40 protein-coding genes and 2 pseudogenes are annotated in these 56,907 nt (G+C 70.9%); 12 read left to right on the forward strand and 30 right to left on the reverse strand.

The features are described from left to right. Positions 1 to 1,777 precede the first annotated feature (1,777 nt). Positions 1,778 to 2,758 carry a hypothetical protein gene (locus OO70_RS47360; protein ID WP_043686869.1) on the forward strand — a complete coding sequence of 327 codons (981 nt, stop codon included), beginning with the start codon at positions 1,778 to 1,780 and terminating at the stop codon, positions 2,756 to 2,758. Between the two features lie 36 nt (positions 2,759 to 2,794). Beyond that, entirely contained in the window at positions 2,795 to 3,277 is a 483-nt protein-coding gene (locus OO70_RS47365) for a DUF456 domain-containing protein (RefSeq protein ID WP_043686871.1), read from the forward strand. A 62-nt stretch (positions 3,278 to 3,339) separates the two neighbouring features. On the opposite strand, the gene OO70_RS47370 is transcribed toward OO70_RS47365, so the two are convergent. Beyond that, entirely contained in the window at positions 3,340 to 4,548 is a 1,209-nt protein-coding gene (locus OO70_RS47370) for an SGNH/GDSL hydrolase family protein (RefSeq protein WP_043686874.1), read from the reverse strand. Positions 4,549 to 4,720: 172 nt separating this feature from the next. On the opposite strand from OO70_RS47370, the gene OO70_RS47375 reads away from it, so the two are divergent. The 3 genes from OO70_RS47375 (at position 4,721) to OO70_RS47385 (ending at position 11,759) form a co-directional block, all read left to right on the forward strand. Further along, positions 4,721 to 5,092, forward strand: a complete 372-nt coding sequence (locus OO70_RS47375; RefSeq protein WP_051742353.1) for a PPOX class F420-dependent oxidoreductase — start codon at positions 4,721 to 4,723, stop codon at positions 5,090 to 5,092. A gap of 105 nt (positions 5,093 to 5,197) precedes the next feature. Continuing rightward, a complete protein-coding gene (locus tag OO70_RS47380; RefSeq protein ID WP_234337111.1) occupies positions 5,198 to 8,569 on the forward strand; it encodes an ABC transporter permease in 3,372 nt (1,123 codons plus the stop codon). Positions 8,570 to 8,930: 361 nt separating this feature from the next. Next, entirely contained in the window at positions 8,931 to 11,759 is a 2,829-nt protein-coding gene (locus OO70_RS47385; RefSeq protein ID WP_234337112.1) for a hypothetical protein, read from the forward strand. Positions 11,760 to 11,794: 35 nt separating this feature from the next. Here the strand turns inward: OO70_RS47385 and OO70_RS47390 are convergent, their stop codons facing one another. The 4 genes from OO70_RS47390 to rsgA form a co-directional block, all read right to left on the reverse strand. Beyond that, positions 11,795 to 12,805 (reverse strand): ABC transporter ATP-binding protein, encoded by a 1,011-nt coding sequence (locus tag OO70_RS47390; protein WP_407702897.1) that lies wholly within the window; start codon positions 12,803 to 12,805, stop codon positions 11,795 to 11,797. 121 nt (positions 12,806 to 12,926) lie between these two features. Then, a complete protein-coding gene (locus OO70_RS47395) occupies positions 12,927 to 13,469 on the reverse strand; it encodes a methylated-DNA--[protein]-cysteine S-methyltransferase (RefSeq protein WP_051742363.1) in 543 nt (180 codons plus the stop codon). A gap of 8 nt (positions 13,470 to 13,477) precedes the next feature. Beyond that, on the reverse strand, positions 13,478 to 14,878 hold the full coding sequence (locus tag OO70_RS47400) for a DNA-3-methyladenine glycosylase 2 family protein (protein WP_078651861.1): 1,401 nt from the start codon (positions 14,876 to 14,878) through the stop codon (positions 13,478 to 13,480). A gap of 112 nt (positions 14,879 to 14,990) precedes the next feature. Next, the gene (rsgA, locus tag OO70_RS47405; protein ID WP_199827542.1) at positions 14,991 to 16,094 is read right to left on the reverse strand and encodes a ribosome small subunit-dependent GTPase A; all 1,104 of its coding nucleotides are present in this window, start codon (positions 16,092 to 16,094) and stop codon (positions 14,991 to 14,993) included. Between the two features lie 1,256 nt (positions 16,095 to 17,350). On the opposite strand from rsgA, the gene OO70_RS47410 reads away from it, so the two are divergent. From OO70_RS47410 to OO70_RS47425, 4 genes are all read left to right on the forward strand, one after another. Further along, entirely contained in the window at positions 17,351 to 17,923 is a 573-nt protein-coding gene (locus OO70_RS47410) for a hypothetical protein (RefSeq protein WP_158711639.1), read from the forward strand. Positions 17,924 to 18,042: 119 nt separating this feature from the next. Beyond that, entirely contained in the window at positions 18,043 to 21,084 is a 3,042-nt protein-coding gene (locus tag OO70_RS47415; protein WP_158711640.1) for a hypothetical protein, read from the forward strand. Next, the gene (locus OO70_RS47420) at positions 21,081 to 22,178 is read left to right on the forward strand and encodes a UbiA family prenyltransferase (RefSeq protein ID WP_043686893.1); all 1,098 of its coding nucleotides are present in this window, start codon (positions 21,081 to 21,083) and stop codon (positions 22,176 to 22,178) included. The genes OO70_RS47415 and OO70_RS47420 overlap by 4 nt, the downstream gene beginning before the upstream one ends. Further along, complete coding sequence (locus OO70_RS47425; protein WP_043686895.1) at positions 22,126 to 23,196, forward strand: fatty acid desaturase family protein; 1,071 nt, start codon at positions 22,126 to 22,128, stop codon at positions 23,194 to 23,196. Before OO70_RS47420 ends, OO70_RS47425 begins: the two co-directional genes overlap by 53 nt. A gap of 300 nt (positions 23,197 to 23,496) precedes the next feature. On the opposite strand, the pseudogene OO70_RS47430 reads toward OO70_RS47425, so the two are convergent. The 3 genes and pseudogenes from OO70_RS47430 to OO70_RS51570 all read right to left on the reverse strand — a co-directional run. Further along, positions 23,497 to 23,967: pseudogene (locus OO70_RS47430) on the reverse strand (ribosome small subunit-dependent GTPase A); the annotation flags it as partial. Between the two features lie 520 nt (positions 23,968 to 24,487). Beyond that, positions 24,488 to 24,628: pseudogene (locus OO70_RS57155) on the reverse strand (IS701 family transposase); the annotation flags it as partial. Positions 24,629 to 24,756: 128 nt separating this feature from the next. Next, entirely contained in the window at positions 24,757 to 26,886 is a 2,130-nt protein-coding gene (locus OO70_RS51570; protein ID WP_051742355.1) for a sigma-70 family RNA polymerase sigma factor, read from the reverse strand. Between the two features lie 256 nt (positions 26,887 to 27,142). On the opposite strand from OO70_RS51570, the gene OO70_RS55060 reads away from it, so the two are divergent. Both OO70_RS55060 and OO70_RS47455 read left to right on the forward strand, forming a co-directional pair. Further along, the gene (locus OO70_RS55060) at positions 27,143 to 29,851 is read left to right on the forward strand and encodes a pectinesterase family protein (protein ID WP_063749786.1); all 2,709 of its coding nucleotides are present in this window, start codon (positions 27,143 to 27,145) and stop codon (positions 29,849 to 29,851) included. 345 nt (positions 29,852 to 30,196) lie between these two features. After that, positions 30,197 to 30,625, forward strand: a complete 429-nt coding sequence (locus OO70_RS47455; RefSeq protein WP_043686899.1) for an ester cyclase — start codon at positions 30,197 to 30,199, stop codon at positions 30,623 to 30,625. 50 nt (positions 30,626 to 30,675) lie between these two features. On the opposite strand, the gene OO70_RS47460 is transcribed toward OO70_RS47455, so the two are convergent. After that, positions 30,676 to 31,995: a LuxR C-terminal-related transcriptional regulator gene (locus OO70_RS47460; protein WP_051742357.1), complete on the reverse strand. Its 1,320-nt coding sequence runs from the start codon at positions 31,993 to 31,995 to the stop codon at positions 30,676 to 30,678. Between the two features lie 344 nt (positions 31,996 to 32,339). On the opposite strand from OO70_RS47460, the gene OO70_RS47465 reads away from it, so the two are divergent. Further along, on the forward strand, positions 32,340 to 32,564 hold the full coding sequence (locus tag OO70_RS47465) for a hypothetical protein (RefSeq protein WP_043686901.1): 225 nt from the start codon (positions 32,340 to 32,342) through the stop codon (positions 32,562 to 32,564). A gap of 338 nt (positions 32,565 to 32,902) precedes the next feature. Here the strand turns inward: OO70_RS47465 and OO70_RS47470 are convergent, their stop codons facing one another. From OO70_RS47470 to OO70_RS47570, 21 genes are all read right to left on the reverse strand, one after another. Next, positions 32,903 to 33,187 (reverse strand): hypothetical protein, encoded by a 285-nt coding sequence (locus OO70_RS47470; RefSeq protein ID WP_051742359.1) that lies wholly within the window; start codon positions 33,185 to 33,187, stop codon positions 32,903 to 32,905. Between the two features lie 44 nt (positions 33,188 to 33,231). After that, complete coding sequence (locus OO70_RS54260) at positions 33,232 to 34,203, reverse strand: glycoside hydrolase family 25 protein (protein ID WP_051742361.1); 972 nt, start codon at positions 34,201 to 34,203, stop codon at positions 33,232 to 33,234. A 215-nt stretch (positions 34,204 to 34,418) separates the two neighbouring features. Continuing rightward, the gene (locus OO70_RS47480) at positions 34,419 to 35,264 is read right to left on the reverse strand and encodes an AfsR/SARP family transcriptional regulator (RefSeq protein ID WP_078651863.1); all 846 of its coding nucleotides are present in this window, start codon (positions 35,262 to 35,264) and stop codon (positions 34,419 to 34,421) included. A 100-nt stretch (positions 35,265 to 35,364) separates the two neighbouring features. Further along, positions 35,365 to 37,011 (reverse strand): hypothetical protein, encoded by a 1,647-nt coding sequence (locus OO70_RS47485; protein ID WP_043686903.1) that lies wholly within the window; start codon positions 37,009 to 37,011, stop codon positions 35,365 to 35,367. 55 nt (positions 37,012 to 37,066) lie between these two features. Then, positions 37,067 to 40,531: a hypothetical protein gene (locus OO70_RS47490; protein ID WP_043686905.1), complete on the reverse strand. Its 3,465-nt coding sequence runs from the start codon at positions 40,529 to 40,531 to the stop codon at positions 37,067 to 37,069. A 9-nt stretch (positions 40,532 to 40,540) separates the two neighbouring features. Continuing rightward, positions 40,541 to 41,170 carry a hypothetical protein gene (locus tag OO70_RS47495; protein ID WP_043686907.1) on the reverse strand — a complete coding sequence of 210 codons (630 nt, stop codon included), beginning with the start codon at positions 41,168 to 41,170 and terminating at the stop codon, positions 40,541 to 40,543. 16 nt (positions 41,171 to 41,186) lie between these two features. Then, the gene (locus OO70_RS47500) at positions 41,187 to 41,831 is read right to left on the reverse strand and encodes a hypothetical protein (RefSeq protein WP_043686909.1); all 645 of its coding nucleotides are present in this window, start codon (positions 41,829 to 41,831) and stop codon (positions 41,187 to 41,189) included. 8 nt (positions 41,832 to 41,839) lie between these two features. Further along, the gene (locus tag OO70_RS47505) at positions 41,840 to 42,457 is read right to left on the reverse strand and encodes a hypothetical protein (RefSeq protein ID WP_043686910.1); all 618 of its coding nucleotides are present in this window, start codon (positions 42,455 to 42,457) and stop codon (positions 41,840 to 41,842) included. Beyond that, entirely contained in the window at positions 42,450 to 46,094 is a 3,645-nt protein-coding gene (locus OO70_RS47510) for a LamG-like jellyroll fold domain-containing protein (protein WP_043686912.1), read from the reverse strand. Before OO70_RS47510 ends, OO70_RS47505 begins: the two co-directional genes overlap by 8 nt. Beyond that, a complete protein-coding gene (locus OO70_RS47515; protein ID WP_234337113.1) occupies positions 46,091 to 47,407 on the reverse strand; it encodes a baseplate J/gp47 family protein in 1,317 nt (438 codons plus the stop codon). Before OO70_RS47515 ends, OO70_RS47510 begins: the two co-directional genes overlap by 4 nt. Next, entirely contained in the window at positions 47,404 to 47,853 is a 450-nt protein-coding gene (locus OO70_RS47520; protein WP_043686914.1) for a GPW/gp25 family protein, read from the reverse strand. Before OO70_RS47520 ends, OO70_RS47515 begins: the two co-directional genes overlap by 4 nt. Beyond that, complete coding sequence (locus OO70_RS47525) at positions 47,850 to 48,164, reverse strand: hypothetical protein (protein ID WP_043686917.1); 315 nt, start codon at positions 48,162 to 48,164, stop codon at positions 47,850 to 47,852. The genes OO70_RS47520 and OO70_RS47525 overlap by 4 nt, the downstream gene beginning before the upstream one ends. After that, complete coding sequence (locus OO70_RS47530; protein WP_043686920.1) at positions 48,164 to 49,807, reverse strand: hypothetical protein; 1,644 nt, start codon at positions 49,805 to 49,807, stop codon at positions 48,164 to 48,166. Before OO70_RS47530 ends, OO70_RS47525 begins: the two co-directional genes overlap by 1 nt. A gap of 34 nt (positions 49,808 to 49,841) precedes the next feature. Beyond that, complete coding sequence (locus tag OO70_RS47535; protein WP_043686923.1) at positions 49,842 to 50,210, reverse strand: hypothetical protein; 369 nt, start codon at positions 50,208 to 50,210, stop codon at positions 49,842 to 49,844. A 54-nt stretch (positions 50,211 to 50,264) separates the two neighbouring features. Continuing rightward, the gene (locus OO70_RS47540) at positions 50,265 to 50,774 is read right to left on the reverse strand and encodes a phage baseplate protein (protein WP_043686926.1); all 510 of its coding nucleotides are present in this window, start codon (positions 50,772 to 50,774) and stop codon (positions 50,265 to 50,267) included. 47 nt (positions 50,775 to 50,821) lie between these two features. After that, on the reverse strand, positions 50,822 to 51,055 hold the full coding sequence (locus OO70_RS47545) for a hypothetical protein (RefSeq protein WP_043686929.1): 234 nt from the start codon (positions 51,053 to 51,055) through the stop codon (positions 50,822 to 50,824). A gap of 3 nt (positions 51,056 to 51,058) precedes the next feature. Then, on the reverse strand, positions 51,059 to 51,451 hold the full coding sequence (locus OO70_RS47550; RefSeq protein ID WP_043686931.1) for a hypothetical protein: 393 nt from the start codon (positions 51,449 to 51,451) through the stop codon (positions 51,059 to 51,061). A gap of 55 nt (positions 51,452 to 51,506) precedes the next feature. Beyond that, complete coding sequence (locus OO70_RS47555; protein ID WP_043686934.1) at positions 51,507 to 52,655, reverse strand: hypothetical protein; 1,149 nt, start codon at positions 52,653 to 52,655, stop codon at positions 51,507 to 51,509. Between the two features lie 86 nt (positions 52,656 to 52,741). Next, on the reverse strand, positions 52,742 to 53,566 hold the full coding sequence (locus tag OO70_RS47560) for a hypothetical protein (protein ID WP_043686937.1): 825 nt from the start codon (positions 53,564 to 53,566) through the stop codon (positions 52,742 to 52,744). A gap of 179 nt (positions 53,567 to 53,745) precedes the next feature. Beyond that, entirely contained in the window at positions 53,746 to 55,236 is a 1,491-nt protein-coding gene (locus OO70_RS47565; RefSeq protein ID WP_043686938.1) for a cellulose-binding domain-containing protein, read from the reverse strand. Positions 55,237 to 55,457: 221 nt separating this feature from the next. Next, complete coding sequence (locus OO70_RS47570; protein ID WP_043686941.1) at positions 55,458 to 56,777, reverse strand: radical SAM protein; 1,320 nt, start codon at positions 56,775 to 56,777, stop codon at positions 55,458 to 55,460. Positions 56,778 to 56,907: the final 130 nt, after the last annotated feature.

The following is a 56,907-nucleotide window of genomic DNA, read 5'->3' on the forward strand; positions in this document are numbered from 1 at the left end:
GATGGGGAGGGGCTGCGGGGTGGGGGCGGCCGATGGCTGGGGATAGGGGCGCGGGTCGAACGGACGGTCCGGGCGCGGAGATTGCGGGGCGACGGCGGGGTTGTCGGTGGGGGGTGCGGAGGTGGGCTGCGGGTAGAGGTTCCGGGCGGACAGCCCGTCCGGGCGGAAGTCCTCCGGAGCTCCGGCGGGACTGGCGACAGGGGGTGCGGGAATGGCCGGAGACTGCGGTGAGGTGCGCGGTGAGGACGGGCCATCCGGACGGACAGACTGCGGACCGTCGGCAGGGCGCGCCGGAGCCGCCGATGGCTGAGGGGCGGAAAGCCCGTCCGGACGACGGTCCCCCGGAGCGACGGCGGGGTTGTCGCCAGAAGGCGCCTCAGCCACCGGACGCTGCGGGTACGCGGGCGGGAACTCGGCACCGGCGGCCCGCTGAGGGTCGACCGGCGAGAGGTCGGGCTGTGTGTCCGCGTGCGGGCCCTGCCGGGTCGGCGCGGGCGGAGCCTTGTCGCTGGGGGCAGCGGGGGCCACGGGCCTGAACACCGGAGGCTCGACATGCGGATCCGCACCGGGAGCTGCCGGGGCAAGGGGCGTGAACACCGGAGGCTCAACACTCGGGTCCACAGCAGGAACCGCCGGGGCAAAGGGCGTGAACACCGGAGGCTCGCCATGCGGATCCGCGCCGCCGCCTCCCGGAGCCGCAGACGGCGAAGCGGTGCCGCCGGAGGCTGCGGTCGGGAGGGCACCCGGAGCCGCCGCGCCAGCCGTGTCACCCCGGAGGGGACCGGAACCATCCGTACCCCCCGCCGAACTGCCCCCGGCACCACCCGCCCCCGAAACACCGGACGAGCCACCCTCATCGCCGTCCCGAACCGCCCGGGGCGGCGCCCCATCGACCGGCAACCATGACGCGGTAGCAGCGGTGCCCGGTGTCCCTGTAGCCCCATGGAGCGGAGGTCCGGGCGGGAACGGAGGCGCACTGGACGGTGGTTCCCAGGAGGCGCGCGGGGCGGTGGAACCCGTAGCAGCAGGAGGTTCGGGTTCGGCGCCCGCGCGGGGCCCCGGGACACCCGGGCCCCCCGGACGCGCCCGGTCATCCGCCGGAGGCACACTCACCGTCCCCGCCGCCGAGGCGAACCGGTCGTCCACGGAGTCGGCCGCGGCCGTCGGTCCCGTGTCGTCCGCGGTGTCGTCGTACAGCTGGCCCCACCAGTCGTCCTCGTGACCGGTCGGCGATCCCCCCTGCTGGCTCATGCCCCTAATTGTCCACCGCGCGGGCCGGATGAAAACGGGGCGTCCGGAAAATCCGGTGCGCGCCCCTCCTCGAACGGCGTGTCGGATGACGGACCGAACACCCGTCCGCCACAGGGCAGTACAGGGCCGCCGGGCGATTCCACCCCCCACGGGAGAACCGCCCGGCGACAACTGGGTGACCCGGCCCCAGATCCCCTACATGCCTGCGCACGTCATGGGGCCGGGTCACGTTCCAAGTGACCGAATCCCGTTGCGGGTTCGGACCGTCCGGTCCCGAGTGTGACCTGACTTCCTGAAGATCCGCTGTGATTCGCGGACCGTCTCCCCCTGGATTCGCTGTGCGTGAATCCGCAGGCCAAGCAGGACCAATACGGGCATTGCGGGCGGCAGTTGATGCCGCGGTGGCGCAACCTTGGCAGAGGGGCGGGTGGTACGGCGATGATGTGCCGAGGCGGGTTCGCGCCGTGGCTGTTTTCCGCCACGGAGCGCGCGACGCGACGGGGTCTTCGGGGAGGGACGGCACCTGATGCTGGGAGCGATAGGCCTGGACGAGGCACATGAATCGGCGTACCGGGCACTGGTGTCCGTCGGCGCCGCGGACGTGCCCGATCTCGCCAGGCGGCTGACCCTCGGCGAGTACGACACCGAGCGCGCCCTGCGCCGACTGGAGCGGCACGGACTCGCGGCCCAGTCGTCGGCCCGCCCCGGCCGCTGGGTCGCCGCCCCGCCCGGGGTGGCCCTGGGCGCCCTGCTCACCCAGCGACGGCACGAACTGGAGAAGGCGGAACTGGCCGCCGCGCTGCTCGCCGAGGAGTACCGGGCGTCCGCCGCCGAGACCGCCGTACACGATCTGGTGGAGGTGGTGATCGGTGCCGCGGCCGTCACCCAGCGGTTCCTCCAGCTCCAGCTCGGCGCGACCGAGGAGGTGTGCGCGCTGGTCACCGGGAACCCGGTCGCCGTCACCGGCATGGAGAACGACGCGGAGGAGCAGGCCGCAGGCCGCGGGGTCCGCTACCGCGTCGTCCTCGAGCGCGCGGTGCTCGACCTGCCGGACGGGATCACCGAGCTGACCGCCGCGCTCGGCCGCGGCGAGCAGGTTCGGGTGGTGGACAAGGTGCCGACCAAGCTGGTGGTCGCCGACCGGACCCTCGCGATGGTGCCGCTGACCTCGCACAGCGCGGAGCCCGCCGCGCTCGTCGTGCACGCGAGCGGCCTGCTGGAGCTGCTCTGCGGGCTCTTCGAGTCGGTGTGGCGGGACGCCCTTCCGCTGTGCCTGGAGCCGTCCGGCGCCACCGAACTGGAGCCGGACGGCCCCGACGGCACGGACCTGGAGGTGCTGTCCCTGCTGCTGGCCGGGCTGACGGACGCGAGCGTCGCGAAACAGCTCGACCTGGGCCTCAGGACGGTCCAGCGCCGGGTGAAGCGGCTGATGGAGCTGACCGGCGCGACGACCCGGCTGCAACTGGGCTGGCACGCCTACGAACGGAGCTGGGTGGCCCGTGGCTGACCTGCGATTTCACCCGGTGTCCCGCAGGCTGGGCAGATGGGAGTGGGTGAACTCCTGCTGGTCGGCGTCGTCATCCTGCTCGGCCTGTGCGGAGTCTTGGTGCCCGGAGTGCCGGGGTCGTGGCTGGTGTGGGCCGCGGTCCTGTGGTGGGCGCTGAAGGACCCGCAGCCGGTCTCCTGGGGCGTCCTCGTGGGCGCCACGGTCGTCCTCCTCCTCGCCCAGGTGGTCCGCTGGGCTCTGCCGCCGCGACGGCTGCGCGCGAGCGGCGCGACCCCCCGGATGGGCGTGTACGCGGGGGTCGGCGCGCTTCTCGGCTTCGTGCTGATCCCGGTGCTCGGCGCGATCCCCGGCTTCATGGCCGGGATCTACGTCCACGAACGCCTGCGACTGGGCCGGCACGGCGAGGCCATGGCCTCCCTTCGTACGGCGATGCGCTCGGGCGGCTCCAGCGTGCTGACCGAGCTGTTCACCTGCCTGCTGATCATGGGGGCGTGGGTGGGCGCGGTGGTCTGGGGCTGATTCGAGGGGCTGATTCGAGGGGCTGATTCGAGGGGCTGATTCGAGGGGCTGATCCCGGGGGCTCAGTCGAGTGCGGTGAGGTCGACCGTGTCGGCGAGCGCCCGCATGCCCGCGTCGTTGAAGTGGAGGTGGTCGCCGCTGTCGTAGGCGGGCAGGATCCGCTGCGGCTGCGCCGGGTCGCGGACGGCGGCGTCGAAGTCGACGACCGCGTCGAAGGGGCCGCCGGCGCGGAGGGAGGCGTTGATCTGCTGCCGTACGGCTTCGCGGGCCGCCGTGTACGCGCTGTAGCCGCCGTACGGGGTGAGGGTCGCGCCGATGACGCGGATGCCGTGGGCGTGGGCGCGGGTCACGAGGGTGCGGTAGGCGTCCTCGAAGGCGTCGGGGTCGGTGGCGTTCGGGGTGCCCTTGATGTCGTTGATGCCCTCCAGGACGATCACCACCCGCACCCCCGACCGCGACAGCGCGTCGGCGTCGAAGCGGGCCAGGGCGCTCGGTCCGACGTCCTCGCGCAGCAGGCGGTTGCCGGAGATCCCGGCGTTGAGGACACCGAGGCGGCGGTACGGGGGCAGGGCGTTCAGGCGCTCGGCGAGCCGGTCGGGCCAACGGTGGTTGGCGTCACGGGTGGAGCCGTTGCCGTCGGTGAGGGAGTCGCCGAAGGTGACGACGCTGCCGGCCGCCGGGGCGTCGAGGACGTCGACGCCGGTGACGTAGTACCAGGAGGTGGTGGTCGTCGTGTACGCGGAGCCGTCGGTGTCGGCCGCCCAATTGCCGCTCGGGGCGCGGTAGTTGGTCTGGCCTGCCGCGCGGTGGTAGGTCGCCGGGCCGGAGTCGTCGGGCGTGTGGACCGTGACCAGGAGGTCCGCTCCGGCGGGTACGGCGAGCGGGACGACGTCGGTGACCAGGTCCTCGCCGGCCGGGATCGTGGCCGTTCCGGAGCCGTTGAACGTGGCGGTGCGCATCGAGCCGGGCACGGCGTCCGCGCCCGTCTCGCGCAGGGCGACGGTCACCGCGTCGAGGCGGAGGGGGGCAGTGCCGAGCCGGTTGGTGAGCCGGACGCGGGTGGCGCTGCCGCCGACGCTGAGGTGCACGACGTTGCGGAAGGAGGCGCCGGGGTGGGCGGTGGCGGTTCCGGAGGGGGCGGCCTCCCAGGTACCGGTCCAGGTGTCGACCGCTGCGCGAGCCGGGGCCTCGGCGGTCGCCGTGCCCTGACCGACTCCCGCTCCCAGTACGACCACCAGCATTGCCACGACGATCCGTCCGGCCCCGACCATGAACGCTCCACCTCTCCCCACCGACCACGAGGAGGCGACCGTGCCACGCGGGGACGGGCCGGCGACGGAGCATCACCGGTGGCCGCCGCCGTATCCGCCTGTCCGGAGTAGGGCGGAGGACGTAGATCCTGAAGCCGATGCGCCGGGCGGGCAGGCGTGTTTGGCTGCGGGCATGACCGAATTCACCGACGCCGAGCGCGTGTACCTCGAGTCGCAGCGGCTGGGGCGACTCGCCACCGTCGACCCCAACGGCCAGCCGCAGGCGAATCCCGTCGGCTTCTTCCCGCAGGACGACGGGACGATCCTGGTCGGCGGCTATGCGATGGGTACGACGAAGAAGTGGCGCAATCTGCGGGCGAACCCGAAGGTCGCGCTGGTCGTGGACGACATCGTCAGTGTCCGGCCCTGGAAGGTACGCGGCATCGACATCCGCGGCGAGGCCGAACTCCTCGTCGGCCCGCACGAGTTGGGGCCGCACATGAGCGAGGAGGTGATTCGCATCCGTCCTCGGCGGATCCACAGTTGGGGACTGGAGTCCGAGTAGGGAACCCCGTTCGGATCGGCGGACCGGTGCCCCGGGCTCAAAGATCGGCAATTCTTGCCCAGTTGGGGGATGCCTGGTAGGACTGTGACGCGCCGTCACCGTCACATGTTCGATTCTGCGGGGGTTCATGTGGTCGCCACGGCCTACACGTCCTCGCCACGTCGACGCCCCGACGCTCCGCGCCCAACTCGGCGGCGGCTTCCCGCAGTTGCCCGGCGGGCCACGCAGCACGGGCTGGTGCTGTCCGCCGTCGCGGTGACCGTGCTGCTGTGCGCGACGGCACTGGCCGCGCTCGCGGCGCTGGCCGGGAGCTCGGTGCAGGCCGGTGCCGTACGACGGCTGGCCGGGGACCTCGGCGCGCAGGTGAACGTCAACGCGTCCTTCCGGGCCGGGGGGATGGCCACCGCCGACCGGGATGTACGGGCCGCCGGTGAGCGGGTGTTCGCCGGGGCGCCGCAGCGGACCTATGTCGGGCTGCTGGGCACGTCGCCGGTCTCGGTGACGGGGATCGACGGTGTCGTGGGCCCGCCGCGCGGCCCTGGAGGCAGCGGGCTGCACCCCGTCGCGGTGCAGGACGGCGGCAGGTTCGGGCAGTTGACCGCCGGGCGGTGGCCCGCCGGTACGGCCGACGCCCCGGCCGGCGCGTTCACCTCGCTGCCCGCTGTCCCGGTCGCCACCGGGTCCACCGCGTCGGTCGACACGGCGGTGCCCGAGGCGCTGGCCAAGCGGCTCGGCGTCACAGCCGGTTCCCGGCTCCGGGTGCAGGACGCCTTCAGCCGCGCCATGACGCTGCGGATCACCGGCGTCTTCCGGGCGACCGGTGCCGTCGGGTTCTGGCCCGCGATGGCCGGCGACCTGACCCAGGGCGAGACCGCCGACCAGGACCTGCTGGTGGTGTCGGCGTCGGCGCTCAACGGCAGTGCAGTCCTCAACGGGCATCTGACGGCCCACTGGAGCATGCAGCCCGACTTCTCCCGGCTCGACGCGGACGGCCTGGCCGGGCTGCGCGACCGGCTGCGCGCGTTCTCCGGCAGTCAGAGCCGCGTGTCGGTGTTCGGCGGGCGGGAGCCGTCGCTGGCCGACGTGACGGTGGCCTCCGGTCTGCCGGGCGCGATCGACGAGCTGACGGTGCCGATGGTGGCGGCCCGTTCCTCGCTGTATCTGCCGAGCGTGATGCTGGCGGTCCTCGCCCTGGCCACCCTGGTGCTGGCCGCCCGCCAGCTGACCGTGCGCCGGCGCGACGAACTGGCCCTGCAACAGGCCAGGGGCGCCGGCACCCTGCGGTTGCTGCGCGGCGCGACGGCCGAGTGGGCGCTCACCGGCATCCCTGCCGCCGTCCTCGCGCCCTTCCTGGCCGGGCTGCTGCACCCCGGCAGCCGGGGCGCCGACGCGTGGGCGGCCGTAGGCCTGACTCTGCTGGTGCACGCTGCTGCGGTGCTGCTGCCCGTGCTGCCGTCGGCGCGGTCGCGGCCGGTTCGCGGCGCGCGGGCGGCCGCCGCGCAGCGGCTGGGCGCCGACGTCGCGCTGCTGGCCGTAGCGACTCTCGGCTATCTGGAGCTACGGCGGCACCATTCGCTGATCGCCGACGTGGGCACGGGCAGCGCCTCCGCCGACCCGGTGCTCGTCCTGGTGCCGACCCTGGTGGCCGGCGCCGCCGCACTCCTGCTGCTACGGCTGCTGCCGCTGACCTCGCTGCTGCTGGACGCGTTCGGGCGTCGTAGCCGGGGCCTCGTTCTCGCCCTGGCGGGCTGGCAGTTGAGCCGGCGGGCCGAGCGCAACGCGGGGCCGGTGGTGCTGATGTGTCTGGCCGTGTCGTTGAGCGCCTTCGCCACCACCGCGCTGGCATGTCTGGGCGGCCTGGCGTCCGAGGAGGCCGCGTTCAGCGTCGGCGCGGACGTACGGATCACCCCGTCGGCGGACGACGGCTACCCCGCGCCCGTACTGGGCGCCGCCTACCGCTCGCTGCCGGCGGTGACCTCCGCGACCCCGGTGACGCAGTCAACGGTGAACCTGCCCGGCGGCGCCACCGAGAACCTGGTCGGCACGATCGGCGGGTCCGCGCCCCGCACCCCGTCACCGGTCGTCTTCGGGATACCGCTCCCCGGGCGTCCGACCGCGCTGCTGCTGGACGAGCGGCTGCGCAGCGACGGCAGCCGTACGGCGCCGAGCCTGGAGCTGACCGTGCAGGACGCGTCGGGTCTCGTCAGTGCCGTGTCCACCCGCCTGCCGGCCGCAGACGGAGCCCGGCACACCCTCGTGATCCCGCTCGGCGTGGCGCTGAGCGGCGGCCACCTGCGGGCGTATCCACTGACGGTGACCGCCATCAACGTCCTGCCGCAGCCGAACGCACGTCCCGCGCGGTTGGACCTGGACCTGATCCGGGTCGGCGCGCGCGGCGCCACGGACACCTGGGTCACCCGGCTGCCCGGCGGACAGACCTGGGCCGACGGCACGGACCACTCCGCCGACGCCACCGAGGGCGCCTGCAAGGGAAAGCTGTCCGGCAGCTACGGCCCCGGCGTGCCCGGGGTGTGCTCGATCGTTCCCGGCGGCACCGAGGTGCTCCGGACCACCGTCAGCACCGGCATCCGGCCCTCCCAGGCGATCTCGGACAGCTTCGGCGGTCTGTCCGACAGCGACTACGCCACCGTGTCCGGCAGTCAGGTGCGCTTCGTGGCGGGCCCGGGCGGTGATCCCGCGCCGCTTCCGGTGCGTGCCGACGCCTCGGCGCTGCGCGACGCGCGGCTGCGCGTGGGCGGCACCACCACGCTGGACATGGGCGGCGGCCGGGTCACCGCCAAGATCGTGGGCCAGGTCGACTCGCTGCCCGGCCTCGGCCGAGGACAGGGGCATCTGATCGCCGACCAGCGCCGCCTCGCCACCGCGCTGACGCTGGCCGGTGTCGATCAGGAGGACCCCGCGTTCTGGTTGCTGGACAGCACCGACAGCGCGCGTACGGCCGCCGCCGTCGAGGCACAGCCCGCGCTGGGCCAAGTCACCACCACGGCACGCACAGCCGTGTCCCTTCAGGCCGACCCGTTCCGCAGCGGGCTGCGCCGGGTGCTGGACCTGGTCCGGTATCTGGCCCCCGGTTTCGCGGTCATCGCCTTCACCGTGCACGCGGTGGTCTCCACCCGCCAGCGCCGCAAGGAGTTCGCCCTCCTGCGCGCGATCGGCGTCCGCACCAAGAGCCTGTCCGCGCTCCTGGCCGCCGAGCAACTGAGTCTGGCGCTGTTCGCCGTGGTCCCGGGCGCGCTGATGGGCATGGCCCTGGCCTCGGCGGTCCTGCCACTGATCACCGTGGACGACACCGGCCAGGCCCCCTATCCCCCGCTCCCGCAGATCATCCCCTGGGCCACGGTGACACTGACCGCCGTGGCGACCGCCCTGGCCATCAGCGCGGTCGTACTGGCACTGGCCCGCCTGCTGTCCCGGGTGGACCTGGTGCGGGTGCTGCGAGCGGGGGAAGACCGGTGAGCGGTACGGCCGGGCGCGGCCGGGAATGGCGGACGGTGCCCCAAGTCGTGGACAGGGACGCGGAGATGACCCGAGGCGGGGGCAGGGGCGCGGAGGTGACCCGAGCCGAGGACATGAGCGCGGCGGTGACGCGACCCGTGGGGCCAGGCGCAGCGGTGCCCCGAGCAGTAGACACCGGCGGGGTGGTGACGCGAGCCGGAGGCACGAGCACGGCGGTGACGCGGCCCGTGGGGCCGGGCGCAGCGGTGCCCCGAGCCGTGAACGCAAGCACGGCGGTAAGCCGCCCCGTGCGGCCAAGCCCGGCAGAAAAGGGCCGACCGTGACCCGAACCGTGGAAACAGGCGCGCCCGTGAGGCGACCGGTGAAGCCGAGCGCAGCGGTGACGCGGCGGCTGATACGCAAGGAGACCCGTGGTGATCTGCCGCTGCTGGTCTGCCTCGCGGTGCTGGTCCTGGTGTTGACGGCGCTGTGCGCCTGGGCCCCCGCCCTCGCGGGTCGGCAGGAGGACCGGGCGCTGCGGCAGCGTGTCGACGCCGCGCAGGCCGAGGGGCCGCTGATCAGCCTGAGCACCACGGCGGAGATCTTCAACACCGCGCCGCCCTCGGTCGACATGGCCGCCCTGCTCGGCGCCGGCCGCACCCTCACCGAGCAGCTCGGCGGCTCCGCCGCGCGGCGCCTGACCTTCAACGGCGGCGGCAGCTACGACTACGACCCGGCGTCCCTGATCACACCGAGGCCGCCGGGGCCCGCGAACACCACCACGAATCTGACGGTCAGTTACCTGCCGTCCGCGCGAGCCCATCTGCGCTACGTCAGCGGTCACGCGCCCGCCGACCACACACCGCTGACCACCGCGCCGCAGATCGGTCTGTCGCAGGCCACCGCGCAGGCGCTCGGCGTCCGGGCCGGCAGTCGGCTGGCCCTCGAGTTCGCCAAGACGCCCGGGGCACAGAACGCACCGCCCCACGCGGAACTGCTGGTGAGCGGGATCTACCGCACCACGGCCACCACCGACGACTTCTGGACCGGCCGCGAGACGCTGGACCAGCCGTCGCGCTACCCGGCGGAACGCTCCACCGGCACGGTGCTCGCCGTCCAGGGCCTCGTCGGCCTCGACGCCGCCGACCTGCTGGCCGGCGCCGGGGTGGGCGGCCCACGGGTGACCTGGCAGTTGCGCGCCGACCTCTCCGGCGCCGCGCTCGACAAGGCCCGCGCACTGACCGGGCCGCTGTCCCACTACGGCGCGGACCTGAGCGCCGCCCGGTGCCAGGGCAGCGACTGGGTCACCGGCGACATCGGCTGCCTGGTCGGCGGCCAGGCCACCCAGTCCCTGCTGGTGACCGACTCCCTGACACCGCTGCTCGCCGCGTTCACCGCGCAGGACCAGCAGGCCAGAGCGCTGGCGACGTACGCCGTCGACGCGGTCGCCGCGGTCGCGCTGACCACCGTCGCCGTCTCCGTACGACTGCTGCTGCGCCGACGGCAGGCGCATCTGCGGTTGCAGCGGGCGCGGGGCGCGTCCACCGCGCGGCTGGTGCTGCTGCGCTGCGCCGTGGCCTGGCCGGTGGTGCTGATCGCGGCCCTGCTGGGCTGGGCGGCCGGACAGGCGCTCGCGCCCACCGGCACGTCCGGATCGCCGCAGCCGGTGCCCGCCGCGCTCGCCGCCGCCGTGGTGGCGCTGACGGTGCCGCTGATGACCTGGCTCGCGGTCCGCGAGCCGCGCAGGCCCGGCCGGTTGCGCCGCTCGCGCCGGAAGACCGCCGTGGGCCGGCGTGTGGTCCTGGAACTGACGGTGCTGCTCGCGGCGGCGGCAGGCGTGGTCGCGCTGCGCTCCCAGGGCCCCGACGGGATTCTGGGCGCGGTGCCGGTGCTGGTGGCGCTGGCCGTCGTACTGATCCTGCTGCGGCTCTACCCGCTCGTCCTTCGCCTGGTGCTACGGCAGACCCGGCGCGGCCGGGGAGCGGTGGGCTTCGTCGGGGCGGCCCGGGCCGCGCACGACGCACCGGCGACCGGGCTGGCCCTGTTCGTCCTGGTCCTGACCCTGGGCACGGCCGTGTTCGGCGGCCTGGTGCACCGTACGATCGACGACGGTCTGGCCACGGGTGCGGCCTGGACCACCGGCGCCGACGCGAGCGCGACGACCGCCGGGACCGCGACAACCCCGCCGGGGGCCGGCACCACGACCGGAATACGGACCGCCGTCCAGCGTCTGTACACCCTCGACATGGTGGGGCAGACCGACGGCGCGGTGTTCTCCCAGGTCGCCGTGATCACCCTGGATCCCCGCCAACTGGCCGCCGTAGCCCCGGAGTCACCGCTCGCCGACGCCCTGCTGTCCCGCCTGACCACCCCGCCGGGAACCCGGGCCGACGCGAACGTCCCGCTGCCGTCCTTCGTCTCACCCGACCTGCGGGCGAGAGAACGCACCGGCGACTTCACCTCCACCGTGGTGACCCAGGGCAAGCCCCCGGTGAACCTGACCTTCGAACCGGTCGGCACCCTCACCGCCGCGAACCTGCGCGACTCCCTCCTCGGTCCGGTCACGGCACAACTCGCCCCCGGGACGCCGATGTTGATCACCACTGCCACCGCCGAGGATCTGATACCTCAACAGTCCTCAGGCAGCACGGTGTTGCTCCTGAAGACCGAAGGTCCCGCCACTGCCGAACCCGCGGCGCTGCGGTCGGCGGCGGCCAAGGCGCTCGGACCGCTGGCCCGGATCCGCGTCCGCTCCGAGACCCTGAACTCCCTGCGCACGGACGGCCTGACGCAGGGCCTCGGCACGCTCTACACCACCACCTCGCTCCTGGCCGCGCTGTCGGGCCTACTGGCTCTCGCTCTGGAACTGACCCTCACCTCCCACGAGCGCGGCCGCACCACCTCGTACCTGCGCACGCTCGGACTGGGCGGCAAGGAGGCCGGGGCGATCCACTTCCTGCAACTGCTGCCGCTGGCGGTGGCCTCGGCGGTGGGCGGCACGCTGCTCGGACTGCTCGAACCGCGGCTCATGGCAGGGACGTTGGACCTACGGCAGTTCACCGGCGGCCCGGCCCAACCGGCGCTGCGGACCGACTACTCGCTGACCCTCGCCCTCGTCGCCGGCGTGACCGCGCTGATCCTGGCAGCAGCGGCCACGGAGACGGTCCTTGCGCGTCGGCGCCAACTGGGGGCGGTACTGCGCCTGACGTGACGGCTGTCCGGGAGAGAGGACACGGGGCGAACCTCCTACTGCGCCCTCTTGTCGCCGCCCGCCCCTGCCTCCTCCGCCTCGGACTTCGCCCTCCGGGCGGCCTCGTCCGGCCATACGCCGATGTGGTCGCTCTCCAGGGCCAGCCGCACCCGCTTGCGCATGTGCAGACGCTCGGTGAACTCGCCCGGCAGCTGCAGCCGACCGCTGCCGTCGAGCACGGCGAACTCCTCGGCGGAGTGCACCTCGACGCCGTCCTCGCCGGTGGCGACCCGGCGCAACACCTCTGTCGACGTACGGCCGTTGCGGATCCGTACGGTGCGCTGGACCTGCTCGGAGACCAGCGCGTCGTGGGTGACCACGACCACGGTGACGCCCAGGTCCTCGTTGGCCCGGCGCAGCGCGGCGAAGACCTCGTCGCTGGTGGCGGTGTCGAGCTCGCCGGTGGGTTCGTCGGCGAACAGCACCCGGGGTTCGTTGGCGTTGGCCACGGCGACGGCGACCCGCTGCTGCTCGCCGCCGGAGAGGGTGTCGGGGGTGCGGTCCCGGCAGTGGCCGACGGACAGCAGGTCGAGCAACTCCTCTGCCCGGGCCCGGCGTTGGGAGCGCTTGATCCCGGTGTACGTCATCGGAAGCATCACGTTCTCGGCCGCCGTGAGGTAGGGCAGCAGGTTGCGGGAGGTCTGCTGCCAGACGAAACCCACCGTCCCGCGCCGGTAGTTGAGCCGGTCCCGGCGCTTCATCGCGAGCAGGTCGTGTCCGGCGACCTCGGCGGCACCGGCGGTGGGCACGTCCTGGCCGGAGAGGATGCCGAGTAGCGTGGACTTGCCGGAGCCGGAGGCCCCGATCACCGCGATCATCTCGCCCTGCGCGACGGCCAGATCGAGGCCCTGGAGGGCCTGCACCTCGACGCCCTCGGTCTGGTAGATCCGCACCAGGTTCTCGCAGACGACCAGCCCCTCCTCGCGCTGCGGGACGGCGGCAGCGGCGGCCCGCCGACGCAGCTCGTCCAAGTCCGGTGCCCTGGACGGCTGTTCGTGAACTGCCACGCGGTCCCCCGAGGAGGTGAAGTGTGCGGACGAGCTGTCGGACAGCGGCCAGGGTAGTGCGGAAGTGCGACGAGGCAGGCCCCGTCTCCCCTTGCTCCTTACTCCACTTACTCCTTACTCCTTACTCCACCGAACCCAGCGCGTCTTCCAAGGTCAGCAGCAGCACCTTGCGGTCAAGTCCCCCCGCATAGCCCGTCATTGACCCGTCGGCGCCGATCACCCGGTGGCAGGGGCGCACGACCAGCAGCGGGTTGGCGCCGATCGCCCCGCCCACGGCCCGGACGGCGGGCCGGGACGCGCCGATGCGGGCGGCGATCTCGCCGTACGTCGTCGTCGCGCCGTACGGGACGGAGTCCAGGGCGTTCCACACCCGCTCGCGGAAGTCGGTGCCGGAGGTGCGCAACTCCAGGTGGAATTCCTTGAGTTCACCGGCGAAGTAGGCGGCGAGCTGTTCGCCGGCGGCACGGAAGGGGCCGGGGTCCTGCCGCCACTCCGGCTGCACGGTACGGCCGCCCTTCTGGCCGGGGACGGAGAGGGAGGTGAGGGCGCCGGTGTCGTCGGCGGTGAGGAGGAGTCGGCCGAGAGGGCTCTCGAAACTCGTCCAGCGGACGATGGTCGGGTCGGTCACCTGATCTGTCACCTGATCTGCCGTCAGGTCGGTCATCGGGTCGGTCATCGGGACTCCAACTCCCCTGCCGTGCGCAGGTGTTGTACGGCGTACGAACGCCAGGGGCGCCAGGCGTCCGGAACGTCGGCGCCGGGCGGCGCCACGTCGGGGTCGCCGAGGGCGCGGGTGCGGATGACGGCGACGGTGGCGGCGTCCATGCCGGGCAGCGCGAGCAGAGCGTCCTGCGCGTCGTCCCGGTCGACGCCGGCGTCGAGTCGTACGGTGCCGTCGGCCAGGGCGGTGGCGAGGGCGGCCAGGGGATCGCCGAGCGCGGTCCCGGCCAGGGCGGTCGGCTCGGGGAACAGGTGGGTGAGGGTGCCGGACGGGGCATCCAGTGTCTTGCCGTGCCGAAGCACCAGCTCCCCGGCCGCCGCCTGCCCCACCAAGGCCCGTACCGCCAGTTCCTCGGGATCGGCGGCGCCCGGTGAGCGCAGTCCCGGCCGGGCCGCGACGAGTGGGCCGAGCCGGGGATCGTCGCCCAGCCGCTCGTCGACGGCGTACGGATCGGCGTCGAGGTCGAAGAGCCGACGCAGCCGCTGTACGGCGGTGGTCAGGTCGCGGTGGTCGGAGAGGTGCAGACGGGCGTCGAGCCAGCCGCCGGGGTGGGCCGGGGTCGCGGCACTGAGGGCGCCGGGGCGTTCGTCGACGGCGGCGATCCCGGTACCGTACGGGAGGCGGAGGGTGCGGCGGTAGGTGCGGCGACCCGGGGTGCCGGTGATCTCCTCGATGCCGGGGATCGCCTCGCGTTGCAGCAGGTCGAAGACGGCGCCGGACTGATACGGGCCCCGGTGCGCGAGGCGCAGAGGGATTCCGGCGGCCGACCCGGTCCCTCTCCCTCTCGTCGGACCCTTGGGAGCGCTGGTGCGCAACTCGCTCGGGGTCGACGCGTACACGGCGCGGATCGTGTCGTTGAACTGGCGCACGCTGGCGAACCCGGCCGCGAAGGCGATCTCCGTGATCGGCAGGTCCGTGGTCTGCACCAACACCCGTGCGGTGTGCGCCCGTTGGGCCCGGGCGAGGGCGACGGGACCGGCGCCGAGTTCGGCGGTGAGCTGTCGCTGGACCTGCCGTGCGCTGTAACCCAGCCGTACGGCGAGCCCGGCGACGCCCTCGCGGTCCACCACGCCGTCGCCGATCAGCCGCATGGCGCGGCCCACGACATCGGCGCGCGCGTTCCACTCGGCCGACCCCGGTACGGCGTCGGGACGGCACCGCCGGCAGGCCCGGAAACCCGAGCCCTGCGCGGCGGCGGCCGTCGCGAAGAACCGCACATTGCGCCGCTTCGGCGTCACTGCCGGGCAACTGGGCCGGCAGTAGATCCCGGTCGTGGCGACGCCGAAGAAGAACTCGCCGTCGAACCGGGCGTCCCGGCTCCGTACGGCTTCGTACCTGGTGTCTTCGTCCATCACGCCCTCCAGTCTCCGCCATCCCCGGGTATGGGGCTGGCGGAAATCGGACGTGGCGTTGACGCGGTGCCGGACTGGACCGGGCCGGGTTGAACCGAAGTGGGCTGGGCCGCTACGCCCGGCGCCCCCGCTTCGCCTCCATGGCGGCCTTGCCCTCCGCCCCCTTCCGCTTCCAGTCGCGGCGCAGTTCGGCCCTGACCCGGGCGTCGGTCTTGGCGACGATCCACTGGTTCTCGCGCATGAGCTTGCGGTAGCTGTCGAGCCGGCGTTCGGGCAGCTCGCCCGAGTCGAGGGCGGCGAGCACCGCGCAGCCCGGCTCTGCGGTGTGGGCGCAGTCGTGGAAACGGCACCGTCCCGCCAGTTCCTCGATCTCGGCGAAGACCTGTCCGACCCCGGTCTGCGCGTCCCAGAGTCCTACGCCGCGCAGCCCTGGGGTGTCGATCAATACCCCGCCGCCGGGCAGGACGAGCAGGTTGCGCGTGGTCGTCGTGTGCCGGCCCTTGCCGTCCACGTCACGCGTCGCCTGGACATCCATCACGTCCTCGCCTAGAAGCGCGTTCGCAAGCGTCGACTTGCCCGCACCGGACTGCCCGAGCAGCACGGACGTACCCCCGGCGGCGACCGCGGCGAGGACGTCGGTGCCCTCCCCGGTCGCGGCACTGACACTCAGCACCGGCACACCCGGCGCCGTCGTCTCCACGTCCTGCACGAGATACGACAGCGTCACCGCGTCCGGCACGAGGTCGGCCTTGGTCAGCACGACCACGGGCTGGGCACCGGACTCCCACGCGAGCGCGAGAAACCGTTCGATACGGCCGAGGTCGAGTTCCCCGGTCAGCGGTACGGCGACGATCGCGTGGTCGACATTGGCCGCGAGGATCTGCCCCTCGGACCGCTTGGAAGAGGTGGACCGCACAAAGGCGGTGCGGCGCGGCAGGAGCGTTCGTACGTACCGTGGACTGCCGCCCTCGGGATCGACGGCGGCCCAGTCGCCCGTGCACACGACCTTCATCGGGTCACGCGGAACGACGAACTCGGTGTCCGCACGGACGGTACCGGCCGACGTGACGACATCGCACAGGCCGCGGTCGACCCGTACGACGCGGCCAGGCAGGAGCCCCTGCTCGGCATACGGTACGAACTCGGCCTCCCAGTCCGCATCCCAGCCGTAGACGGCAAGAGGATGCGAGGAAACCGAAACAGAAGAGAAAGACAAGGGGTGACCCTTCACAAGGGTGGCCCGGCACCGCGCACAGAGACGCGGGAAGAGTGGAGAGGTCAGCCGGAGGCCACGGAAGTGGACTTGATGAACTTCCGGATGCGGGCAGCGCCCATCACAGAGACAGCCATCGGTCACACCTCCCAGACACGCTCAAGTCACGCACGGCAACGTGTGGTTGCCGCTCGAACAACACCGACTCTAGAAGGTGCGTGGGCTGCGATGCCACCGAATTACGGGGCACCCATAGCGAACACGCTCCCGTCCTTCCGTAGGCCCCAGCATCCTGTGCCCACGGCACCAGACCGCCGAGATCGGCAACCCAACCTCGGGGAAGCTCTGTCACCGCATACGGATCGTTGAGTATCACCACATCGCCCAGTGCTGGAGCGGTCGTCGATACGTCACTTCGGAGGATGCGACCCCAGCCGATACCTGGCGAGGCGGTGACCACCTGGTTGGCTCATCTCAGGAGTGAGGTCCGGGTATTCCGAGGCTGTCTCTTCTGCCCGCAGTCGATCGAGGCAGCGTGTCACGCGTGTCTGGGCTACCGAGAGACCGCTCGACCGCGGTGACGGTGGGGTGGCGTCCGGCGGCGTCAGCCAGTTCGAGGACAATATCGATGGCAGCCATAACGGCGTCGGCGTCGGACCGGGCGCATTCACAGCTTGGGCTCCGGGGCCTGGAGGGCGAGGAACGAGGCCCCTCTCGCGGCGTTGCTCTTCGAGGTGATGCCGGACGTAGGGGGCAGTCGCCGCCGACGAGCGCGGTGTCCGGAGCGCCCACGCGGCAAAACGGGCCTGTCTGTTGGCGGGAGACAACAAAGTCGCGGCCGGGCCAACGCCTGGCTGTTGCCATGATCGGTGCCTCGATAAGGCCGGACGGCGTGCTGCACAGGGCACGGTCAGGGTTTGTAGACGCGGGTGAGAAAAGTGCCCGGGCACAGGTGCGGGTCATAGCGGGCCAGGATGCGGCGCAGGGAGACGCGTTTCGGCCTCCGCTCCCACCAAACCGGTCAAGGCCAGCTGGTCGTCAGACATCGGAGCTCCCTGTTCTGGTCAGGCGGGTGGGCTCGAGGTAGACCCCGGCAAGCATCGTTCAGCATGCAGACGGCCCAGCAGGCGGTGTCCGTTTCTCGGCGGCGCCTCGGACGGTTCCCACCCAACAGAATGTGATTTTCTAGTGTCAGTGCGTGAGGTCACCGTGCTACTGTCCCCACCCGAGGCGAGCCGCTCACGAGGGGGAACTCACAGGTGACGGAGCCTTTTACACTGGCATCGATCGGTGCCGCTGCGCTCAGCCAGGGCATCAGTTTTCTCTACGGGCAGGCTACGGATCTGCTGACACGATGGCGCGATCGCCGGGACGCTGCCGCTCCCGACGCCGGATCTTTCGTTGCGGCGCCTGCGCCAGGGGTGGACGCCTCCGCTCTGTCTGGTGAGCTCCAGCCACGGGCCGTCGACGAGACCGCGATCCGCGATCACGAGGAACAGATGATCGAGCTGACCGAGCGACTCAGCTCCTACGCCACCGGAATCCGGCGGGCTGATCCTGGTGACCAGCAGCTTGTCGCCCAAGTGGAGTCGCTGCGGGGGCTGTTGGAGCTGGCCTACCGCCAGCGCATCACGTTCAGCGGAGAACGACGGCAGCCGAGCGGTGGTTCCATCGACGTCGCCCTGACTGTCCAGCGTGTGCACGGCAATCTCACACTGGCCCATATCAAGTCCGTGCATGGCGAAGGGCAGTTGAACGTGACCGGGACCATCGACGTCGTGGAACGCGGCGGCAAGGTCACCGGCTTCGAGGGTGACAGCCTCGGCAGCTGACAGCCGGCCGGGAGGTACGGGGGATCTCCATGAGCGTTGACTCAAGGGACGGCAGATCGGCGTGGCGGCAGACCGAGGGCGCCGGACCGCATCCTGCGCAATCCTTGGTCCCTGACCAGGTGCGGACTGCCGCCGAGCAGTTTACCGGCCGAGAATGGCTTCTACCTCGCCTCGACGAGTGGCTGTGGCATCGGCCGGAACGGTTCGCTGTGCTGACCGGAGCACCCGGCGTCGGCAAGACGTCGATCGCCGCCTGGCTGGCCGGAGCCGGTCCGACAGCCGATGGAGACGCGGCCGAACTGCTGAGCCGTATACGCAAGAGTTGGAGTGCCGTGCACTTCTGCAGCCGCCGGTTCGCCGGAGCGAGCACCGACCCGAGGGCTTTCGTCAGCAGCATGGCCAAGCAGCTGCAGGCGGCATACCCAGACCGGTACGGCAGAACTGTCACCCCCATGCCAACCGGCTTGGTGCAGTCCGATCTGGCCGTCCATCACAACATGGGGGACGTCACCGGAGTGCGCGTCGAGAACCTCTGGCTGGGCGGCACGCCAGTGACCGAGGCATTCGGTCGGGCCGTCTTGGAGCCGGTCGGCGACCTCACCATCGACGGCCTACCAGTCGCCTTCATGGTGGACGGACTCGACGAAAGCCTCTGGCACGGTGACCAGACGTCCATCGCATCTCTCGTGGCGAGGTTGAGCGAGCTGACGGGTGCGGTCAAAGCACTCGTGACGACAAAGCCGGACCGCCGGGTGCTCAGCCTCTTCCCCGACGCACTCGTGATCGATCTTGGCGCCGACGAGTTCGACGCGCGCAATCGCGCGGACGTCGCGCGTTTCATTCGCTCCAGGGTCACAGTCGACGACGATGCTCCAGACTCGCCGCCGGCGGGCACCTCCGACGGCCTGGCAACCGCGGCCGGCGGCAACTTCATGTATGCCGCGCACGTGTTGCGTGATCGCGGCAACTCGGTCAGCGCGATCTCTGTACGCGGACTGCCGTCCAGCCTGCCGGAATTGTACCGGGAGTATCTGGACCGGCTCATACCTGAGTCACTGAACTATGGCAGGCGCGAGAAGTGGACCGAGGACTATCTGCCCCTTCTCGGACTGCTGGCGGTGGCGTTTGAGCCGCTGTCGATCGCGACGGCCGCTTGCATCCTCGCCCAGCCGCGGTCCCAGGTCATGGCGCGCATTGATGAACTTCAGCAGATCGTTTCCCTGGTGGGGAAGGAACACGATCAGATCCAGTATTTCCATTCCTCGCTGGCGGACTTCATCACCACGCAGTCCATGATTCGCACATTCCTGAACCCTTACTACGTGCCATCCGCTGAGTCGCACCGGAGAATCGCAGATGGCTACCTGCGCAGGCACAACGGCGCCAGTTCCGCCCAATGGGCCGACTGCGACGGCTACGGCCTCGCGTATCTCGTCAGCCATCTGTACGAGGCCGGGCGCGAGGAGGTCCCGGGTGGCGCGTACTCCCGATACCTGTATCAGCTGGTGACCAACTCGTCTTTCCTCAACGCCCAGTTAGGAAGGAACATGGACGACGCCGTGGTCCGAGCGGGGCAGCTCGCGGTCGACCGCGCGGTCGCCACCGCCGACCGTGCGACCCTGCTCAGGCTCGTGGACATGTATGCCACTAGCGAGGAGATCGTCCTCAATGGTCTCGCCACAACCGCGCTCGTGCGGTGGTACGAACAGTTCCCAGGGTCGGAAATCCTGACTCTGCTGCGCCATCCGTTGCCGACCGTGCGGCGGGTCGCCACCAATGCGGCATACCGCATCGGTCTCACCGCCGACCTCACCACGGTGATCGCGCTAGACAAGGACGCGGAGCTCCAGCGGACAGTCGCTTACATGGTGTATCTCAACTGGGCACAGGGGCACCACGCGGCGGTTATGACGTTCGTGGAGAACCTCGTGCGGGGAGCGCGATTCCTGTCGCCGGTTGACGCCTCCCACAGGATTCGCTTCGTTGTCGACGCCTCGATCTTCGTATTCATCAATGACCCGAACAACCGCGAACTCATCGAGTGGGGCGACGGTCTGTGGTACGACCTCCTCGTACACAGACTGCGGGCCCAGACCCTCGTTGGATCGGAGCTGTTCCGACGGGCGATGTCGTTCATCGGGGGCAGGGTTTTCGGGCGGCGTCTCGCCGAGACCGCGGTCTCGGCCGATCTGCAGGATCCGCGCGCGTATTTCAAGGGTGACCCCCGGAACCGCGAACTGCTCAGCCGCGTTGTGCCCTTGTTCGAACCGGGGGCGGAACTCGTCGCCAACTACGGTCTCCTATCGGACATCCTTTCGTCGGACATCCTCCTGATCCGCAAGGCGGGCGCCATGGCGTTGGGCGCGATCTACTGCCGTATGGCCGATCTGCCCGACCAAGAAACCTTGTTGAAGCAACGTTTCAGGGAACTCACACCGCGTGCCCGACTGTGGCATCTGATCGCCTTCTGCTTACTGTTCCCGACGGCCACGGACATGCGGCCCTTCGTGGCCTGGCAGACGCATCAACTGATCGAGCACGACAGGGCGATACTCGTCTCGCGGGATTCCGGGCAGTTGAGCGGCTTCAACCTGTTCTTGCTACCGCTGGGACTGGCCTGCGGGAAGGTGGGCGCACCGTTGGACGGGATCGAGAGGGTGCTGGCCTCGGCGCTCGAGACCAGGGATCACGCCCTCGTCGCCAGCGTTACCGAGGGCCTAGGGTTGGTCGGGTTCTACTACCCACGCCAGGCATTGCCGCTTCTTGCCCTGGTGTGCGAGCGGGCCACCTCCAAACACATCACCAAGGAGCTGACCACGGCCCTCGGCATGATCTCGGTGCTTCATCCCGAGGATGTGGATGTCGTTTTGCGCGACACCGGTCGGCTCGATCTGCGCGGTGATGTCCTCGCCCATGCGGACGTGGGAGCGACACGGCAACTCTTTGACGGCGTTGCGTTCTTCAGCAATGGCGTAAACCAGACGCTGCGTTACCCGCTGATGCGCAAAGCGTTCATCCAGGAACCCCTCAAGGAACTGGTCAAAGCCCGCTCCACCGGTCAACTCGCGTCCAGCATCACGCGGAACATGTTGAAACTGCTGCGGGATCACGACTATCACCTGGCTGCGTGGACCGCCCGCACGGACGAGGGTGACGCATGAGGGCACCGGGCGGCCACCCGGGTTGGCGAAACGTCAGGGAGTTCTTCCGCCTGCCTCTCATCGGAGGCTCATCAGCGACCCTGCTCCTCGGATTGGCCACCGCCCACACGCCCCTTGGCCCCGACCATCTTGGCCTACTCCTCCTCGTCGCCGTGCTCTTCCACATCCAAGCCGCCCTCGGCAACGACCTCGTCGATCTTCACATCGACCGGGCCGACCCCATGCGGGCGCTCTCACCTCTGGTCCGGGGAATCGTCGCTCAAGGTGTGGCCCGAGCCGTGGGAGCCGCAGCGTTGGGCGGGCTGTTCGTAGGCATCATGTTCGCGTCGGGCGATGCGGTCGGCCGCAGCGCCGCGCTGGGCGTCGCGGTCGCCGGAGTCGGGGCCTACAATTTATGGGGCAAAACGGGAGGTCTCCCGCTGCTCACCGACCTGGCGCAGGGCGTCGGTTGGGCTGGCCTGGCGGCGTACGCGGCTGTGGTGTCGGGCGGTGTCAGCTGGCTGACCCTGCTGGTCGGGCTCGAACTGGTCGGCTACACGATGCTGGTCACCGGTGTGCACGGCTCTCTGCGCGACCTGGCCGTGGACAGTGCCCAGGGTGGCCTCACCACGGCGATGGTGCTGGGCGCGCGCTTTCAGGCCGATGATGTGACGTTGCCCCGGCGGCTGCACATGTACGTGGACGCCCTGCACGCCCTCCTGGTGGGTCTCTGCCTGGCGACGGCGGTGATCGGGCCGTCGACACGTTGGGATGCGGTCGTCCTGTCACTCGCCGGGGCGGCCCTTGCGGTGGCCGCCTGGGCATTCGCACGCCGCGCGCTGCGCACCGGCATTGATGAGGCGACCCGACTGCGGATCGGCTCGGCCAACATGCTGATCGCATTTGCATCGATCTGCGCACTGGCCGGAACTGGCGGTCGGCCACTGCTGTCGGCTGCGGCGCTTGGCGTGTTCGTACTTCCGCTCACCGTCAATCCGCACATCCGCGCGGCTTTCACTGCGCCGCTCCGGATGTCACGCCCTCCCCGGGAGGACAGTCGTCTTGGACCAGCCGCACTCGACATCAATCCCACGTCACCAGACCCTCTACGCTGAGCTGCTGCGCGACATCCAGCGCCGTGGCCTGCACCGGCGGCGCCACGGCGCCTATATCGTCCGTGCCGCGATACTCCTGGGCTTCCTGGGCCTCCTACTGACCGCGCACATCAGGCTGGGCGACTCCTGGTGGCAACTCGGCCTGGCCGCAGCTCTCGGGATCGTCTTCACCCAATGCGCGTTCCTCGGCCATGACGTCGCACACCGCCAAGTCTTCGCCTCCACGGCCTGGAGTGAACGCGTCGGCCGCCTGGTCATCAACGGGCTGGTGGGCGCCAGTTACGGCTGGTGGCAGTCACGGCATCGCCCTCACCACGTCAATCCGAACAAGGTAGGCACAGACCCAGACGTCCGTGATGGCATCCTGGTGAACACTGGGCCGGGTGAGCGAGTCCGCCGCACGGCGCTCGGCCGTCGGACAACCCGCCACCAGGGCTCCCTGTTCTTCGCCCTGCTGCCACTGACCATGCTCAAACTACACGTGGACGCGGTCGCGGCGACGGCGAGAAGGGCCTCGCCCCCTTCTCACCGGAGCATCGAGGCACCGCTCCTCGCACTGCGCCTCGCAGGATTCGGGATCCTGGTCTTCACCATGCTGCCACCGCTCAAGGCGCTGCTCTTCCTCGCGGTTGAACTGGCCGTCTCAGGCTTCTACCTCGGGGCGTGCTTCGCGCCGAATCACATCGGGATGCCGATGCCGGCCGTCAACGCCTCGCTCGACTTCCTACACCGGCAGGTGCTGATGTCCCGCAACGTCCGCGGCGGCAGGTTCATGGACCTTGCGATGGGCGGGCTCAACCGCCAGATCGAGCACCACCTTTTCCCCGCCATGCCTGGCCCTCATCTCCGCCTCGCAGCCCCGGTGGTACGCGCCTTCTGCGAACGCCACGCAGTGCCATACGCCGAGACCGGCCTATTCATGGCATACGGCAGCGTCGTACGCCACCTCAACCACGTGGGCTTCCGCGGCACCCCTCGCTACGTCTGCCATGCTGCGGCGACCCTGCGCCCGACGTGACGCGCAGAAGGCGTCACCAGTGGGACTCCGCCGGGCGGTAGCCATGGCTCTCCAGGGAACTAATGGTCAGTGACACGGGAGGCGTTCAAAAGCTCGGAGAACTTCTCCGTAGCAGACCTGCCAGCTTGCTCCGCCTCACGCTCGTTCTCCGAGTAAGGAACAGCAGGAAGGCAGTTTGCCGCCCTGGCGGAGGGTGAGTGGCAGGAAAACACCGGCCGGATCGTCCATTGGATACGGCTGCTTTCTTAGGTGATCGACACCTCGCAGGGGCCGAAGAAGCCCAATCGTCCTTCAAGGCTGCGGAGTCACGCCCCTCTCCCAGGAGTCCGCCGCGTTATGCAGCAGTGCCTCACCACTCGAACAGGACGTGGCCACGGCCAGGAACCGCTCGATCCGCCCGAGGTCCAGTTCGGCCGCGAGCGACACACAGATGACGACGTGATCGATGTTAGTGGCCAGGACTTGACCCTCGGAGCGATTGGAGGACGTGGAGCGCACGAAGGCCGTGCAACGGGGCAGGAGCGCTCGTACATAGCGCGGTTTGCCGCCTTCGGGGTCGACTGCGACCCAGTCGCCCGTGCACACGACCTTCATCGGGTCCCGGGGCACGACGAACTCGGTGTCGGCACGGACGGTGCCGGACGGAGTGACGACGTCGCACAGGCCACGGTCGACCCGTACGACACGACCGGGCAGGAGACCCCGCTCGGCAAACGGGGCGAACTCGGCCTCCCAGTCCGCGTCCTAGCCGTACGGCTAGGACGGATACACGGAAGACGAGAGCGGACCCGGGAGAGAAGAGAAAGACAAGGGGTGACCCTTCACAAGGGTGGCCCCGGCACCGCGCACACAGACGCGGAAAAGGAGAGAGGTCAGCCGGAGACCACGGGAGTGGACTTCATGAACTTCCGGATGCAGGCAACGCCCATCACAGAGACAGCCATCGGTCACACCTCCCACGGCACGCTCAAGTCACGCACGGCACCACAGGGGTGACCGCTCGAACAACACCGACCTTAGAGATGTGCAGGCAGCGATGCCAGCGAATTGCCGCGCACCATGGCGCAACATGTCCACGTCTTCCTGTCGGGCCGCGGCCGCCCTGCGCCCACGCCACCAGGCCACCAGGCCACCGAGACCGGTCAGTAGATCGGCCAGGCCACGGCATCTTGGAGGAAAGGAATGAACGCGAGCTAACGTCCTCGTCACCGCCCCGGTCGGCAGTAACTCCCCTACGAGCTGTACGCGTCCAGTATTGACTGGCCCGTGATCGCGCCTCGTGGCGGCGTCGCCAGGCGGACCAGCTGAGCCGATGGGCGGAGCTGGTGCTCATCGAGAAAGGTCAGCCCTTTCTCACTCTGAAGGTCTCCTCCGCCCGCCTTCTGGATCCAGCCGCCTTCACCAAGGTGGTCAGCGGCACCGACCGCGCACTGTTCAGCGTGATCCGAGTGGCCCGAGCCCATCGGGTAGTAGTGCTCCACACGGTCGCTCAACGGCTGGAGTACCGGTCCCCTTGACCCGACGCCCCTCGGTAATGTCCGCGCCGCCACACGGCGGTGATCAGGGTGTCAACGTGGCCCCGACGGACGGGTCTTCGCTGTTGCTGAGGAAGGACGTGACGGGCAGTTGTCCGTCGTGGCGGCGTGGGGCGGTGGCCGAGTCGGCGTTGGCCGTGTGCAGTGCCGCCTTCGTCCAGCCGGACTGGTCCCATGAGTTGCCGGTGTGCTGGGCCCGGCCGCCGAGCCAGTCGTCGGGGTGGTTCGCCAGCGCGAGGTTGCGCTGGAGGTTCGCGGCGGAGTGGACGAAGGCGAAGCCGGCCGCGCCGTTGCGGTAGGCGGTGTCGTTGGTCAGCCGGGGTGTTCCCGAGCTGCCGGTCTCGGTGAATCCGAAGCCCGCGTTGTCCCAGGCGGCGCTGTTCGTGACGACGGGTGCCACCTGAAGTCCCGCGTCGCCGCCGAGTTTGAAGCCGCTGCCTCCGCTGGAGAAGGTGGCGATGCCCCAGCGGTTCACGCCGTTGCCGAAGGCCCAACTGTGCTCCACGGTCACGGCGTCGCCGAAGCCGCTGAGGTCCAGGCCGTCGCCCGAGTTGTCGTAGATCCGGCATCCCCGGACCCGGTTTCCGCTGCCGGAGCCGTCGTTGAGGATCAGGCCGTCGACGTATCCGCCGGTGGATCCGGTCTCGTGGTTGTCGTAGAAGTCGCTGTCGAGGACCAGGTTGTCGTGGGTGCCTGCGCCGTGGAGCACGAGTCCCGTGCGGGCGTTACCGTGCACGCCGAGCCGGGCGAGGACGTCGTCGTGGCAGGACGTGCAGACGTACCCGTTCCCCGGGGAACCGACGATCTCGATGCCCTGCACGGTGACGTGTCCGCCGCTCTGCGCGATGAGCGGGGCGCCGGCCGGGATGCGCGTTCCGTCGAACACGGGTTTCTCGTCGCGGTAGTTGCTCACCGTGATCCGGTGCCCGGCGGTGCCGGAGGACGTGAGGGTGATCGTCGTCGCGGGGTGGTAGGTGCCGCCGCGGACGGCGACCGTCTGGCCCGGGCGGGCCTTGGCGACGGCCCGGGTCAGCATGGCGAAGGGCCGGGCGAGTGTGCCGGGGTTGGTGTCGTCGCCGGTGGGGGCGACGTAGTAGTCGGCGATGGCGACGCCGGAGTACGACGGGTGCGCGGTCGTCGGGGTGGCGGACGGTGTCGTACCCGGCTGGTGTGGAGCTCCGACGGTGCGGTCCGGGCCCGGTGTCGGGCCGGATCCGTGCGCGTGCGGCGGTAGTTGATGGACCGTCACAACGATGACGACGGCGAGTGTCGCGGTGGTGCCGACGGCCACGGTCGCCGACTTCGCCGAGATGCGGGCCAGTCCGTGGTGCAGGGTGTTCAGCAGCGAGGACACCAGCCCGGGCGTCGCGGTGTGCTGCGTCACGAGGCCCGGGATGGCCACCACCAGCGCGGCCGGGACGGCGAGGGCGCCGATCCGGATCGGCAGGTCGTCGATCGACCGCCGGGCGACCGCCGCCCCGCACTGCGGGCACTGCGCCACATGACGCTCCAGCCTGACCAGCCGCCGCCCTTCGGGCACGCGCCGGCGTCCGCCCGCGAGGGTGTCGAGTTCGGCGCACCGCGGCCGGGCCCGCCAGGCGGCGAGCACCCCGACCGCGACTTCGAGCCTGGCCTTCATCCGCTGGATGCGTACGGCGGTGTGCGGGACGCTCAGGTGCAGCGCTTCGGCGACCTCGGCGCGGGTCAACTGCCCTGCTGTCTCCTGCCACCACAGCGCCAGCGTCCGGCGCTGCTCGTCACTGAGCCACCGGCTGGCTTCCAGCAGATCGCTGCCGGCCCGCGACAACGTCTGGCGGTCGACGGCGAGTTCGGCGAAGTCGCCGACGGGGTCGGGGACCTCGGACGCGTCGGCCACGTGCGTGTGGCGGGCGAGCGCGGTCTTGTTCCGGCGTCTGTGGTCGTGCATCTGCCGGATCGCGATGGCCACGATCCAGGACCGGAACCGCTCGGGGTCGCGCAGTTCGGGCAGGGCCCGCATGGCGCGCAGCATGGTCTCCTGCACGACGTCGTCGACGTCCGCGTGCCCGTGCAGGCCGCGCCCGACGATGTTGTAGATCAGCGGCAGATACTCGCCGAACAGGGCGGCCCGCGCGTCGGCGTCACCGGATCGTGCCGCGTCGACCAGGGCGGTCACGGACGGGTCGGCTCCGGGCGGACGGGCCGCCGTGTCGGTGCTGGGTCGTGCCGGAACCTCGCGCAATGCGCCCTCACAGAGTGATCCCTCAGATGGAGGCGGTCATGATGGCACAGGCGTGCGAACGGACCAAGATCGGGCAGGGACAGCCCCGTTCGCACCGCTGAAGGAAGTCCGCGGGAAATTCGTGGTGCCGAACTTGTTATGGCCCGCCGAGGTGCGTCGTCTCCGTGGTGACAGCGGAGAAAGGAACGGCATGTACCTCAGACGTGGCAGACGGGCCCGGAGCAAGCGGGCCCAGTGGCGCATCGCGGCGGCCGGCGGGGCGGCACTCGTCGTCGTGGGCGGTGTCGCGACGGCGGCCACCGTCGTCACGGGAACCAGTGGGCAGACGGCCGAAGCGAAGGCCGGCACCTACACGCTCACGGTCGCCAGGAGCGGGCTGTGCATGGATCTGGCCGGCAGCAGCGGCTCCAGCGGCGCGCTGATCCAGCAGTGGGGCTGCGGCCAGGGGCAGGCCAACCAGCAGTGGACCCTGGTCGACCGGGGATCGGGCAGGTTCGCCATCAGGTCCGCCGCGAGCGGGCTCTGCCTCGACGTTCCCGGCGCCTCCACCGCCGACGGGGTCCGGCTCCAGCAGTGGGGCTGCGGGACCGACCAGGCCAACCAGCTCTGGACGCTGAAGCCGGCGCGCGACGACACCTTCCAGATCGTCAACGTCAACAGCGGTCTGTGCGTCAGCGATGCGAAGGCGAGCACCGCGGCCGGTGCCGCCGTCATCCAGGAGACCTGCACCACCAACAGCAACAAGCGCTGGACACTCACCCCGGCCGGCACCAACTCGGCCGCGGCGAGCGCGAGCCCGACCGCGAGCACGGCCTCCGGCACGACGATCACGGTGGCCGCGGACGGTTCCGGCGACGTCACCACGGTCCAGGCGGCGATCGACAAGGTCCCGGCGAACAACACCAAGCCGGTGACCATCGCCGTCAAGAAGGGCACCTACCGGGGCGTCTTCACCATCCCCGGCAACAAGCCCTACGTCACCCTGAAGGGCCTCGGTGCCAGCGCCGCCGACGTCGTACTCGTGCAGAATCACGGGGCGAGCACCAAGAAGTCGGACGGCACGACGTACGGCACCTTCGGCAGCGCGACCGCCTTCGTCGACGGACACGACTTCTCCGCGTCGAACCTGACGATCTCCAACGACTACGACTACGCGGCCAGTCCGAGCCAGGCAGTCGCCCTGAGCCTGTCCGCCGACCGCGCGGTCCTCACCGACGTGCGGCTCCTGGGCCACCAGGACACTCTGCTCGTCAACGACTCCGCGCGGGCGTACGTCCTGAAGTCCTATGTGGAAGGCACCGTCGACTTCATCTTCGGCGGCGGCATCGCGGTCTTCGACCGCAGCGACATCCACCAACTGGGCAGTGGGGGATATCTCACCGCGGCCAGCACCCCGGCGACCCGTCGCTACGGCTATCTCTTCTACAAGTCGAACATCACCGGAGCCGGAGCGGCGGGCACGAGCAGCCTCGGTCGCCCGTGGCGCCAGGACGCGCAGGTGCTCTACCGGGAGTCCACCCTCGGGTCGTTCGTCAAGACGGCCGAGCCGTGGAGCGACATGTCCGGTGCCGTCTGGACGAAGGCACGATTCAGTGAGTACAAGAACACCGGAGCCGGCGCGACGGTCAACACCGCCCGCCCCCAACTGACCGACTCCCAGGCGGCCGACTACACCCCGCAGAAGTACCTGGCCGGCTCGGACGGTTGGAACCCGACCACCGCCGCCACCACGACGAGCCCGGCGTCCGGCACGGTCTGCAAGCCCATCGCCTACGGCGCGAAGGCCGACGGCACGGCGAAGGACACCGCGGCCCTGCAGAAGGCGATCAACGCCTGCGCGGGCAAGGGCACAGTCGAACTCACGGCAGGCAAGTACCTCTCGGGCGCCCTGACCCTGGCCGCCGACATGACGCTCCAACTCGACTCCGGAGCAACCCTGTTGGCCTCCCAGGACGCGGCGGACTACCCGCTGTCCGGCGGCAAGCTGACCCCGCTCCTCGGCGGCTCCGGGGTGAACAACCTGACGATCACCGGTGCGGGCACGATCGACGGCCAGGGCTCCCCGTGGTGGACCCTGATCAACCAGGAGAAGGCCGCGGGTAAGACACTTTCCTCGCGCCCCGGCCTGGTCTCCCTCAGCAACGCCTCGAACGTGAAGATCACCGGAATCACGCTGAAGAACGCCCCCAACGTCAACATCACCGTCAAGAAGGTCACCAAGTCCGCCATCGACGGCATCACCGTCCAGGCACCGGCGGACGCCCCCAACACCGACGGCATCGACGTGTGGTCGTCCTCCGGCGTCGCCGTGACCAACAGCACGATCGACACCGGCGACGACGACATCGCCATCAACTCCTCGGCGGAGGGCGGCCCGTCTCACGACATCTCACTGAGCGGCTGCACGATCCTGCACGGCCACGGCCTGTCCATCGGCAGCTACACGGCAGGCGGCATCTACGACATCGACATCCACGACAACACCCTCAAGGGCACCACCGCCGGAGTCCGGATCAAGTCCGCGCGAGGCCGGGCCGGTGAGATCCACGCCGTCACCTACAAGAACCTGAAGATGACCGACGTGACGACCCCGATCCAGATCACCGGGTACTACCCCTCGATCCCCGCGGACGGCGACGCCGCCCAGACGGTCACCGGCACCACACCGAACTACCACGACATCACCATCGCCAACATCACGGCGACCGGCGCCACCACGGCCGGCCAGATCGTGGGCGTACCGGAACAGCCCATCACCGGACTGACCCTGACCGCGGTGAACATCACCGCGAAAACGGGCCTGACCGTCCGCAACGCCACGGTGGGCACGACCTCCACCATCATCAAGCCGGCCTCGGGCCCGGCGTACATCGTGCAGAGCAAGGCCGCCGTCAAGTAGCGGCAGCGTGCTCCCCGGCCCAACCGTCGGGGAGCACGCCCCCAGGACAACAACCCCGGAAATCCAGGTCGCCTCGACGGCAACCAACGCACCCCCGGCGACCACTGGAGTGGACTTGATGAACTTCCGGATGCGGGCAGCGCCCAACTCAACGACAGCCATCGGTCACACCTCCCACAGCACAAGCCAAGTCACCGGCGGCAACGCACGGTTGCCGCTCCAACGGCACTGACCACAGAAGGTGCACGGGCCGGGACGCCACCGAATTACGCGCGGCCCTCGCGAGCATGCGGTGCACGGGCGGTCGCGTTGTGCTCTGCCGGGCGGTACTGAAGACTCGGCAGGGTGGATGCAGAGCGCAACAAGGCGGTCGTTCGCGAGTTTGACGAGTTGGGCAACGGTGGCGGCGATCTCGGTCGGCTGGATGCCCTGTGCACGCCCGACATGGTCAACCACGCGTTGGCGCCCGGCATGCCGACCGGTGTCGAGGGCACGCGGCAGTTTCTGTTGCGGGCCCGCCGTGACCGGCATCCGGCCCGCTGGGTGGAGTCGCACGTCGTCGCGGAGGGCGATCTGGTCGTCCAGTTCGGTGTGCGGGAGCACGAGTGGCCCGGCGGGACGTTCCGGGGTTTCGACGTGCCGAGCGGGACCTACCGGCGAGACGCCGCGTTCGCCTACCGGCTGGTCGATGGGCGGATCGTCGAACGCTGGGCGGTGCGCGACGACTTGGCGATGCTGTTGCAGCTCGGCGCGCTGAAGCCGCCGTCGCAGTGAACTCAGCTCGATCTCGGAGAACGCCTGCCGCGGCCCGGGGGCCTTGGTGCCTACTCCGAAGGCTGGTTGCCCAGGGCGTCGCGGAGGGCCGCTCGGGAGGTGATGCCGAGTTTCGGGAAGACCTGGTAGAGGTGGGCGGAGACCGTGCGCGGGGAGAGGAAGAGGCGCGCGGCGATCTCCTTGTTGGTGTGGCCGGCCGCCGCGAGTTGGGCGATCTGGCGTTGCTGCGGGGTCAGGGCGGCCAGGCCGGTGTCGGCGGTGGTGGAGACGGTGATGCCGGTGGCGCGCAGTTCGCGGTCGGCGCGGGTCGTCCAGGGAGTGGCGCCCAGGCGTCGGAAAATCTCGGCCGCCTCGGACAGATGACGGCGGGCGTCGGTGATCCGCTTGACGCGGCGCAGGTGGGAGCCGTGGCCGAGCTGAACTCGGGCCAGTTCGAAGGGGTGTTGGCCGGTTTCGGGAGCCGTGATCGCCTCTTCCAGGGCCAGATCCGCGGAGGCGCTCGGCGTCGTGAGTGCCTCGCCCGCCAGGACGACGAGGCGCAGCCTTGGGGAGAGGCTGTCCAGGTGGCACTCGCGGGCGGCGGCGAGATGGGCCACCGCCTCCGTGTCACGGCCGGTGTGGACGGCCGCCTCGATCAGGTCGTGGAACACCCACAGCGCGTGCGGTGCGTACGGGGCGAAGGTGCCCGCGGGGCTCACGGCCGAGGCTTCGCGGAAGGCGGTGTCGAACTCGCCGCGGCCCAGGGCCGTGAGAGAGCGGATGTGGGACGCGTACGCGGTGACGATCCCGGCCCGCCGGGGCGCGGCCCAGGTGTCCATGGCGCGGGCGGTGTCCGTGGCCGCCTGGAAGTCACCGCGCGCCGCCGCCAGCAGGGCGCCGGTGAGCCGGCCGGACCAGGAGAGGAAGTCGTAGCCGTGAGTACGGCACAACTCCAGTCCCTCGTCGGCCAGTTGCCGCGCCTCGTCCCAGCGGCCGGTGTGGAAGGCGTCCTGCGCGAGCAGGAACAGCGCCTCGATGGCCGAGGTGACCGCGCCGCCCTCCCTGCCGTGCCGGACCACCCGTTGAAGGGGCTCGCGGCACGCGGAGAGCCGGTCGAGGTAGGCGACGGCCATGGCCGTACGGACGGTACGGGCGGGGCTGACCTCGTGGTCGAGGGCGGCCACGGCGGCGTCGGCGCGGGCGAGGATCTGCGGGGTGTGGTGGGCCGGGTCGCTCAACGCCCTTGCGAGGAGCGCCAGTTCGTCCGACGGGTGTGGGGGCGAGCCGTCGAGGGCGTTGTGCAGCGGTGGCCACACCTCGGGGCCGCCGTACTCCGCGTACTGAAGTGCCTGCACGATGTCTCCCTGGCTGAGGTCGAAGAGGAAGTTCACTTCTTCCACCGTGCCTGGAAAGCCGTTCGCCGGAATGTGTCAGATGACTTAGGTGGGGTGATCCGCGGGGACGCCTCGCCCCGTGCACGCGGCCGACCGCAGCACGATGAGCGCCTGAGGGGCGGGCTCGGGTCGCCCTGGTCTAAAGAATCGAACACATGCTTGAATTTGAGCATGCGATCGCTTCCCAGAGACTTCACCCAGTCACAGCAGAAGTGGCGTGCCACCTGCCGCCGGCTCGCCGAGCGGCCGGGCCGTACCGGGTTGCGCCGGGGCGGGATTGAGCGGCTTCAGCAATGACGGGCCGGAATGCGGGGGCGTATGTCCCGGATGATTCTGAAGACATGTCCGGACCGATCCGTGTGACCGTGCATCCGCCGTCGCCCACCGGCGGCCGGCGTGTGCGGGTGGACGGCGAGATCCTCGGGCTGGCCCACAACGTGACCGATGTGTCGGAGTTCCTCCGCCGCGCCGGACTGGAGATCGACCCGGCGGAGGTCCCGGAGTCGCCGTGGATCGACTGGCGCGGAGTGGGGCCCGAGCGCTGGGGCCCGGAACCGATCGGCTGACGTACCCGCACGCCGACACGGACCGGGCCCGCCGGCTCTCGGGCCGCCACCGATCGATCTCGGCCAGAGCAGGAAGGGCCGGCGGCGAAGACGAGGCGGCCCGACCCTCTTTCGCGCACGGGCTTTCCTGGTCGGTGACGAAGTCGACCCCGTCCCCGGCACGATCAACACGCCCCGACGGCTTCTCGAGCCGATCGTGACGAGGCCCGCGCCCGGCTGAGACCGGCGAACTCGGCCCTGCCGTGCGGCAGTTCGGCGACGGAGAAGCGGCGGCCGAAGCCGTGCGGGTCGCCGTCGCCGACCAGCGGGAAGCCCTCGCACCCGCTCGGCGAGGTGCATCACGTCCCGCTGGGGACCACCGCGCCGGCCGTCGCCGGGTAGTCCGGCGGGGTCGCCCAGCCCAGCAGGATGCCGGCGACGGTCGCGAGCGGGCGGTTGTGGATTTTCGCCGCGAGGGTCTCCAGGAGACGGAACACGGTGTAGTAGGCGCCCGTCAGGACGGTGGTGACGACGCTGGCCACCGAGGCCGAGTCGAAGGTGACGCCGATGTGGATCAGGAGGGTCAGGAGGAGTCCGGCGACTATCGGTACGACCGTGCGCATGAAGCTGACGAAGAGGTTCACTGGGAGTGCTGCCTTTCTTCTGTGGCTCGCGGTCCCCGGTGCCGTCAAGGGGCGGTGTCGAGGTGGACGACGACCTTGCCCACGGCCGTCTCGATCGCCGCGGTGATGGACGAGACCAGGGCGGCGGGGTCGATGTTCTTGTCGAACGTCGCGATGGCGGAGGCCAGTTGGGCGATGGCCGCGCTCTGTGCCGCCTCGGTCGCCTGGACGGCCCGTAGCCGGATGTTGGTGTCCTTGATGTAGGACTGCAGCTCCCAGTACGGGTTGGTCTTCGCGTCGGGGGCGTCGGCCGGGGCGGCGATGAGGCCGTCCATCGTCAGCACCGCCTTCGCGGAAGCGGTGGCGATCTTGGCGATGTCGTCGGCGGTGAGCGGCATGTCGGTCTCCGTTCCGGCGGCCCACGTGCGCAGCGCGGACTCGCTCAGGTAGCAGATGGATCGGTCGAGCGGGGTCGAGGTGAACTGCCAGAACAGCGGCGTACGGCCGGCCGGGGCGGGCCGCGGGTGTGCCTCGGCCTGTGCGTAGGTCGCGGCACCGGACCAGGGGTAGGCCGGGTACCACAGCGGTACGTCCGCGGGCGCGTGGCCCGCGGCCAGGTCGCTGCCCGAGGTGTAGACGCCGACGCGCTGGCCGGGGAACGCGGCCTTGACCGCGCTGATCCACGCCTTGGCGTAGGACAGGATCCCGGCCGCGGTGACGCCCGCGTAGTTCGCTCCGTCGGACCGGCGTTCCAGGTCGAGCCAGTGGACGAAGCCGGGGCGGGCGTGGGGTTTCACGGCGGCCACGTAGTTGGCCGCCTCGGTGGTGGCGCTCTGGTTCGGCCAGCCGAAGTGGTAGGCGCCGGGGACGAGTCCGGCGGCGATGACGGCGGTGATGTGCGGGCCGAAGCGGGTGTCGTGGGTGTGCTCGCCCTCGCTGGCCTTGGCGAAGGCGAAGACGACGCCTTCGGCCTTGCGGGCGGTCCAGTTCTGGGGCGTCTGGTAGGCGGAGACGTCGACGCCACGGCATGTGGCCATGTCGGCATTCCCCTTTCGGGTCGTCGTTCCGGTCGCGGTTCCTGAAGGACGTTCGCTGCGGGCATTCGCTCGTTGTGCGTCCTGCGTCAGGGGGACGATGACAGGCACCCCGTGACCAGGACGTCACCGCCGCGTCAACGTGATCGGGCCCGGTGACGTCGATGTCGGCATCGATGTCACCGGGCCCGGATTCTGTATGCGGAGCGGTCGTGCGGCTATGCGGAGCGGTCGTGCCGTTCGGGTGTCTCGGCGATCGGCGACGGTGTCCGCGTCGCGCCCCCGGCCCGGCGCGGGATCATGCCGGTGAAGCGTGCCGAGGGTTCGATGCCGAGTTCCTCGCGGAGCAGGCGGCGGAACGCCTCGTAGTGCCGGATCGCCTCTACGACATTGCTCTCGGCCAGGTGGACGGTGACCACCGCGCAGTGGGCGCTCTCGCGGAGGGGTTCGATCGCGACGCAGGTGAGGGCGGCCTCCAGCGCGAGTGCGTAGCAGCCGCGCCGGGTGTGCCGGGCGCTCAGCAACTCCAGTGCGTGCAGCCGGAGTTGGCGCAGTCGCTCCCGTTCGGAGCAGATCCACTCCTCGTCCCAGCCGGGGAGGAGTTCGCCTCGCGCCAAAAGGCCGAGCGGCGGCAGCGCGTCGCCCGGATCGTGTGCGGAGCCGGTGAGGCGCAGGGCGGCCCGGGTGAAGTCGTCGACGTCGACGGACACGCCGTCCGCGAGGTACAGGGTGTCGCCGTCGCTGCCCACCGCCGGGTACCGCACCCGGCGCAGCCGCCAGAGCGTCGTCCGCAGGCTGCCCTGCGCGTGCTCCTCGGTGACGTCGGGCCACAGGGTTCCGGCGACCACGGAGCGGGGCGCGCGCTGGTGCAGCCCGAGGTAGGCCAGCAGCCGCTGCTCGTTCGCCGGGACGGCGATGCCGCCCTCCGCGCCCTCCAGCCGGAAAGCGCCGAACAGACGCAGCCTGGCGAGCGCCGGGGGCTGTCCTGCCGGTGCCTGTGCTGCCGGTGCCTGTTCTGTCGTGTCGAGTCTTCGTGGTGCCGCGGTCAGTTCGTCCCAGGCCATCGCCGTCCCCGTTTCCCCGTGTCGAGGTGACCAGAGTGAGGAGGCCGAACGGGGTCTGTCATATGCCGTTCCGCTCATCGGACCCGAAGTGGCCTCGTGGTCACGGGCTCGGCGGCACGTTGGGGTAGGGCAGCGTGAGGAGGTCGCCGGGCATGAGGCCCAGGTCGTAGAAGAGTTCACGGTGGATGGCCCAGGCGACGGTGTTCCGGGTGGCCTGGGTGAGCAGGGGGATCCGGTCGACCGCCACGAGCATCTGGGCGTACAGCGCCTCGACCGTCACCTGGGTGTCGCCGGCCCGGCGTCGCGCCATCGCCCAGTTCTTCCAGTGCTGGTCGAAGGTCGCGTGGACGAAGGTGGGGAGCAGCGTGGTGGGGGCGTTGCCGCGGCTGTAGCCGGTCACGTCCCGCAGGAAGGAGGTCGGGCCGAGGTGCGCCGACTGGACCTGGCCGCCCGATACTCCGTAGGCGCCGCGGACATCGGACGCGTCCGCGTGCCGCTGCACCGCGAGATCCACCGTGCCCGGCGCACCCTGCGGCCCGATCAGCCCCGCGGCCCGGGCGTCGACGGCCGCGGTGGCGGGGCCGGTGCCGCTCGGTGTCGCCGACGGCACGATGGCCAGTTCGTCGCTGATCTGCGCGAACGCCTCGTCGGGTCCGAGCGGGGCGACCGTCAGGTCGAATCGCCGTACGGCGGGCGCCGATTGCCGTACGGCCAGCGGCTGTTGGGCTTCCTGGACCGGCTCCGGTGTCGTCGTGGGCGGCCGTCGCGGGCTCGGCGACGGGCCCTCGGCGGGGACGGGTGCGGATGCCGCCACCCTGGTCGCGGGCAGCGCGTTGTCCACGCCCGTCATCGCCCGCTCCATGCCGAGGCGGAGCGCCAACGCCCTTGTCCACGCGGAGAGTCCGCTCGGTGGGAGGGGTCGGGCGGACGCGGTGGCGGTCGAGACGGCGGGGGGCGCCTCTGGCACCACCGCTTCGGCTACGGCGCGCTGCGGCGGGTCGGGGACCTCGTCGGGCCGGGCGGGGCTGATGCGTCCCGCGCGAGGGGACACCGTCCCCGCGCCGGCGACGACGAACGGAGCGATCCAGTGCTGTGTGAACTCGTGCGCCCGCGCCGTCCGGAAGGCCTGGGCGTTCACCTGGTCGAACGTGACCGGCCGGTGTCGCTGTTCCTGGAGCAGGAGCCAGCCGCGGATGGTCGCGGAGAGGATGAAACCGCAGCGGTCCCGCTCGTCGACGGCCTCCTGGTACGCGGGCCCGAGCGCGTCCCGCCGTCCGAGATCGAACCTGTGCATGGCGTCGAGGTAGGCCTTGGCATCCTCGCGCCGGAGGCTCTCCCTGATCTCCTCCGCGCGTCTGATGGCCTGGTTGAGGCGTGCCGTCCAGTACCTGTGCCAGATGTCGTACATCTCGTCGGCCGTGAGCGTGTTGTGCGGATTAGCCGGATCGCGCGGCGACAGCTGCGGACCGGGGGCCGCTGCCCCGGACGGGGAGACGACCGGTATGCCGACCGGGTCGCCGTTCTTGCCGTAACTGGGTACGGCGTAGCTGTCGCGGTCGGTGCCCGCGACACGCTCGCGTGGCCGGGGACGGGGGCTCGCCTGCGGTGGCGCCGGCTCCCCCGGTGCGGCGTCGCGCAGCGCGCCGCGGATCGCGGCCACGACCGTGGCGCTCAGCCGTCGGCCGTCCTCGGCCGACAGGCCGTCCGGCACCGTGATGTCCGTGGGCAGGTGGTAACGCCGTCGCATGGCCTTCGACCTCCGGGGTGGGGACGACATCGGAATCTCGCGCTCGGTCCGGTGTTCAGCGCACTCGGCTTCCGGCGATCAGGCGATAGACCGCACTCGTGTCGTCCGCCGTGATCTCGAACACGATGTCCGGATGGAGTGCGCTGAGCCGGCTCAGCACCCCGGCCCGGGAGCCGCCGCCCAGCCCCGCCGCGCAGATCGAGCAGACCTCCTGGTCGACGCGGATGTACACGGTCCTTCCGCGCGCGGCCTCGCGTTCGGCGGTCGTCAGGCGGGACAGACGGGCGTCCAGTTGCTGGCCGAGTGCCTGCTCCGCGTGCCCGTGGGCCTGGGGGACCACGACGCCTTCCGGCGGCCTGATCTCGTGTGCGGGGTCGTACGAACCCAGGGCTCTGGGCGATCCTCCGGAGAAGCGTTCGCCGCTCAGCGCGGGGATGTCCGACCGGGCGACCGCGACCGTCCCCTCGTAGCCGGCCGCCGCCTTGGCGGTCGGTGGCACGCTCTGCTCGCCCGCCGGAGTCTTACGGTTCTCCCAGCCGGCGCGCTCCCGGGTCGAGGGTTCGCGCAGACCCGCCTCCTCCAGGCGGCGCCGCTCGGCCTCGACGGCGGCGCGTGCCTCGCCCAGGTCCGCGCGGAGGCTGTCCTGCATCGCGGGGTCGGTCGGCCGTTGGGGCTGGAGGGGTCTGCGCCGTCCGCCCCAGCGTTCGTCGAGGTACTCCCTCGCGACCGGGTCCTGGGCCTCGCGGGCGTGCAGTTGCTCGTCGCTCGCGTGCTCGTACCAGCTTCTGGCCTGCCCTGCCTCCGGGTCCGTCGCGGCGGCCTCTTCGAGTTGCTGTCGGGTCTGCCAGCGGGGTGCGGCGTCGCCGCTCGGGTGGGGGGCTGGGGCAGCCGCCGGGTGTTCCGGGACGCCCCCAGTCCTCAACTCCCCTCCAGGAGAGCCCACTTGGCCGCCGATGGACTCCGCCGCCTTCCCCTCGGTCCCGATCTGCGTCGGCGGGCGCCAGGCCCGCACCTCCGTCAGGATGTCCTCGAACGCGCCCTCGCCGGCCGATCGTTGGGCGGCGAGCCGGTCGACGTACCGCATGACGGTGGCCTCGTCCATCCTGGCCGTCGCGCCGAGTTCGACGACCTCCCTGACCCGCTGGAAGGCGACTTCGAGTCCGGCGCGCTCGGCGCCGGTCAGTCCCGTCACCTCGCCCATGAGCGCGAGGAGTTGAGCGTCCTTGCGGAGTTGGGTGAACCTCGTCGCACCCGTCCTGACCGCGTAGTACAGGCCCTTGAACAGCGCCGTCGGGTCACCTCCCGCGAAAGCCCGGCCGAGTGCCTGGCCGGCCGCCCGCTTGAGGTCGAGCGCTGCCGCCGCGTGAGCCTGGAGCGCCGCCTTCACCTCCGGTCGTAGTCCTTCGGCCGCGTCGATCCTCGCGGTGAGCGTCCTGAATCGTGCCGCGGCGGACTCGGCGTCCGTGGCGGCGGCGAACTCGCGCAGCGGCGCCTCCAGCGAGGCGAGGCCTTTCGCCGACGCCTTCAGCAGCGCGGCCACCGTGCTGTTGAGGTCGAGCGCCGCCGCCGCGACGGCGATCCCGACCCAGACGAGCGACGGCTCGTCGTCGAGGAACAACAGCCGGTATTCGACGGCCTGTTGGCGGTACTCGTCGATCGCCTCCACGACCTGGTAGGTGCTCACCAGGGTGTTCGCCAGCAGCACGCCCGCGGCGACCCATCCGCCGCCGGGCACGAACACCGCGAGAGCCAGGGCGAGGGTGCCCGTGACGATGGCGGAGAAGACGTGCGTCGAAGGCTTGTGGTCGCGGATGATCCAGGCATAGATCGTGTCGTCCTGCACGCCCTGAAGTCTCTTCGCCGCCTTGACGAGATTCGGCTCGCTGAAGACGCGTTCGGACTCCCCCGGCGTGAACTCGCCACGGGCCGTCGCCGTGTCCGACAGCCGCTCCTGGACGATGTCGAGCAGGTACCGCTGGGCGGCGGGCGCGTCGAGGCCGGTGAGCTTCCTGCGGCCGGTGCCCCGGCCGAGTTTCCGGGGGTCCACCAGCGGGTCGCCGCCGGAGCCGGTCACCACCGCCTGTTCGGCCGAGGCCCAGGATGTGTCGGCTGCCGCGATGTGGCGCTCGACCTCCTCCGAGTTGGCCTTCAACTGCCGGACGGGCAGCGCCTCGGCCTGCTCCAGCAGGCTCTCCGCCAGCGACCGCTGCGCGGCGGCGTTCGCGTAGTCGCCGGCCGCCGTGGTGTTCGCGATGCCCGCGAGCATCCGCTCGACGTAGCGGAGATCCTGAAGCCTGTTCCGTTCCTCGTGGAGGGTGTGGTCGTAGCGGGCGAGGATGTCGATCCCGAGGGCGGCCGCCTCGGTCCGGAAGCGGAGCCGGTAGGTCTCCATCGCGTCGACGAACGCCCGCTCGTGGGCGAACCCGTGGCGTGCCAGGGATGCCGTCAACTGGGCCTCGACATCGATCAGTTCGCCGACGCGGGCGGCGACCTCGACGGCGGCCGCGGCGTCGTCGGCGTACGCGGTGCTCGCCCGCAGCTCGTTCCTGCGGGCCCAAAGGAGGTACAGGTCCTCGCAGCCGAAGAGCGTGCTCGCCGCCGCGTCGGTGCGGCGCGCGTCGGACCGGTGTTTCCGCTCGGCGGCCAGGTAGCGCTCGACGGAGGCGTCGAGTTCGGCCCAACTGGTCGTCGTCGAGGCGACCTTGGCGAGGTAGTCCGTGCGCTGGGCCGCCGTCATTGCGGTCAGTTTCCGTGCGAGGCGGAGCACGGTGGCGTAGTCCTTCGGGGTCAACGGGCGGCCGCCCGCGAAGAGGATCTTCCTGACGTCCTCGGGCAGGGCGGAGATGTCCCGGCGCAGCTCGTGCTCGTGCAGGGCGTCGGCCCGTGCCGCGCGCCAGCGGGCTCGCAGGGCTTCGTCCTCCGGGCCGGTGCCGAGCCTCGTGTCCGGCGCGAGCGCGTTGTCCCGCCAGAACCTCGCGTCCGCCGCCGCGTTGATCTCGGCACGCTCGGACTCGGACAGGCGGTCCATCGCGGTCCGCGTGACGTCGGTGACGGGCAGCAGGAGGAAACCGCGCCGGACGTCCGCGGCGGTCGCCGACCTGCCGTGCGGGTTCCGCCAGTGCCACAGCGGAAGCAGCCGGTCCACCTCCCGTTCGTCCGTGGCCCCGTAGTACTGCCGGACGAACTCGCGCAGCAGCTCCGGCGGCGACATCACCCGCTTCACCCTCAGCCGGAACGGCACCGGCGCGCTCTTCCGTACCGGGACCGCGACCGGGTCGCCGTCGTGGCCGTAGGAGGGGATCGCGTATCCCTCGGCGGCTTCGCGGTCCGGGTCGTACGGGTCGCGGATCTTCGTCGGCGGGGCGGTGCGGTGGCCGTGCCAGTCGGACAGGAGGCGTTCGGCCTCGGTGAGGCGGGCCGCGACCGCGCGGGTCAAGGCCCGGCCCGCCGCCTCCAGTTGGTCGTCGGTGGGCACCCCGACGATCCGGAGGGTGATGGGGACGTGGCACTCGATCCGCATGGCGCCGGCTCAGCTCGCGGTGTAGGCGAGTTGGACGGTCGCCAGTGTCGTCGCGCCGAGACCGTTCGGAACGGCGCTCACCGTGGCGACGACGCAGTACCGGTAGTTGTCGGTATCGACCGCGCCACGCGCGACGTCGACGGGCACCGTGACGTCGTACGGGTTGGTCAGGGCGGACGTGTCGCTGCTGATCTCGGCCAGCGTTTGTGGCGTCACCCTCGCATCGATCAGCGGGGTTCGGGTCAAGGCGATGCTGAGCGTGACAGAACTGCCCGAGTACAGGCCCATGGCGCGGAGTGAGACCAGCCGGACGTTCGCCGGCAGGCTGAGGCCCATCACTCCGATGGCCCCGGTGCTGGTGTCCGGGGTCACCGCTCCGGTCTTGTCGTAGAACCACCTTCCGCGTGCGACCGAGACGAAGTCGAGGCCGGGCGTGAGCAGTTGCCGATCGGTCGTGCCGCCGACGGTCTGGGCGAGTTCGGCGTTGATCTGGCTGACCACGGCGGCTGCCTGGTGCAGGTCGCTGCTGATGGCGTCGAACCGCACGTTGAAGCCCCGCGGGCCGTCACCGATGATGCGGTCGGCGTTGTCGATCCAGTCGAAGGGATCGAAGGTGGGCGTGTAGCCGAGGTTGGTCATGGGTGTCCCTTCCCGGTCAGGACGGCGGTGCGAGGGTGAGATGGACGGCCTCGATCGACATGGTGCCGGCCTCACTGGTGCTGAAGGCCGCCGTGAAGACGTAGCGGAAGACGGTCGTGTCGATCAGGGCACGCGACGCGGTGACCGGTATCTGGAAGTCGAAGCCTCCGTCGCCGTTGACGAGGGTGAAGGCCAGCGTCTCGGGGGTCGCGGGTGGGACGACGAGCCTGAGCGGCGTGCGCGCCAACGAGACGTTGCTGCTGGTGGCCAGGCCACTGTCGTTGATGGAGCCCACGACGCGCAGCGATGTCAGCCGGAACCCGTCCGGCAGGGACAGGTTGGTCACGCCGACAACGGAATCGGGCGGTTCGCTGATCGTCGCCGTGGCCACCCCGTCGGCGTCATAGCTCCAGGGGTCGCTCAAGCCGACGGCTCGCAGGACCGGCGTGAAGCTGAGCCGCTGCTGCTGCGGGGGTGGAGGGGTGTTGGACGCATCGATCGCCGCGCCGATGTCGGCCACCACGGTGGACAGTTGGCGCAGGTCGCTCGCGATCGCGTTGAACTTCCCGTTGAACCCGCCCGGCCCGGCCGCCGTCACCCTGGACTTGCGGTCCTCCCAGGGGACGTCCTGGAACGTCGGGGTAAAGCTGAGGTTGGCCACGATGACTCCTAACTGCTGGTGTAGGCGATCTGGAAGGCCGCGATCGTGACCGGGTTGGCGGTGAACCCGACGGTGGCCTGGATGAGGTATCGGAACGTCGCGGTCGCGGTCGTGGCCACGGCCGGATCGACGGCCACGGTCTTGTCGAACGGGTTCGTGTCACCGACCATCGAGGCCAGCTCCTCCGGCGTGCCGCCCGGCATCGGAACCCGGGCCAGGGAGATGGCCGCCGTGCCGGTCGTGCCGATGCCGCCCTGACCCTGGCCCGCCGCGCGGAACGAGACCAGTCGGACGTTGTCGGGGAGCGCCACCTCCATCACTCCGGACACGACTTTGTCCACCGCCTGGGCCGCGCCGCCGACGGTGATCTTCCACGAGTTGATGGCCCCGCTGACCGGCATCAGCGTCGGCGGCAGGGTCAGCACGTGCTCGACCGGGCCCGTACCACGCTGGTCCACGGCCGCGTCGATCTCGCCCACGACGGTGGACAGTTGACGCAGATCGCTCTCGATGGCGCCGAACCGGGCGTTGAAGCCGTTCGGTTCGCCGGCCCTGACCCGGTCGCCGTCGGGGCCGTCCACGAACTCCTTGTGGACGAAGGTGGGTTGGAACACGATGTCAGCCATCGGCGGGCCTCCTCGCTCGGGGCGGCAGCGGGCCGCGGGCACGGAACCTCGGGTACGTGTAGTCGGGGTTGGCGTGTGACAGGTCACCCTGGAGTTCGACCACATGGGCGCGGATCGCGGCGGTGTTGACCTCCACACCGACGGGATGCAGCACGTTGAGGATGTTCATGATCAGGTCGTGCTGGTCCTTGGTGATGACCGTCGTCGGGGTGTCCAACTCCGGCCGCAACCGCACCTGGAAGGTGTACGGCACCGCCCGCCCGTCGATCAGATAGCTCGCCTGCACCCAGGCCATGCCGGCGGCGTCGGCCCTCAGGGTGACGGTCTGCTGGGTGCTGGACGCCACGGTGATCGCGGCGGTGTCGAACGTCCCCGATGCCCAGCCCAGGCGCGGCCCCTCGCCGGGGAACTGGCCGATCAGGCCGGCGGCGGCGAGGGCGGCGGGCGACGGGTTCGCGGTGAGGTCCATGGTGGCGCCCTCGTCCAGTTCGATGACGGCGCCCTGCTCGACGCCGGCGGGCCCGCGCACCGAGACGAGTTGCCCGGGGGCCTGGCGCACCTCCAACTCGTCGCCGCTGCGCAGGAGATACCCGAATCCGACCGCGAACGCGACCCCGGCCAGCGCGCCGGCGTCCAGGGAACTGTGCCGCAGCCCGAGCCGACGCCCTTGCGCCGCGGCCGGATCGGGAGGGTCACCGGTGTCGTCGAAGGCAGCGGTGACCGTGAGCCGTCCCGCGACCGACCGGCGGTCCAACTCGGCGAGCAGGGCGTCCAGGAGTTCGGCGACGGCGAGTTGCACGAGATGGGCGGCGTCGCTGCCGTAGTCGACCCGGGGGTCGTCGTGGCGGACGAGGAACGCCGCGTCGAAGTAGGTTCCGGGGCGTTCCACGCTCGACGCGGGCACGCCGGGCGTCCCGTCAGCGGCGATGGAGGCACCGTCGTCCAGGCCCGCAAGCCCGACCCGCAGGTCGCGGGTCGCCGACGCGGAGACGGTGTGCCTGCCCCGGGCCGCATCGGCCTTGACGATCAACTGCCCGGCGGCAGTGGCAGCCAGCGCCGCAGTCCGATGCCGGGACCCGGCCCCGCTCTCCGGCGTCAACACGGCCCGCCCGGAACCACCGGGCACCACAAGCCAGTTCAGGAACGCGTCGGCGGGGGGTGCGGGGCGCAGGGAGAGGGTGACGGCAGCGCCCTGGTCGAGGTCGGTCGGATTGGGGTTGGGTGGGGTGGTGGCGGTTGGGGCGAGGTCGACGGGAGCAGCTGAGTTCGGGGTGGCGGCGGTTGGAGTGGGGTCGGCCGGAGCGACGGCTGCCGAGGTAGCGCCGGTTGGAGTGGCGCCGACTGGGGTGGCGCCGGCCAGGGGCGACTCGGCCGAGGTCGCGGCCGCGCCGGTCGGGGCTGCGTTCGTCATCGCCGCGTCCGTCGATGCCCCCACGGCCGGAGCAACGCCGGTCGAGGCAGCGGGAGTTGGAGCGGAGTCAGCCTCAGTAGCGTCGATCGAGGCAGCATCAGCCGGAGCGGCGTCGGCCGGGCCGCTGACAGTCGAGTGAGCGCCCGCCGAGCCAACAGACCCCGGATCAAGGGCAGTTGGAGTGTCGCCAGCCGACGCAGCCTCGGCCAAGCCGGCATCAGCCGCGACGGCATCGCCCGAAGCACCGGCAATCGAGCCGACGCCCGCCGAGCCAACGGCGCTCGGGCCAACGGCAGTTGAGATGACATCGATCGGCGTGACATCGATCCGGAAGTAGTCCCCGAGTGCGATCGCCGCGTAGACCTCCCCCGCACCGGCCCGATACGCGACGTAGTCGAAACCCGCCCGGTGGGCCAGCGCCGCGAGCCGGCCCAGGGGTACCGAGCTGTGGCCGAGGAGCACCGCCCGGCCCGTTGCCCGTAGGTCGCCCGCCAGGGGGTCGTAGGCGGCGGCGACCAGCAGGCGGCCGGGCGGTGCGGTCTCGGCGCCGGCCAGGGTGACCAGCCGGTCGAGACACTCGGACACCCCGACCTGGACCAGGTGCGGGTCGGCCGGGGCTTGCGCCGGGGTGAAGTCCACCCCGGCATGGTCGTAGCGGAGGAGGTAGGCCGGGTCGAACGTGTCCTCCTGGGCGGCGGTGCCGACCGCGCTCGCCTCGGTCGTCCGGCGGCGTCCGGTCGCGTCGATGCTCTCGCCGGGCAGCAGGGCGTACGGGCGGATGTGCACGAGCCGGGTGCCGCGGGCCAGGGTGGCGTTCGTGTCGTCGACGACCAGCGCGTCGGGATGCCCGCCGATCGGTCCGGCGAGCCGGTTGAGGAGGGCGGTGAGGTTCGCCGGGGTCGGCAGGGTCCAGCGGCGGAACAGTTCGAGGCGGCGGCGGTAGTGGTCGTCGCCCTCGCCGAGCGCCGGCGCGAAGTCGGTGCGCGCCGCCGAGCTGATCCGTACCTCGTCGACGACTCCCCGGAAGCCGCCGCCGGCCGCGCCGATGCGCAGCGGGGCCGGGCCGGCCACCGCGCCGAGCGGGAACAGGAACCGCCAGTCGCGCAGCCGTCCGTCGAGGTAGAGCCCCACCTTGTCGCTGGTGCGGTCGAGCACCGCCGCCACGTGCGTGAACGCGTCGGTCGGCAGGGTGGTGTCCGCGAACAGGGTCACGTCGTGGTCCGGGTCGCCGTCCCCGATCGTGAACCGTACGTTGCGGGCCAGGCCACGGCCGAAGTCGCCGACCGCGAACTCCCAGCCCGGGCCGGGTATTTCGGGGTCGGTACGACGGCTGAGCACCGGCCCGTCGGGGTCGGGAGCCGGGTCCGGGCGGACGAAGCACTCGAAGGTCGCGTCGTCCCGCTCCCCGATGTCGAACGTGGCGTCGGTGGCGACGACGACCGCCGCGTCGGCCGACCGGAACCCCATCGCCCGGCCGTACCTCCCGGGGAGGCCGGTCTGCACCGGGCCCTGGAGCACCCCGTGATGCGCGGTCCGGCCCGGGTACGCGGCGGTCGTGTCCGCCACCTGCGGGGTGGCCCCGGCGTCGTCGTCGAGGTGGTACAGCGCCACCGTGTCGGGGTCGAAGCCGTAGGGCAGCGCGGGGAAGCGCGGTACGCCGAGGTCGGCGCCGATCAGGTCGAGGCTCAGGCCCAGGGCGGACGGCAGGTGCCGTTGGGCGAGGGTCGTGGCCGCGTGGCGCCGCAGTTGGTCGCGTTCGGCGCCGGTCACCCACAGCAGCTTGGCGGTGGTGCCGAGCAGCGCGGTCAACGTCCAGCAGTCCTGGGGGCTGTTGTCGGACGGCGTCGGCACCATGGTGAGCAGAGTCAGTCGCGCCGTCGCGGTCCTGGGCTGCTCCAACAGGAACGAGGTGCCGGTCACCGTCCCGGCCGGCACGGTCAGTTGACGGTCCACGGCCCGAGCACCCGGCTCCTGGTACGTGAGCGTCACCGTGGTGTCGACGTCGATGTCCCGGGTGGTGGTCAGGACGTAGGCCGGCTCGGGCGGTACGCCGAAGCGGGCCTCGTGGTCCGTGAAGTCGTAACTGTCCACCGCTGCTTGCGAGCTGGTGGAGAGCCGCAGGCGCAGGGAGAGGGTGTCCGCGCCACGGGCGAACGGTGTGGTCAGCCGGCGTGCCATCGTGGTGACGGCGAGCACGGGTGCCGGGGTGACGGCCTCGGTGGTCATCCGGTCACCACCGTGACGTCGAAGGCGTCGCCGTCGACGACGAAGGTCGCCAGTTCGGTCGGGCCCATGACCAGGTTCTCGCCCACCGCGCCCTCCGCGAGCACGCGTTGGAACGGCACGTCGCCGAAGGTGATCCGGCCGAACGCGGCCGGTGCCCGGCGCAGATGCAGCCCCTGGACGTCGAGCACGCCCGGCTGTTCGACGAAGGCGCTGACCACCTGCGCGTACAGGACGTCGCCGCCCAGGCGCAGTGCCGCGATGTCGGTCGCCAGGCGGCGGCGCACCGAGGAGAGCAGGGCGACACCGTCCGAGCCGGGCGCGATCACGAGGGTCGCCCGGACCCCGACCTCGATGTGGTCGGCCTCGACGACGTTCGCGTGGATGCCGATCGGCCGTACCGCGTCGACCGCCGCGCTCACCCGCTCGAAGACGCCGGGCACGGGTCCGGTCGTGTGCCACGGCCAGCGGAAGTCGTGCGCGACCACCACGGTGAAGAAGTACGGCTGCCCGACGCGGCGTTCGCTGCTGAAGGCCCGCTGGTCGAAGTTGAAGAGGTCGAAGTAGCTCTGCGACACGTCGACTCCGCCGAGCGGGTCGGAGAGTACGACGTCCAGGACGCCACCGACTCCGAGGGCCGCCTGCGCCACGGCTTCGACGGTCCAGAGGTTGCGGGCGATCCCGAGCAGCCGGCCGCGATAGGTCCCGTCCGGTTCGACCTCGGTGCCGCCGGTCGTCGCGGCCCGGTTGGTCACCGTGAAGTCCGCGGGCCCGAAGTCGGCGAGGTAGATCGACCGGTACGTCGGGTCGATGCCGGTGATCGTGCCGGCGTCGACGTCGCCGTCGGGTCCCGGCTCGAACGCCACCACGCCGACGTCGGCGGTGGGGGTGCGCGTGTCGAGCACCACCGGTGCCACCGTGCCGAACGCGCGGGCGGGCTGGTCGGCGGTCACCAGGATCGCCCCTTGGGGAAGGACGTAACTCCGGCCCTCCACCTCGTCGTCGAGCGTGACACTGACCGTGCCGGTGCTCGCCAGGGGCGCGCGTTCCAGGCCGGTGTCCTCGCCGAGGAGGTCGAGGGTCGCACCGGTCGCCGTGGACACGAAGTTGCCGTAGTACAGGTCCTCCAGCCGTTTCCACAGTTCGCCGTCCTCGGCGGCGGCCGTCTCCAGGATCTTGCGCAGCGCGCTGGTACTGGTCAGGTCCGCTCCGGGGAACGCCGCCCTGGCCCGGTCGAAGGACTCGCTGAGTATCGCGTCGACGGGTTTGAGCACGAACCCGTCGGCAGTCACCCCGTAGTCGGTCACGGTCGTCATACCTCCACGTTCACGCGCAGCGTGACCGGAACCTCGGCCACCGTCTCCAGGTCGGCCTCGACCGTCCAGGCGCGGCGGACCTGCGCGGCGCGCGCCCGGTCCACGGCGCCGGGCCCTGCGGCCAGCCGTTCGGGATCGTCGTCGAAGGTGACCTGCCGGACCTCGCTGACCCGCGGGTCCGTGCCCAGCGTGCCGACGAGGTTCAGCTTCAGGAGCTGCTTGACGACGGGGGTGCCGTTCGGCTCGGTGAACGCCTGGGTGACGTCGAGGCCGTAGCCCGTGTTGAAGCGGTCGGACCCGAAGGGTGTCAGGACCCGCAGGGTCAGGGCCTGGGTGAGGTTGGCGATGCCGCTCACGTCGGCCAGGTCACCGCCGTCGAGTACGAGATCCCCGTCGTCCACGCGCAGGCCGTGCCCGAACGGGTCCGGGGAGGTCGGCGATGTCATATTGCCTCCAATTTCGTCTGGCCGGCCGAGACGACCGACCAGGGTGACGCCGTCAGGGTCGATCCCTGTGCGGTCTCCAGTGCCACCGGTTCGCCCCCGGCCTTCAGCGTCGTGGCGAGGCCGGTGTCGACGGAGGCGACCGCGCCGCAGGGCGGTTTGTTCGGGCAGGCGGGGACGGTCGCGGTGAGCAGGTCGGCGCGGGTGAGGACGGGTTGGCCGTCCACGGTGAGCAGGTGTCCGCCCGGCACGATCAACAGCGGTGCGCCGTGCGGGCATTGGAGCGTGGCGGCGGCGGTGAGGACGGCGGGCATCACGACACCGCCACGGCGGCACCGTCGAGGTTCAGGCTGACCGTGCCGTTGGTCAGCTTGATCGGGTGGTTGTTCGTGCTGATGGTGACCGCGCCGTCGGCGTCGACGGTGATGGTCGTACCGCTGTGGTGCTCGATGGTGATGGTGTCGTCGGCGGGCGGTGTGGGCCGGGTGCCCACCTCGGGCAGCAGGTCCTTGCCGACCACGATGTGCAGGCCGGTCGTCTGGACGACCCGGCGGCCGCCCGCGTCGGTGAGGTCGTTGGCGCCGGGGCCGGTGGGCCGGCCGTCGTCGCCGAGTGCGGTGGGCAGTGCCAGCCAGTAGTCGCCGGGTTCGTTGGCCGGGCGCCGGGTCGCCGGGTTGTCCGGCCACAGGAACCCGGTCAGTACGGCGTCGTTGACGGTGCCCCGGTTGTGGGCGAGCAGGGCGCGCATGCCGGGGTACACCGGCACGACCAGGCCCGTGCGGTCGAACGCGAACACCGAGGCGATCGGCTTCTCGTGCATGCTCGCGCCGGTGTCGACGGGGCTGGCCACGCTGGGCGCGACCACGCCGGGGTCGGGGACCTGGGCGTAGTGCAGGGACGCCAGGTGCTTGGCGGCGCCGGCGGTGTACTCGGTGACCTCGCCGACGTCGATCGCCGGACGGTTGTCGTGGGCCCGGTCCACCATGCCCTGCCAGCGGTCCGCCACCACCTGTACGCCGGTGGTGACTTGGGCCCGTTCGCCGGCGCCGGCCGCGATCAGGCCGAGTTCGGTGGTGTATCCGCCGGCGGTGGTGAACCGGTGCACCACCCGCGACAGCCGCAGCGTGCCGTCGGGCACCCCGGACAGTCCGCTGATCTTCGCGACCTGGCCGACACGCAACCCCGGATGTCCGAGCACGGCCAGGTTGACGGTGGCCCGCACCGGCGGCGACAACTCCCCCGCGGTGTCCTCGCCGTAGGAACTGTCCAGCCACACGATGTTGGTGTCGGGGTCGAGCACCACCGGCGCCTTGTCGTTCGCCGCGCCGACCGAGGCACCGAAGTAGACCGTGCCGTCGCGGATCACCAGCGGCGCGTCGCCCCGCTCGGCCAGGGCACGCAGCGCGTCCAGCGTGGACCGGCTGCGTACCGTGAAGCCGCTCAGGTCTCCTGGCAGCGTCGATCCCGCCGCCACCGGCACGCTCAGGTTCCCGGCCAGTTCGCGGGCGAGCAGTTCCGCGGTCGTCGCGGCGGGGCTGCCGACGGCGGCCCCCGTGTTGCGCAGCAGGTAGCCGGCCTTCTCCTGACCGTGCAGCACCGTACGCGCGTAACCGTCCTGGCCGACGTTGCCGGAGACCCGGGTGACCCGTCCCTTCAGCACGAGGCCGCCGTCGCCCGTCCTGGTGGACAGGTCGTCGAAGTAGCCGAGCCGGATCGCGACGTCGACCGGCGTCCGCGCCTGGACCGCTCGGATCAGGTCGGTCACGTCGGTCGGCAGGTTGATCAGCGTGACGTCGAAGGTGTCGGCGGCGGCGCCCTCCGTCATCGTGACGGTGATGTCCGCGTCGAGCACGAAGGAACCGGTCAGCACGTCGTTGGACACGACCACCGGCAGTCCGGGTCCGCCGGGTGCCAACGGCGCGGAGATCTCCACCTGGTAGCGGATGACGAAGCTCATGTCGCCGCCTCCTCAAGGGAGTTCGCCCGTCGGTTCATCGCAGGGCCACCCCTCCGACGACCCGGGAGCCGAACGATCCGGCTCCGTTGAGATTGCGCGGGTCCAGCAGCATCGTGGGGAACGTCAGGGCGAGTTCGGCCGCGTGGTACTCCACCCCGGGCGCCAGCTTGCGCCGCAGGATCGTGGTCAGGCCGGCCGGTTCCTCCCGGTCGACCGACAGCACGAGGAACGCGCCCTTGGCCGGCAGGTCGAGCAGGTCGCCCGCCGCGCTGTCGAGGATCTCCTCCGCCACATTGGCGTAGAGCCGGAACTGGTACGAGCGGCCGGCCAGGGAGAGCCGGAACGCCTGCGGGAATCCCTCGGCCGGGTCGATCGGCAGGGCGAGGTAGTTCGGGGCCGCCATATCCTGCCTCCTTGGTCATGACGGGATTCGTCGCGGACTCACCGCGTCGCGGACTCACAACAGGCCGCCGGGGACACGGGCGATGGGACTCGCCGCCGGCCCGGTGGGTACGGCCGCGGTGCCGACGGCGAGGAGCAGGTCGCCGATCTCGCCGAGCACCGCGGCGGTGCGGGCGGGCGGGATCTGCTGGAGCGTGATCGACACGTCCAGCGCGTCCCGCTTGGCCACGCCCTGGGTGAAGCGCAGATCGGTGACCTGCATGTTCAGGCTGATGGTCAGGCCCGACACCACCGGGATGCCGACCGCCGACTCCCCGCGGGCCATCGCGGCGACCAGCAGGCGTGAGGTGAGCGCGAGCGCCTCCAGGGCCTTCTTCTGCTCCTGCCGCTGCGGGCCGAGCAGGACGGCCTCGATCGCGATCGTCTTGTTCGTGGGCTGGGTGGCCTGGGAGAACCGGCTGCCCATGATCCGCTCGATGCGGTAGCCCTCGTTGATGGTCATGCTCTGCACGTACAGCAGCTGCACAGGGCCCACCAGCACAGGCAGGTTCACCGCACCAGCCATCGCGTTCCTCCCCCTTCACATGCGTCGGGTCCGGGTGGTCTCAACTGTCAGATCCGGGTGGCCAGTTCACGGTCGAGCTGGTCGAAGACGTAACCGGCGACCCGCTGGACCTCGGTGTCCGGGAGGGTCCCCACGACCTCCACCTGGACCGGGAAGTAGTAATGGATCACCCCGGACTCGTCCTCCGGCTCGATCACCGCCTCGCTGCCGGCCTGCGGGACGATGTACTCGCCCTCGTGCACCAGCGCGATCCCGGTGCGTTCCACCCGGGCGCCGTCCACGGGTTACGCCTCGACCCCGACGGACAGCGCGAGGCAGGTGAAGCTCGCCTGCGGGACGCCGTCGATCACCACGTTGCTGGGGTTCGCCGAGGTGACGACGCAGCGGGCGAACTTCATCGAGTTGAACGCCCAGTCCGTGCCCTTCTTCTCGGCCACGATGATCTGGAACTCCGTTCCCTCCGTGGCCAGTTGGGTCAGGTCGGCGACCGCGGTCGCGACCGCCGGCACGCCCATCGTGAAAGTGAACGTCGCGGGCTGGCGGACGAACCCGACGTTGTCCGCCTCGATGCTGTGCAGCACGGTGTGCGGGGCGTTGAAGGTCGGGGTGAACGTCGAGATGGGGGTGATCGTGGAGTCCCCGAGTTTCACTTCGAGGCGGGTGTTCCAGTCGGCCATCAGGTGTGCCTTCCTACTCGGGCTTCGTTGCTCGGACGTGGCTGCTCGGATGTGCCTAGTCGAACTTCAGGTCGATGGAGATCCGGTGCACGGCGCCCGCGTACTCGACGGCGGCCAGCACCTGCACGAGGCGCTGCACCTCGGCGGTGTGGATCCGGTTCGCCTCGTCGGGGGTGAGCGTGGCCGGGTCCTTGTCGAGGAGCGTGAGGACGGGGACGACGAGTTCGAAGCTGTTGAGCACACCGGCGTCGACGAAGGGACTGAGGACCGCCTCCATCTGGGCGACCAGCGCGCGCAGCCCGGACCTGCTGATCCGCACGTTGCCGATCGAGCCGATGAGCTGCGCCTTGAGCAGGAAGGACAGGTGGTCGACGAAACGGCAGACGTCGATGTACTTCTTGGGGCTGCCGGGGTCGCCGGCGTATCCCTCGCCCATGTAGACGCCGTTGCCGGGGATGAGGGCCGGAGTGGTCAGCCAGTTGACACCGGCTCCCGTCGGTCCCGATCCGGAGACCTCCGGCGGTCCGTTCAACTTGTCGATGTCGGTCGGGCCGAACGGCGGGCTGACGATGTTCACCGGCTTGAGCAGCAGTGACACCCAGGGCTCGTAGCCGGCGATGGTGCCGGCCACGGCCACCGCCGCGTCCTGTGCGCTGTTGTGCGCGACGTAGACCATCCGCTCGTTGGGCAGGATCACCGTGGGGTCGTTGCCGCCCTGGGGCAGCATCGCGACGCCCATCCGTTCCATCCCGTCGGCACCCGTGTTGGACACCGAGGTGACGTGCGCGGAGAGCAGGCCTATCGGTCCGTCGGGGGTCGTCGAGGTGCCGTCGACCGGGGTGTTGGCGATCACGACCAGCTGGACGTTCAGGGCGGCGACGACCGCGAGCGCGCCCTTCCAGTCCGGTGTGGTGGCGTCCACGGGAACGCCGTAGACGAGGGTCGGTCCCGGGGTCTGCTCGAACACCAGGGTCAGCGCGTCGCCGAGGTCTCCCGGAAAGGTCTCCTGTGCCTTGTCCGGGCTGGTGAACGCCACCGGCTTCGGCGCTACGGCGGCCGCGGCGGCGGCCGACTTCTTGGTCGGCGCCTCCACCGTCGAGGTCGGGGCGGTCACCCGGCCCACGATCGCGATCGTGCCGAACGCGCGGACGGCCGGGGCGAACAGGTTGACGGTCGGGTCAACCCGGATATACCGAACGGGCATCAGGGTTCTCCTTCAGAGCGGGGCCGGTCAGGCCGGGTCGATGGCAGAGGGGTGCGAGCGGGGCCCACGGACGCGCCGCGGTTTCCTCACGGGGCGGGCAGGAAGAGGGTGACGACGCCTTCGGCGGCGAGGACCCGTTCGACGTCCGCGGCGGCGAGCCCGGCGGGCAGGCCGTCGGCGGCGATGACGACGGCTGTCGCGTACGCCTCGGTGACCTCGGCCGGGAGCCCGGCGGGCGGCGGGCCGATCAGGGGGCGCGCAGCCTCCCGTACGAGCCGGGTGGCGCGCAGTCCCTCGGCGAGGTCGAACGGATCGACGACCACGGCCGCCAGCGTGACGGGCAGCGTGTGCGTGTTCGCCGGGTCGGCCGGGTCGAACGGCGGCGGTGTGCGCAGCCGTATCTCCGCGACCACGTAGTCGAAAGCGTCCTTCAACTCCTCGACCGTGCTGATCCCGTGCTCGACGAGGAAGGCGTCGAGATCGAAGAAGGTGAACCTCGCCCGGAACTCGTCGAAGGTGGTGAAGTCGTCGAACGCCCGGGTCACCACCGATTCGGCGCCGGCCGGGTCGACCTCGGCCACCGTCGTGACATCGACGGTGGCGAGCAGATCGACCCAGACCGGCCGGGTGGGCTCGGGCACGTTCAGGGTCAGTTCCGTGCGGGTGTAGGCCGGTACGAGCTGCGACCACGCGCCGTCCCGGCGACCGGTCGGGAACAGCGGCCGCTGCAGTGCGATCTCCCGCACCCGCGCGTCGGCGATCGTGTCGAGCCGGACGGCCGCCAGGTCGTAGGCCGAGCCCAGCATCGTACGGACCCGCCGCTCGCCCGCACCGTCGGCGGGCGACAGCAACGCCCCCAGAGCGACAGGGTCACTCAGCGCGAGCAGCGCCCGGTCCCTGAATGCCGACATGTTTCCCCCGCTGGTAGTCCGATCCCGGCGGACCATTCAGGTCCGTCCGGCGATGGCTACGTTGGCAGGGGGGCCGTTACGGGGGCGTCACCGTGGCGTCAGTGGTGGTGGTGATGCGCTTGCCGTGCAGGGGCGTGCAGGGGGAATCATCGGCGTTCGGGGGTGGGCCCTGCCTCCAACTACTCCGTGCAGGTGGCCCCGTTGAGCGTGAACCTGTCCGGCGCCGAGTTCTTGCTGTTGTTCCACGTCCCGAGGAAGCCGAAGGTGAAGCTGCCGTTCGCGGCGACGTTCTTGTTGTAGTCGGCGGCGGTGGCCGTGACGCGGGAGCCGTCCTGGGCCACGGTCGCGTCCCACATCTGGGTGACCTGCTGGCCGTCGCGGTAGGTCCAGGCGACCCGCCAGGTGTCGAGGGCCTTGGTGGTGGTGACGGTGACGGCGGCCTGGAAACCGGTGTTCCACTGGTTGACCAGGTCGTAGGTGACCTCGCAGCTCGCCGGCGCGCTCGGACTCGAACTCGCCGTCGGGGCCGGGGAGTTGCTCGCGGTGGCGGAGGCGGTGCCCTGGGGTTCCGTGTCGGGGTTCTTGTCACTGGGGTCGGCGGCCTTCGTACGGCTCGCCGTGGGTCGGGTGGACGGGGAGGACGATGCGGACGGGTGCGTGCCGACGGGCGACGCGACGGAGCCCGGGTCGGCCACCGGCTGGCGGTCGGCTTCGTCGCTGGCCGCGTTGTCGTGGCCGGAGCCGCCCATCGGCATCATCGAGACGCCGAGCGCCACCGCGGAGAGGAGGACGGCCGCGGCCAGTAAGCCGTTCCGGACGAGGCGCGCCTTGCTCGCGCCCTCCCTCGGTTCCCCGGCCTCGAGTTCGGCGGCGGGACGCCCCACGCCGAGCCGTACCTCGGCGGCACGGCGGCGGCGCTCCAGGTAGGCGAGCCCGCCCCAGCCGATCACCCCGCCCGCGAGGGCCGACGGCAGTCCGCCGCCCGCCAGGCGCAGACAGGCGGCGGCCTCCGCGCACTGCACACAGGTGGCGAGGTGCCGTGAGAGGTCCTCGGGTGTGTCGGCGGACGGTGACCGGGTCACCGCGTCCAGCAGCCGGGCGTAGCTGCGGCACTCCGCGGCCATCGGTGTGTCGAGGTGGCTGCGGTGGCAGCGGTCCCTGAACAGGGCCCGCACCTGGGCGAGTTCACCGGAGACGATCGCCGGGTCGAGGCCGAGTCGGCGGGCCACGACGGTCAGCGGCAGTGCCTCCACCTCGGCCAGCCACAGCAGCGCCGCGTCCGCCTCCTGGAGGTCCCGCAGACCGCGGAGGGCGATCGGGCGCTGCAACGGCATGCCGTGGTAGCGGGCCGCCTTCTCCGAGTTGAGCCACAGCCGCAGGTCCGGGTCGAGCCGGTGCCCCTGTCCGGCGAACTCCCACGCGGCCGCCGTGGTCCGTACGGCAGTCAGCAGCAGCGGTATCACCGGCAGTACGCGGCGGGCCGGTCCGCGCATCGGCCCGGACCCGGCGGAACGGGCCTCCTGGATGCCGAGTGCGAAGGCCTCGCTGGCCAGCTCGGTGGCCGAGGCGGTTCCGGACGTGCACAGGTCGGCGTAGGACAGCACGGCGTCCCAGCACTCGGTGAACAGCGCGGCCTCAGCGGCGTCCTGAGGAGTCGGCAGGTCGGGCATGGGTCTCCTGCATCCACGAATGACGGCCAACTAGCTCTGACAGCAGGCAAGTTGGAGGGGGGCTGCCTCGTGACAGGGCAAGAGCCTTTCACGCATCCCACACAACTGACAAGCCGCGTATTCAATTGCGGTCACCGTCAGTTGTCCTCTGTGCAGTTGTACGTGTCCGAGCCTCTCCCGTCTCACCCGTCGCAGGAGTTGGCCACACCGTTACCTTTACCTTACAAAGGTGCGGGCTCCTCGGCGGGGAGGCTGTCCATGAAGGAGCTGACGGAGAAGACCGCGCGGCCGGGTCCCGGTTCGCCGTATCCGGGCGGGGACTTGAGCCCAAAGTCCTCCATGGTCGCGCGGTAGGCCTGCAGCAGCCGGATGTGGTACTCGAGCGGGGCGCCCTGCGGATTGGCCTTGCCCAGCGGGGTGGTGGGCTCGGGGCACCAGGTCGTGAAGCGGGGTGTGATGCCGTGCGACATGAAGAACCGCAGGCCCTCGGTCGTGGACGCGATCGCCTCGTCGACGGTCGTGAAGCCGAACGGCTCCGCCATCTCCACGCCCGCGACGAAGTTGGGGATCACGTTGCGCGCGCCGAAGATCTCCGCGGAGTCGAGGATGCGCTTGTGCCACTCGGCGCGGCCGACGTAGCGCTCCTTGCCCGGGCAGTGCAGCTTGAACAGATACTCGTCCCACACCTCGTAGTTGGGGTGGTAGATCTGCACGCCGTAGTCCTTGAACCGCTGCACGTCGTCCTTGGGCAGCGCCTGGGCGACGACCTTGCCGATCCAACGACCGGGGAAGCGCTCCTCGATGGCCTTGGCGTAATGGCCGTAGAAGTCGGCCTCGTCGCGCCCGGCGACGGTCTTGGTGATCGCACCGCCGGTGAGGGTGTAGGCGGTTGAGGTCTTCGCCGTGTCGTACCGGTCGATGATCTCGAGCGCCTCCAGCACCTCCTCGACATCCTTCACACCGGTGTACGGCCGCCCGGCGGCCTTGTGCTGACGCCAGTTGTGGTTGATGTCGCAGTACTGGCACTCCTCCTTGGCGCCGAAGTACTGGCACACCCGGAAGACGGTCAGGTAGATCAGGTAGCCCCACTGGATGGTCGGGGCCACCTCCATGACGGACTTCCCGTTGGCGAGCTTGTGCCGGTAGTACTCCGGCATCGGCGGCACACCGACGTCAGCGATCCGCTTCCCGTCGAGGTACAGCCCGAGGACCCCGTCCTCGTCGGAGGCCACGCGGTACGGCGAGGCCGGATTCACCCGCACCGAGACCACGGTCCGCCGCAGGTCGTACGGCCCACCGGTGAGGATGATCTCCTCGGGCGGCCGCCTGAGCGCCGCCTCTCCGAGCTCCGGCAGGGTCCCGTGGTCGAAGGAGAAGATGAAGTACGACTTCGGCTTGACGTCGCCGCCCTCGTTGTCGCTCAGCGCGGACGGGTCGAAGGCGACACCCCCACGCAGCAGGTCCTCCTTGAAGACGGCCTCCCGCGGCACATCCGGAAAGCGCTCCATCAGATCCTCGACCAGCGCGGTGCGGCTGCCCATCCCGTATCTCCTCCCGCCTCAGTCGCCCTGCTCAGGCGCACGACTCCTCACGGTATGCCTCCGGCGGTCGGGCGGGGGGAGCGGGGGGCCGGTGTGGTGCGGGTTGGTCGGTCGGGGTGGGTGCGAGGGG

The organism is Streptomyces xylophagus (genome assembly GCF_000716435.1).
In the GTDB taxonomy this organism is placed as follows: domain Bacteria; phylum Actinomycetota; class Actinomycetes; order Streptomycetales; family Streptomycetaceae; genus Streptomyces; species Streptomyces xylophagus.

Coding starts and splice junctions, on each gene's coding strand:
- OO70_RS47360 (WP_043686869.1), top strand. CDS start 1,778: ATGCTGGGAGCGATAGGCCTGGACGAGGCACATGAATCGGCGTACCGG.
- OO70_RS47365 (WP_043686871.1), top strand. CDS start 2,795: ATGGGAGTGGGTGAACTCCTGCTGGTCGGCGTCGTCATCCTGCTCGGC.
- OO70_RS47370 (WP_043686874.1), bottom strand. CDS start 4,548: ATGGTCGGGGCCGGACGGATCGTCGTGGCAATGCTGGTGGTCGTACTG.
- OO70_RS47375 (WP_051742353.1), top strand. CDS start 4,721: ATGACCGAATTCACCGACGCCGAGCGCGTGTACCTCGAGTCGCAGCGG.
- OO70_RS47380 (WP_234337111.1), top strand. CDS start 5,198: ATGTTCGATTCTGCGGGGGTTCATGTGGTCGCCACGGCCTACACGTCC.
- OO70_RS47395 (WP_051742363.1), bottom strand. CDS start 13,469: ATGACCGACCTGACGGCAGATCAGGTGACAGATCAGGTGACCGACCCG.
- OO70_RS47400 (WP_078651861.1), bottom strand. CDS start 14,878: ATGGACGAAGACACCAGGTACGAAGCCGTACGGAGCCGGGACGCCCGG.
- OO70_RS47420 (WP_043686893.1), top strand. CDS start 21,081: ATGAGGGCACCGGGCGGCCACCCGGGTTGGCGAAACGTCAGGGAGTTC.
- OO70_RS55060 (WP_063749786.1), top strand. CDS start 27,143: ATGTACCTCAGACGTGGCAGACGGGCCCGGAGCAAGCGGGCCCAGTGG.
- OO70_RS47465 (WP_043686901.1), top strand. CDS start 32,340: ATGTCCGGACCGATCCGTGTGACCGTGCATCCGCCGTCGCCCACCGGC.
- OO70_RS54260 (WP_051742361.1), bottom strand. CDS start 34,203: ATGGCCACATGCCGTGGCGTCGACGTCTCCGCCTACCAGACGCCCCAG.
- OO70_RS47480 (WP_078651863.1), bottom strand. CDS start 35,264: ATGGCCTGGGACGAACTGACCGCGGCACCACGAAGACTCGACACGACA.
- OO70_RS47485 (WP_043686903.1), bottom strand. CDS start 37,011: ATGCGACGGCGTTACCACCTGCCCACGGACATCACGGTGCCGGACGGC.
- OO70_RS47490 (WP_043686905.1), bottom strand. CDS start 40,531: ATGCGGATCGAGTGCCACGTCCCCATCACCCTCCGGATCGTCGGGGTG.
- OO70_RS47495 (WP_043686907.1), bottom strand. CDS start 41,170: ATGACCAACCTCGGCTACACGCCCACCTTCGATCCCTTCGACTGGATC.
- OO70_RS47505 (WP_043686910.1), bottom strand. CDS start 42,457: ATGGCTGACATCGTGTTCCAACCCACCTTCGTCCACAAGGAGTTCGTG.
- OO70_RS47510 (WP_043686912.1), bottom strand. CDS start 46,094: ATGACCACCGAGGCCGTCACCCCGGCACCCGTGCTCGCCGTCACCACG.
- OO70_RS47515 (WP_234337113.1), bottom strand. CDS start 47,407: ATGACGACCGTGACCGACTACGGGGTGACTGCCGACGGGTTCGTGCTC.
- OO70_RS47520 (WP_043686914.1), bottom strand. CDS start 47,853: ATGACATCGCCGACCTCCCCGGACCCGTTCGGGCACGGCCTGCGCGTG.
- OO70_RS47525 (WP_043686917.1), bottom strand. CDS start 48,164: ATGCCCGCCGTCCTCACCGCCGCCGCCACGCTCCAATGCCCGCACGGC.
- OO70_RS47530 (WP_043686920.1), bottom strand. CDS start 49,807: ATGAGCTTCGTCATCCGCTACCAGGTGGAGATCTCCGCGCCGTTGGCA.
- OO70_RS47535 (WP_043686923.1), bottom strand. CDS start 50,210: ATGGCGGCCCCGAACTACCTCGCCCTGCCGATCGACCCGGCCGAGGGA.
- OO70_RS47540 (WP_043686926.1), bottom strand. CDS start 50,774: ATGGCTGGTGCGGTGAACCTGCCTGTGCTGGTGGGCCCTGTGCAGCTG.
- OO70_RS47550 (WP_043686931.1), bottom strand. CDS start 51,451: ATGGCCGACTGGAACACCCGCCTCGAAGTGAAACTCGGGGACTCCACG.
- OO70_RS47555 (WP_043686934.1), bottom strand. CDS start 52,655: ATGCCCGTTCGGTATATCCGGGTTGACCCGACCGTCAACCTGTTCGCC.
- OO70_RS47560 (WP_043686937.1), bottom strand. CDS start 53,566: ATGTCGGCATTCAGGGACCGGGCGCTGCTCGCGCTGAGTGACCCTGTC.
- OO70_RS47565 (WP_043686938.1), bottom strand. CDS start 55,236: ATGCCCGACCTGCCGACTCCTCAGGACGCCGCTGAGGCCGCGCTGTTC.
- OO70_RS47570 (WP_043686941.1), bottom strand. CDS start 56,777: ATGGGCAGCCGCACCGCGCTGGTCGAGGATCTGATGGAGCGCTTTCCG.